The sequence below is a fragment of the Sporosarcina cyprini genome (assembly GCF_022048975.1).
Taxonomy (GTDB): Bacteria; Bacillota; Bacilli; order Bacillales_A; family Planococcaceae; genus Sporosarcina; species Sporosarcina cyprini.
This window is the reverse complement of sequence record NZ_JAKMHX010000023.1, coordinates 115,343-173,013: the sequence shown is the minus strand read 5'-3', so window position 1 is coordinate 173,013 and position 57,671 is coordinate 115,343. Positions and strand designations below refer to the sequence as shown.

Here is a 57,671-nt window from a genome sequence, read left to right as displayed (position 1 = left end):
CACCCGCAATTATTTCACCATCCACCGGAATTTTCTCTCCCGGTTTGACAAGGATGATATTCCCTGCCATGACTTCCTCGATCGGAACCTCGAATTCAACTCCGTTCTTAAGGACACGGGCTGTTTTGGCCTGTAATCCGAGAAGCTTTTGAATCGCCTGGCTCGTTTTTCCTTTGGCGCGCACTTCAAATAGTTTGCCTAGTAACACCAATGTCAAAATGACCGCTGATGCTTCAAAATAAAGCTCCGGCTCCCCGACTTTGCCGGCCTCCACCCACTCATATGTTAAATAAAGGCTGTAAAAATAGGCGGCGCTTGTGCCGAGGGCTACTAAAACATCCATATTGGCGCTTTTATTTCGCAAAGCTGTAAAGGCGCCTTTATAAAACTGCGCTCCGATAATGAATTGCACAGGAGTTGCGGGTGCCAATTGCACCCATGGATTCATTAGGAAATCCGGCAAGTATAAAAAGGACAGAAAGTTGAAATGGGCGACCATCGTCCATAACAGAGGAAGTGTCAATACAGCGGAGAAAATGAATTTCCTAGTTTGCCGCTGGATCTCCTGTTCTTTATGATCCACTGTGTCTTCTTTGTCTGATTTCGGAATCAATTCGTAACCCATCTTTTTCACGGTGCTGACCATTTCGTCGGGAGACGTTTGACCTCCATCGTAATCGACAGTCAGGGTTTCCAGCGCAAAATTGACCGCCGCATTTGAAACTCCCTCCATCTTGTTGACTCGCTTCTCAATCCGTGCAGCACAGGCTGCACAAGTCATGCCTGAGACATCAAATTCAACTTTATCTTGAATGACGCCATAGCCTAGCTTCTCTATTTTCGCTGTTAAATCATGCACATTCGTCTTATCAGGGTCGTAGACGACGGTAGAGCTTTCCAAAGCAAAGTTGACATTCGCCTTTTCGACGCCTTCCATTTTGGATAAACCCTTCTCGATCCGGTTGGCACAAGCTGCACAGGTCATGCCATTAATCTTTAAGGTTTTTTCCGCTGTTGCCATTTTGCATCCCTCCTATACGGTAAGGGGGTATGAGCGATGTAAAAAAAGAAGGATCATACGGCTGTCGTATAATCACTTCTTTCACCACTCGATACCCCCATATGGTGTAAGCGGTGTACTCATCAAGATTTATGCAAGGTCATATCCTTGATCTTCAATTGTTTCTTTAATCTTATTTAATGTATCCTCTTTATCGAATTCAACCGTTACTTCGTGATTGGCAAGGTCTACTTTAACAGCAGATACACCTTCCAATTCGCCAACACTCGATTCGATTGCATTTACACAATGGCCACAAGACATGCCTTCTACTTTCAAAACTTCCTTCATGATGATTCCCCTCCTGTTTGAATTAACAACCTAAATATAACATACCCCTATACGGTATATCAAGATGCAGACTAAAATTTTATTTAGTCATTGTTCTCATCACATTCATCAGCTCTTGAATAGCAGCTTCTCCATCCTGGCCTTTTATTGCATTCACAACACAATGATGCGTGTGATCTTCTAAAAGAGCTAAAGACACTTTGTTCATGGCCGATTGGATGGCACTAATCTGATGTAAAATATCCACACAATACCGATCGTTTTCAATCATTTGATGGACACCCCGAACTTGTCCTTCTATGCGTTTCAGCCGATTCAGTAATTGTTGCTTATTCGGCTGGACTGTTTTCTTTGTCGTTTCTGTCATATACTCACTCCTCAGAGTTGTTCTAATACCCTGTACCCCTAATCTACCATCTAGAGTTTGCGAGAGCAATCTTATGGTTCCAATAAACGGCGTTTTTATTCTTAGCAGTTCTAGGCGTCCTATTTCAGGATAATAAAGCATTTCAGCTTGTCTCTATAATACGAGATACAGGATAAGGGTATATCATTTTAATACTTTAGTGATGATGGTGGCCTCCCGCTGATTGCGGCTTCACTTGGCATAAAATCGAATCATCATGCTGATGCGCGGCTGTCTCTAACTGGATGGTGACATGGTGGATGTTTTGATGTGAAAGATCATGTTCAATCGTTCGAAGCAAGGGCTCACTTTCTGCAATTGTCATATGCTCATCGACAACCGCATGGCAGGAAAGTGCATTTAAGCCGCTCGTAATGGACCAAACGTGAAGGTCATGCACACTCAAAACTCCTTCGGCATTTCCAATAGTCCGAATGACATTATCCATTTCTACGTTTTGAGGCACACCTTCCATGAGAACATGCAGTGCCGACTTGGATACGAAATAGCCGCTCCGTAAAACAAGAATCGCAACGATGATACTCGCTAGTGGGTCAGCCCATCCCCAGCCAAAAAACATTATAAGAAGAGCTGCCGCAATTGCCCCGATAGACCCGAGCATGTCACTGATGACGTGAAGATAAGCACCTTTCATATTCAAGTTCTCTTCTACATCGGCTCCTCGCATCATAATCCATGCAACTAAAATATTTATAGCGAGTCCGATGCTGCTGACAATTAACATGCCAGTTGTGGCGACATCCGGAGGATTTGCAAAACGTTTAATCGCTTCATAGAAAATGAACAAGGCGATGGCGATCAGGGTTACGCCATTTAAGACGGCGGCCAAAATCTCAAACCGTTTATAGCCGAATGTTTTACTGTGGCTCGCCACCTTTTCGCCGAGTTTAAACGCAATTAATGCGATAGCTAGGGAAATCGAATCGCTCAGCATATGGCCAGCGTCTGCAAGTAACGCTAAGCTGTTTGTCAAAAATCCCCCGACTGCCTCGACAATCATATAGGTGGTAATGATTAAAAAAGAAATCAAGAGCACTTTTTTATTGGCCCCATGCGTATGATCGTGTTCGTGGTCATGTCCCATTCGAAGCCCTCCTCTAATTATGTGCTGCGTGATCAATTGCCTGTTTCAATAAATTCATGACGTGATGATCATCTTCTGAATAGTAAAGGGTTGTCCCTTCTCTTCTAAACGTAACCAAGCGCAAATTTTTTAAAAAGCGTAGTTGGTGAGAAACAGATGACTGGCTTAAGTTGAGCGTCTCTGCGATGTCATTCACCGAGCGCTCCTCTTTGCACAACAAATTCAAAATCCGGATTCTTGTCGGATCACTTAACGCCTTAAATGTTTGGGAGACGACGAATAGCGTTTCCTCGTCCAATAATTGGTTCAACGGTTTCTCTGTATTATTTTCATCGCACATAATTCTTTCCCCTCCAATTACCGTGTCGCTATTTTTATATATGAGCATATGTTCATATATTAGAATTCAGTTGTTCATTTGTCAAATCAATAATATGATACCCCCCTATATTTTTATACCCGCATACAAAAAATCATAACGTTAAATCCTTTTCCATTATGACTTTTCTTTATTTAGCTATTTACATACCCATTAAAGGTATCTTACTATGTCATTAGATCCATCTCACTAGAAAGGTGTGGCCAACTATGCAAACGGAGAAAAAGGTGAAGCTGGCTGTCAACGGCGGTATTTCATTTGGCGCTACATTGAACGCTCGCCAATTGATTGCGCTCGCTGAGCATTTAGGTGATCAGGAACTGGAAGTCACGACATTCCAGCAACTATATATCGAAGTGTTAGAAAGCGAAGTTGAGTTGATTAAGAAGAAGTTTAGCGACGTGGGACTTGCCTGCTATCCAGTCGGAAATTATGTCAAAAGCTTGCGTCATTGTAATTTTTGTAAGGGGGCGGAGGAAGAAGGAATGCCTGTTGCAATCGAGCTGAACAAGCGGATTGCGGGACGTCCTGTTCCATTTACTCTTCGTCCTGCCTACACGGGATGTCCGGTTGGATGTGGCGAGCCTCTAGTCAATGACATCGGTGTTATTAAGTCAAGGAATGGCTATGACCTGTATATTGGCGGGAATCCAAAAGGCGCTTATGCCAAAACGGGTACCCTCCTGCTTGAACAAGCGCAGCCAGAGGAACTGTATGAGGCTGTTGATCAGATAATCGACTTCTATGCCGAAAACGGGAAAAAACGGGAGCCTTTCTTTAAGTTTGTGAACCGTGTCGGTGTGGAACGAATGAAACAGGAAATCCATTCAATAATTGTCTAACAAGCAAACAGCCAGTGCAGAATAGCATGCACTGGCTGTTACGTTTTACTCCACCTTTATCTGCCCCATCATTCCATTATCCTCATGCTCAAGGATGTGGCAATGAAACATATAAATTCCTTTATCTTTAAATTGAACTGCAATTTTCACACGCTCGTCCGGTTTGACGGAAATACTATCCTTCCAGCCCCGTTCATTTTCCGAAGGCTCTTTTCCGTCCCGAGAAATAACCTTGAATTGTGTCCCGTGGATATGGAAAGGATGGATCATGCCGCCCATCATATCCGGCTTATTATAAATCTCCCACACTTCCGTAACCCCTTGCTTTTGTGTAAAGTCAATCCGATTTGGGTCGAACTTCTTGCCGTTGATCGTCACGTGCTCCATCATGCCAAACAGTTCTACTTCTTTTGTTACCGGCAAGTTCTTTTCTTCCTCTGTTAGAATAAAATCATTCATTTCATTCGGTAAAGTACTCTTTTCCACCTGCTGATCTGAAACGTCAAACGGTAATAGAATCGAGCCGTCCTCATTCACTAAAGCCAACTCATCCGTCTTATTCAGACCTGAAAAATCAATGACAATCTCGGCACGTTCCGATGGAGTGAGCGTGATTTCATTCATCTGAATCGGTTCATTCAAAAGCCCGCCGTCCGTAGCGATTTGGACGAACCGATCTCCTGTGTTTAGCTTGAATGTAAAGTTTCTCGCATTTGATCCATTCAGCAGACGAAAACGGACTTGCTCACTCGAAACAGTCAATGTCGGATTAAGCGTTCCATTTACAAGTAATGTATCACCAATGGTTCCATCACTATTTTGGGCGGCCTCGTAATTCAACTGTTTTTGGTCATCAAACAACCGATCTTGAAAAAGCAAAGGAAAGTCATTTTCTCCATACCGGTTCGGCAAACCGAGCCGTTCCGATTTTTCGTCTTGAATATAAAGCAATCCGGCAAGCCCGTTATATACTTGTGCAGCGGTATTGCCTTCAGGATGTGGATGGAACCATAACGTCGCTGCATCTTGGGCTACTTGAAATTCAATGATCCTTTCCTCACCAGGCTGAATCGGATCATGAGGTCCTCCATCCATATCCCCCGCCACCTTTAGTCCATGCCAATGAAACGTAGTTGGTTCATCCAATTCATTGATCGTCTTAATTTTGATCTTTTCGCCTTTCTTCACTTCTATCATCGGCCCTAGAAACGTTCCATTGTAGCCGTATGTCTTCGTTTGAACACCATCAAAGAGCTGTGTTACTCCCTTTTGTGCTCGCACTGTGTAAACAATTCCCTCTCCCGGCTCACGTTTGAGTATAGGAGGAATGTTCAACTCATTCTCTCCAGTGGAATCCTTGAGTCGGATTACCTCATCATGGCTCATATGGCCTTCCATCGGCATGTTCATAGTGGAATGCATTTCATTTCCCCCGGCATGTTGCTTAGTTCCATGGGATTCCGGTTTTCCGTTACATCCGCTTATTACCAAAATAATGCAAATACCTACAGCAATTAAAATGAATCGTTTCATTAGTTATCAGCCTTTCTTCTACAGTTGTACTTTATAAGCGTAACGGATAGATATGAAAAAATTATGCATATGGCATGTGTAACTTTTTATTATTCTAGAAATACATCAAGGAGAATTTCTTATAATGTAGTTAGGAATACTTGGCGCTCATTCAAATATGTGCGAATGCAGACTCATAGTTTAATGAAAAGCTCACGCCTACCATTAGACGCAGGATGGAATTTGAGGTAATATATGTATCATAATTAAGAATCAACTATTTATTAAAAACTTCACACTACAAAAAAAGGAGTGTCCACGAGATGAAGAAAAAAATACTTATGTTTCTATCATTGGGCTATGGATACTCCACTGCCGTTTTCTTTTAGATATTTAAAAATTGGCGGAGTCTGTCTAATTTGATTTAGAAAGCGAGCAGAAAAATACTATAGTAGGTGAGGTAATAAAATGAACGAAAAAATCACAAGAAAAAATCCGGAATCTATGCCGAGACCAGTAGGTAACTACACGCATATCACGAGAGTTCCCAAAAATGCTGAGTTATTTGTAACATCAGGCCAAATTGGTGTAGATATGGACGGCCATGTGCCTTCTGACTTTAATGAGCAGGTAGCCAACACATTCACGAATATAAAAAAGCTCTTAGAATCTGAGGAATTGAATCATGGTCATATTATTAAAGTAAACATCTGGGCAACAGAAGAAATAGATTGGGACTACTTAGATTCAAAATGGGAAGCACTTTTCGGCAACAAATTTCCGGCTATGACGATCGCTTATATAAGCAAACTAGGCTTACCCGAGTTGAAAATTGAAATTGAACTTTGGTGCGCAAAAGTGTAATGGCCACACTAGGCAACTCTGAAGTCAAATAAGCTGCAAGAGAGCACGATGGTGTATCAAAAGACGGCAAGGAAATCATAGAATAAAAAAGAATAAGGATTGCTTGAGAGGTTTTCAAGCAATCCTTTTTTTATTAAAACACTTATTTTTTCACTTTCTGTTTAAGCAATTGGACCGGATCTCTAGGTACATGCCTCCCACGAACCTCTGGGAATCAATATCCGGAAATCAGTCAGCATCCAAAGCATATCAAAGGCGGTTTAATCCTGATCCAACAGAAAGTTCCTCTCGCCCCTATCATCCCTATTAACGAAAGAAACATAGCAAGGTCCAAATTCGCTACATACTCCAATACGTAATGGTGTCAGCAATTCCAATTACGATTAAGAGTGCCCCGGCCAAACGTTGAACCAGTGACCCCACTTTTCTGCTGATTCGCATGACAATTCGCTTTGCATCAAAAAACCAAATAAGCAGGAATAGGAATAGAAGAGGCAGTGAGGTGGCTACGCCGAAAACAGCCGGCAAAAGAAAGCCATATGTATTTGTTGCCACAAGCGGCATGAGCCAAAAGAAAAACAGGACGAACATCGTCGGACAAAAAGCCAGTGAGAAGCTGGCCCCGAGCAAGAAAGAACCGACTCTTCCGCTCTTCCATTTCATTGGAACTCGAATCGTTACGCCCCTTAGGAATCCGAAGCGCAGCATGCCGATCATGACAAGACCTGTCACAATAAGCAATGGCCCGATCATCTTGCGAAAAAGTGGGAAATAGCCCGTTAAATTCGTTGAGAATGCGTCCCCGAGCACCCAAGCAAGCAGGCCCAGCAAGCTGAATACTGCCACCTTCCCGCCAATAAAAGCGGCCATATCAAACCTCTTCTCCATTTGAATAGTTTGATTGCCATATAACGTGATAGCACTCAAATTACCGGTAAGCTGGCATGGCGCCACCGCTCCAATAACGCCTAATAGAAAGGCCACAACAATTGGATATTGCTCATATGTTTGAAGCAGAACGGTTACCGGTTCTGTTATCCATTGGCTGATTGCTGACATCCATCCATACACTGCTTACCCACCACCTATTTCCACTTATATCCGATTCCCCACACTGTTTTGATAAACTCATCCGTTGGAAAACCGGCCAATTTCAATTTATCTCTCAAATTTCGTATATGAGAGTCGACCGTCCGGATATCCGTGTATGTATTATAGTCCCAGGCAGCCTGCAACAACTCATCCCTTGTGAACGTTTTCTTTGGACGGGAAAGCAACGTTTCGAGAATAAGGAATTCCTTGAGCGTCAGCTGGGCCCTTAACTCATTGTAATACAGGGCATATGTTTCTTTATCTAACGTAAACCTGCCTTCTACAATCACATCTGACTCTTTCTCTGAAGAAAATGAACGTCGCAGCATAGCCCGGACTCTGGCGACAAGTTCCCTGTCATCAAATGGCTTTGTAATATAGTCATCGGCCCCGGTATCCAATCCTTTCACCAAATCCGATTTATTCGCCCTCGCTGTTAACATGATAATCGGGACATCAGACAGTTGACGAATTTGTTTGCACACCTCCCATCCATCCATTTCGGGCATCATCACATCCAAAAGGATCAGACTAATAGCTTCGTTTTCCACTAACTCCAATGCCCTCTCCCCGCTGTTCGCTTTTATACATCTAAAACCGTGCGGCAGTAGGAACAATTCAATTAGATCCAGCATTCTCTGTTCATCATCGACCAACAAAATAGTTTGCATCTATAGACCTCCCCCTCAGCCCTTTCATGTAATCCGATCAGAGCGTGACTGTAAACGTGCTGCCTTGGCCAAGCTGGCTTGTTACCTCAACGGAACCCCCATGCGCTTCCACAAGTTCCTTAACGACAGACAATCCGATTCCTGACCCGCCAAGGGATCGTGAACGAGATTTTTCCACACGGTATAGCCTTTCAAAGATAAATGGCAGATCCTGTTTCGAGATTCCGAGGCCACTATCTGTTATCCTAAAGACCGTTCGCTCCTCTTTCTTATACACTTCCAATGTTACTGCAGATGCTTCGTTAGAGTATTTCAGCGCATTGTCCAATAAATTCAATAAGATCTGCTCTAACCGGACGGGATCCGCATATATCTTAAAATCCTCATCCATCACAACTTCAAGCCCCATCTTCTTTACTGCAAAGGAAGGTTCGACCAGCTTGATGACATCGCGAATAAAAGCCCTTGCCAAGAAAGATTCTTTAGAAACGGTAAATGAATTTTCATCCACCTTGGCCAAGTCCAATAAGTTATGAACCAATTCCTTCATCCTCTCGGATTCCTCTGCAATAATGTCAAGATACCGGTTGCGCTCCTCTTCCTGAATGCCTTGTCTTCTAGCGACTTTAGAATATCCATTCAAATATGTCAGCGGCGTGCTCAGTTCATGAGCGGTAGCAGCTAAAAATTCATTGCGTTCCACCGTCAAACGCTCCAAATCACCAGCAAGCTTTTGGATGGAACCTGACAATTCACCCAGCTCGTCTTTTCCGATAACAGGTAAGCTAACATCGAAATCACCCTTGCTTAGTTTCTCCGTCGCTTCTTTCATTCGAATCAAGGGCCGCGTCAAAAACTTGGATAGGAAAGCATAGATAATGAATAAAGCGGCTACACTCGTCACGCCTGCCAGTCCAAAGTGCATGTTCAATTTAGCGACCAAATGCTTGATGGAAGTCGTGCTTTGAAACATAATGACATATCCCGACGGACCGGATGCCACTTGATATGGATGGACGCTAATAATATAAGGCATGTCCTTCCAATCCGCATACAGTATTTGATCCTCCGTTGCGTTGATCGTATCAAGAGGTGGAAGATACTTTTTAAGTCTCTCTTCAGGTTCAGCAGAACTGCTTATAATTTCCCCTCTTGCATCGGTAATGAGAACTTCACGATCTCCATCCTTCTCCATAAGGACAATATGCTTCATCGTCGTTTCGGAATAATAAGCTGTCAGGACATCCCGATGATTGGAGCCGTTCGCCAGCAATCGGTTGAATTCTTCCTCAGTCCTTGAATCGATAATATTTCTATGAAGATAAAGCATCAGTGATGTTTCCATAATTAATACAGTAACGAAAAAGTACGCCGTTAATTTTGTTGAGATTCTATTCACGTTTGCGTTCGCCTCTCTTCCCAAATTATTATAGAAAAAAATTATGGAGTAAGTATGCAGAATGATTAGCTGCTAGCTTTTCTTCTTTAGCATTAAACGGTGATGAATCATTCTTCCTTCTAGTAAGCCTAGCATAAGCGAAATTTTAAAAAACGCGTTACATTGAATAGGTATCTAATAAATAATATGATTAAAAATAGAAATTGGACGATGGTGAGTTGCAGTTTATAGAGGTATAGAAACAGAACTGTGCTTTTTGTCATTTCATTAAAGGGGTGAAAAGGTTGCTCAAAATAAACAAAAAGTCAGACAACCTAATTATTGTCGTTCACGAAATATATGGAATTAACCAACATATGATAGATTTATGTGAATTGCTATCAAAACAAAATTTTGATGTCATTTGCCCAAATCTATTAGAACATGAAATAGCCTTTGATTATTCTCAAGAACTAAATGCTTACCAACATTTCATGGATACTATTGGTTTCGAGAACGGATTACAAGAAATAAAAAAACTATTATCAGATTGTCAAGATGAGTATTCAAAGGTATTTATCATTGGATTTAGTATAGGGGCAACGATTGCTTGGTTGTGTAGTGAGGAAGAGTGTGTTGACGGCATTGTTGGATACTATGGTTCTCGTATTCGGGACTATGCAAATATGAATCCAAAATGCCCTGTATTGTTATTTTTCCCAAAAGCCGAAAAAACATTTAATGTAGATGAATTAGTGTCAACGATAGAAAAACCTAATATAGATGTTCAAATATGTAGTGGTGAACACGGATTTAGCGACCCATACTCTTTTAGATACAATGAAGAATTAGCTCAACAGACATTGAGAGAAACATTACACTTTTTCAAAAGCAACTGAATTCCTTATTCACCAAACAGGTGCGTTTGAGAAGTAAAAAATGTCCCATTCCCCAATTTAAAAGTTGGCAATCGGACAACATAACCCTTGTTTTTGCCGCTCACTAAAAAAACACGCTACATAATAGCGTGTACAAAAAAAGTATAATTTCTTTATTTCGCACTATGCGGCGGGCCAACTTCCGGCTCTCCGTTGATTACCGAGTCTGCTGAGGCAGCTGGACTAAGAGCCAAGGAGAATAAAATGCCGAATGCGGCACAAAAGAGCACGAATCGTTTCTTCACTCCGTTTCACCTCCCTTCACTTCCATGGTCAATCGCTGGTAGCTCAAGATACATAAGTCTTGATATTGATGGGCCAACTTATATTTTTTATGGTTGGCGTAAAACAAAGATAAATGCCGGGCTGCTTCTTTCAGGTGTTTCCATTCTTCATTCTTCCTAAAATATTGAATACAGTCCTGCATATGTCTTTCGTAAAGTGGGAATTCCCGCACTGCATAATACAGTTTGCCCTCGATATAAAGAAGCTGGATTCGCTCCCTCTCCTGCAAATTGGATTGTTGCAGCTGTTGCAAATTACCCTGGATTGACTTGAAATCTTCTAGGTGAAATAAGATGGATAACTTTAAGGTGTAGGAAATGATGAGGTTCTTGCTGTTAACTTTTTGTTTTAGTTCAATGCATTGATTGATGGTCTTCAACGCATCATAATAGTTTTGCTCTTGAAGCTGGATGTAGGCTAGATTGTGATAGAGTTTTGCGGAGGTTTCCGATACCTTGTCGCCCAGGACACTAAATCCTTTTTGAATCTGCTTTTTTGCTTCTGCCATTTTGTTCTGTTCTACCAATATGGTTGCAGCGAGATTATAACAATCACACGCAGCTTTCCAGTTATGCAGATTAATGTATTGTTGTTGCGCTTTGTTTACATAGTCTAAGGCATCGGCGTAATCATACAGCTGAAATAAGGCCAGGGACATATTGTAAAATGCTTTGGCCATTGTCTCCTCATCTCTGGCCAGTTCCAAGATGGCTCTACCGTAGGAGATGCTCTCTCTATAATTTTTATTAAAATAACAATAAAGTCCGGAAATATACAGATAGTTTTTTAAGAGGGGTTTATTTGTTTCTATATCTGCTTTCGATAGGTGGATTATCTCTTTGGTGTAGTGTATTTGGGCTTGTCTAATTTCTCCAGCCCTGACCAAATCAATATATTTTAATACGTTGTAAGTAGATTCTTGTAGAAGGGAAGGGATGTACGTGAATTTTGCAGCATGTTTAGTCGTAAAACGGCTAATTCGATCTGTTTCTTGAGAGAGTAACTCTTCATATTCCTCCAAAAGCGATTGCAGCACCGGATCATACTTCTCGCTGTCAAGCAAATATGCAACGGGGACTTCAAACCGATCGGCCAGCAAGTGCAGGACGTCTTCGGATGGCACAAATCGTCCACACTCTACATTGCTATAGTGGGAAGTAGATATTACGCCGAAGCTTGCCTCCTTTTGCGATAGCCCCTTCTTCTCCCGCAATTTTTGAATGCGGCTACCGATATGCATTTTCTCCCCTCCAATCCTTCTCTTGCTATCTATTGTAAGGAGTATTACAATTGTTGACAATAATAATTTCAATAAATTTTAAATTTTCATTCTTAATTCCTTGTTTTGCTTTTTCACAAATGATTCTTCCTACCTTCCTCTCTTTTCATCTCCCCTTCTATATATCTATTAACTTTTATTCCATTTACCTACTTCCCTTCATTCTCTTGCTTCCTTGATTAAAAAATTATTGTCTACTTACAAGTATCCTACTGCATCAAGTTACTTATTCATCCTGAAAAAATAAACCTTTTGTTTTTATTCAAAATTTAAACTATTCTATTAAATATGATATAGTTTAGTTATGTTGAACAACATACAATTTTGAAGGCAGACTGGCCAGTCAACTTCACAAAGGGAGCGATTCACGTGAAAAAAGTTGTCGCACTGGTTTTAACAGGGTTTCTCGTAGGAAGTTCTCAATTCTCCGTCCAAGCATCGACCGTCTCATACGCAGATCAGATCGTTTCCATGCAGCCCGGCGTTTCCGCCGAGGAGCTCGCCAAGCAAGTGGATGAACTGACAGTTTCGACAGGAATGAGCGAGGCTGAGATCTACGAAGCGATGTACAATGAAATGGAAAAGCAAAACCAGATGGCGGAGGAAGAAGCAAAGCAGCTTGCTGAAGAAAACGCCATCTCCGGTGATGCCGACATCCAGGGCAGCGATTCATCAGCCCTTTATATTGTCGGACCAAGTGCCCGTGGAGATTTCTATTATACTCCTTCCGCTACTGCATATATTAATCATGGGCATGTCGGGCTTTATTATTCCAGCAATGTCATCGTAGAATCAATCTATCCATCAGGTGTCCGTAGCATTTCAGCGAATGTCCGGAAAGTGGATAAAGGGGCTGTCGTGAAATCTATCTCAACGAGCAGCACTAACAAGACAAATGCCACGGCATGGGCGTATAAAGAAATCGGGCAACCGTACTCGCTGAATTTCGCAAACAACCGAAACACGGGACACGGCGGAGCCAAAAACTGTTCAAAATTAATCTGGTCCGCATTCAAGCTTCACGGCAACCTGGATCTCGATGTGGATAAAGGGTTCGGGGTGTATCCGCGGGACGTACGGGATGCAACTCAAACCGTATTTAAACGAAAGATCTAATCTACTAGTATTCATGACGAGCAGGACTAGGCAGGCTTCGCGTCTGCTTAGTTCTGTGCTCGTTAAGGAAGGATGGAGACCTATGAAGAAGAATTGGATTTGGATTGGCGTTATAGGAATTGTAGCTATTGTATTTATTTCTTACCTCTTCTTAAACAACCGTCAAACACCTGCCGGTACCCTGTCCAAGGAAACCGTTTCACCAGATTTGGAACAGAAAACCGAAGCGATCCTCTACTTCTCCACGACAGCTGACCAGGATATGAATCGGGACGGTCTTAGCTTTGCTGTTTTCATCGATTCTGCCGGCAAAACGGATCTGCTGAAGATGAACGGCTTGGAGCTAGGCAGTGTGTACGCTTCTGACGACACCTTATTCATGGAAGACCGTAATAAAGTCTTTTTGCTGAATCCGGACGGCATGGAGACCTTTGACATGGAAACAGAGGAGCATACTGGCGAAGTGACAGGCTACCAGGACGGTCTTTTTTACAGTGTGAATAACTCCGGATTCACCGAGGATGGCGGGTACCAGTCCAATATCCGCGTCGGCAATCAAGACGGATTTGATACCATTCATGTCCCCTACTATTTACATATGTCCGGCATCGCGGACGGGGAATTGTTCATGGTGACGGGTGAACCCGAAGATATTTCTTTACAGCGGATGCCGCTCGAAAAGGAAGTGGACATTGAGAAAGTCGCGTCTCTCGGCGAACTGGGCGAACGGCTTGGCCTCTCTTCCATCCTGAAAAATAACGGCAAGTTTTACTTGCTCATGAGCGATACTGAAAAACTGACAGCCGCTATTTATGAAGTCGATGAACAAACAGGGGATAGCAAAGCGGTTCCCTTTCTCACCTATTCAGATGCGGATGACTACCGTTTGCGCATTCCCTTTAACTTGCGCAACGCATCGTCCATCCATGATGGGATCTTCTACTATGTGGACGGACTCGGTGAAGTACATCGATTTAATACGAAAACGGGAGAAGCAGAGCCATCTTTTCAGATTGAAGGGATCGAAGAAAACTCACCTTACATGGCCGAGCAAACGTTTTTCAAAGAAGGCGACCTCTATGTTTTCCGATATGACGCGCCTTCCGAGTCACATGTGATCGACACGTATGACTTGTCAACAGGCAAGCGCACAAAAGAACAGCACGTGTCCGGTTTGGAAGAGATGTATCAACTCGTTAAAAAGAAAGGCAAACGTGTGGCGGCTTATGACTTTTTTGTTCGTTAATGAAAACTGGCAGGCTCATACTAGTAGAGCCTGCCAGTTTTTTTGCCCCTATTTTTATAAATCTTACTTCCTCTCTTATCTTCGTACTATAATAAAAGTATTACCTATTCAGAAAAGATGTGAAGCATATGCTTGCCAAGTTAATGACATTATTCACTTCCATGGAATTGCGTGCAGAGAAGCCGTCCGCCGTCCATTCCAGCAAATACGTCTTCGAATACGGGGACCAATGGATGGTAGTTGATAAAAAAGAAGTTTCATCACGAGAGTATGCGCTTCTATCTTCTATTCTTCAAGAAGTACCCAGTCCCATCGGAAATACATTGGCCGATAAGTGGATTCAGTTTCTGAAAGGCCAAGGAGATGTGCCCATTCAGGCAGGGACGGACATCCGAATTACCCAGCTGTTTTTTGAAAAGCCGACTACACCATTGCGGGAAGTGGAGGAAGCTGTCCATGCTTTCTTCGAGGACAACATCCGACTCCTCCCTATCAGTTCGCAGCTCGCTTTTTTAGTAGAGAAAGTCTCCCCATACATACAGACGGACGAAGATTATTTGTCTTTTGCAGCTGCGCTGGAGAGTGATTTTTTCATTAAAACAAAACTTTTTATCGGTAAGTTTCATCAAGCGGATCACACCTTCCCGGCATTTTTCAAGCAGGAAGAAGACTTGTTTACTAAAGGACTCTCCCTTCTGCCTGACCAGCAAATCTTGACTGTGGAATCAATTTTCCCGTCTCTCTTGATTCAGGAGCTGCCGAATCATCTTCATACGGTTTTACGAAGCCAAGTCGTCGATCCCATTAGCCATGATACCGAATTGTTAAAAACCGTCCGGACATTCTTTGAAAATGGTTTTAATGCTTCCGTCACTGCCGAAAAGCTTCATATCCATCGGAATACGCTTCAATATCGGCTCTCCAAGTTTCAGGAGAAGACAGGAATAGCTGTCCGAAACTTTGATGGCGCATTGATTGCTTACTATGCCAGCCTCCTTTCCGATCGCTCATAGACAGCATGCACAATAGGTACCACCCCCTTTTTGTGCATGTTGCCCATGCCCTTCTTCCCTTCGTATTGGTAGCATGGAATTATACATAAGACGAAGGGGTGTAGAGATGGAAGAGCTGGTATTGGATCAAGTTGCGAAGTACTATGGGGATTCTTCTGCGAAAGCAGTTTCAGATTTTAATTTAAATGTGCAGGAAAAGGAATTCATTGTCCTCGTCGGCCCATCAGGGTGCGGAAAATCGACAACCTTGCGGATGATTGCAGGGCTGGAAGAGATTTCAGAAGGGGAGCTGCGCATCGGCGGACAACGTATGAACGACGTGGCACCGAAGGATCGGGATATCGCCATGGTGTTCCAAAACTATGCATTATATCCGCATATGACGGTCTACGATAATATGGCTTTCGGTCTGAAGCTGCGCAAATTCTCGAAAACAGAAATTGACGAAAGGGTACGAAAAGCCGCGGATATCCTTGGGCTGGAAGAGTATTTGACCCGGAAGCCGAAGGCACTGTCTGGCGGACAGCGCCAGCGGGTAGCACTCGGACGGGCAATTGTCCGGGACGCCAAGCTTTTCTTAATGGACGAGCCTCTCTCCAATCTGGACGCAAAACTTCGTGTGCAGATGAGGGCTGAGATTTCGAAGCTGCATCAGCGTCTTGGAACAACGACAGTATATGTCACCCATGATCAAACCGAAGCGATGACGATGGCCACCCGTCTCGTAGTCATGAAAGATGGCTTGATCCAGCAGATCGGCACGCCGAAGGAAGTATATGAAAATCCCGCAAACGTGTTTGTCGGCGGATTCATCGGTTCGCCTGCCATGAACTTCTTCACAGGCAAAGTGGCAGGGGGACGGTTTATGATTGGCAATGTTTCTGTTGCCATCCCGGATACGTCCTATGAAATCCTCAAAAAGGGAGGATACGAAGGCAAGGAGGTCATCCTCGGTATTCGGCCGGAACATATTTCCGAAAAAGAAGAGGTTCTAGCAGAGTGTCCGGAATCCTTAATGGATGTGGAAGTGGATGTAGCAGAATTGACCGGTGCGGAAATGATGGTTTACTCTTCTATCAATGGCCAATCATTCATTGCCCGCCTTTCCGCAGATGTCCATGTACAGCCGAGACAGCAGCTTCGCTTGGCATTCGACATGAAAAAAGTACATTTTTTTAATACTGAAACAGAAAATCGAATTACAATGTAATGATAAATAAAAACAGGCGAAGAGAGCGTGACACTGCCCTCTTCGCCTGTTTTAGTTATTCATTATAAATCACTGACAATCTCCAATCGGCCTTCCCGCTTAGACAGATAATGGAATGCGCCCCAAAGCCCCGCCTCTCCTTTATGGCGGCTCGCTTCGATTCGCTCCTCTTTCCCCTTAAATAATGGATGCTGCAAGTAAGTGCTAAGTTCCTTCTGAACCGCTGCGACTAGAGGCGGGTGGTGATTGAATACGCCCCCTCCAAGCACGATCGTATGCGGGTCCAAAAGAAGCAATGTATGATACACTTCCCTCGCCAATGCTCGAACGGCTTCGTCAACAATGGCAACCGCGCGGGCATCTTTTTTGTAATAAAGCTCCATAATTGCTTGCAACGTCAGCTCTTGATTGCAATAAGCTATTTGCCCTTTCCCTTCCATCGAAGGACCGGAAACATGCTTTTCGAGAGACTCTTCACCAGCAAGACTAAAACCGATTTCCCCTGCCATCCCGGCTCCCCGAATGAACTTCCCTTCATGGATGATGGCACATGAGATGCCTGTGCTCAGCGTCAGATAGACCATTGTTTCACGGTGAAAACTTCGTTGCCTGTATTCACCCCATGCTGCCATATACACATCATTGTCGATTTCAATTTCCGCTGAAGGAAAGAGCTCCATCAACCGGTCTTTAACAGGAAAACCATGCCATGGCAAATTGTTCTGATAGACCGCTATTCCTTTTTCACGATCCACGATACCAGGCAACCCAATAGCAATGCCGTCGATATGCGCACGTTCCAATCCGGCAACCACGCATAATTCATCACATGCCGAGATGAACAAGGCGAACAATATTTCCGGATCTTCTTTTTCAGTCGGTTTCACTGTTGAGCCCTTAAGAATCCCATCAGCTGTCATGAGTGAAACCGCTACCTTCGTTCCTCCGATATCTGCAACGAGTCGATGTCCCATCTTTCGTCTCCGCCTTACGCCAATTTGACGACTTGGGTCAGATTGCGCGGCTGATCAGGGTTAAATCCAAGTCGGATGGCCCGCTCATATGCAAGTATTTGAAGGATCGGCACATAGAGTGCATAGCGATTGCGATCACTGATGGATTCGTCTAGTTCAATGATTTGATCCGCTTGGAAACCACCGCTGACAGGGCCGAGGACGAGTACATGGCCGCCAAGTCTTTGAATATCCGTTACGAGAGCCTGATCGTAATTGGCTGTTTCCTGCTGTGCAAGCAAGATAACCACAGTCGTGTCATCGACGATGGAAATGGGGCCGTGACGGAATTCAAGGCTGGAATAGCTTTCACATTCCGTCTGAGTCATTTCTTTCAGTTTCAAAGTCGCTTCCTTCGCGAGGCCATTGTATTGACCAGACCCGAGGAAAATAAAACGTTTCTTCGTCAAATCATTGGCGATCCGCTTCGTTAGGATACCATTTTCGATGACTCCCGAAACGAGAACCGGCACTTTCCGCAATTCGGTTATATCTTCACCTGATGGCGCCATTTTCGTTGCGTATAGCTGCAAGGCATACATCATATTGCTGAAAGATTGAGTCATGACGACACTCTGCTCTGAAATATGATCAAGAGCGATCACGTCATCAGCCATCTCAGCCATCGGCGTGTCGCCATTGCAAGTGACCGCGAGCGTCCGAATGTTAGCTTTTCCTTTTAATTGTTCTAGCGCAATAATAATTTCAGATGTCGTTCCGGATCTTGAGATGCCGACGACTAAATAGTTCTTCCCTTCCAAAATAAGGCCTGACTGGTGCAAAAACAGCTCGGATGCCGGGACGGCGGTAGCAAACTGGCCCGTCACAGACTGATAGTATCTCGCTGCTGAGGAGGCCAAATAAAAAGAAGTGCCGCAACCTGTGAAAATGACTTGATCTACTTTCAGCCTTTCGATATTCGATTTTTCCATGATGTCCAATGTCTTTTGTAACTGTTTAGCCTGATTCGTAATTTCATTGTACGTATGCATAGTAGGTATCCTCCATTACAGTTCCGTTATCGTTATTTCTTTCAACATCCGTTCTACTTCCAATGCATCGACATGCCCGATTTCCATATGTGCTGCATTAACCGACCCACACGCAACGGCACGTTTGTATGCTTCAAAACTGTCTTGTGACGACGTAAATCCTTGAATTAGCCCACCGATAAAAGAATCTCCGCTGCCAACCGTATTCTTCACGGGAACAGCTGGTGCTTTTACTCGGAAACAGCCTTCACGATTTACGATTACTGCTCCTTCACCGCCAAGCGTAAAGCAAACATGGGGAATGCCGGATTCCACTAGACGGTGTCCTTCTTCAATCATGAGGCTCAATGATAAGGTAGGTACGCCAAGCAAATCGGCAAGCTCCTTCTCGTTCGGCTTGATAGCAAATGGTTTTGCCTCAATACCGTGCCGCAGAGCCTCTCCGCTCGTATCCAAAATCGCTTTTGCCCCGTTTGACTGTATGATGTCGATCAATTGGGCATATGCATCTGAAGGAAGGCCTTGCGGCAGACTTCCAGAAAGTGCAAACCATTTTGTCCGCTTCGATTTCTTCTCCAGCCAGCTGAGCATCTTCTCCCATTCCTTATCTTGGATGACTGGGCCGCCTTCTAGAAATTCAGTCCCTTTCCCTGTTTCTGCATCCATGATAGTCAGGCACACACGGCTCTCTTCTGCAATCGGAATAAATTCATCTGCTATTCCTTTTTCACGGACAAGCGAACGGATCCTCTCGCCATTCATGCCTCCGAGGAACCCCCCTGCATCCACATTCGCACCTAATTGTTTCAACACTTTCGCCACATTCAGCCCTTTACCTCCAGCATCCTGGTGAACATCCTTCACCCTGTTGACCGCTTCACGTTCCAGCCGGTCAACCTGATAGATTTGATCGATCGCAGCATTCAGTGTGATCGTTGTGATCATGCCTGCAGCATCCTAATTTTCGTTTTCACCAATTCTGTCACCGCTTCACGTGCCGGCAAGAAATATTTCCTAGGATCGTTTTCTTCTGGATGCTGCTTGAAAAAGGTCCGTAATTCTTCTGCGAATAAATCCTTGAGCTCCGTTGAAAAATTCACCTTCGCAATTCCATAGTGAAGGGCTTCCCGCACACTATCCTCCGGCACGCCTGATGCCCCGTGCATGACGAGTGGTACGGACACTTCGCTGTTAATTTGCTCCAGCAGACCGAATTGCAATTCCGGCTCCTTTTTGTAAGCGCCATGAGCTGTGCCAAATGCCGGGGCCAGCGAATCAATACCTGTCTGCTGAACGAAATCACGTGCCATAACAGGATCAGTGAACATGGCCATACTGTCTTCAACGACCAGATCGTCTTCTACTCCTCCGATCGTTCCAAGTTCCGCTTCGACCGGCACGCCGATGGAGGATGCTGCCTCAACTACCTGCTTCACAAGCGCGACATTGTCCTCAAATGGAAGTTTCGAGCCGTCGATCATTACCGATGTATATCCTGCACGCAGGCATTCCATGACCACTCGGAACGACTCCCCGTGGTCAAGGTGAAGAGCGACAGGAACTTTCGCCTGTTCTGCTGCCGCTTTGACCATCGCGATCATATAAGGCATGCCAGCGTATTGATATGTACTGGAAGTCGTTTGCAAAATAACAGGACTTCCTTCTGCTTCAGCGCCTGCAATGACAGATTTAATAATTTCAAGATTATGGGCGCCGAATGCCCCGATTGCATAATGGTTGTTGTATGCATCCTGCATCATATCTTTCGTTGTCACTAATGGCATTCCGTTTTGCCTCCTTGTAATATCATAGGGTTGTTGGTACAAGTTATAGGAACAGAAGCACCCCTTTAGTGCTTCAATTAAACAAGGTCTGTATAAAACCGGCATCTGTCTCCCCGAACAATAGAAATGCAGAACTCCACCGGCCGGTTTGAAGTGTCGAATGCCGTACGTTCTAACAATAAAGCAGGTTTCCCCACTTCCGTTTGCAAGTGGATGCTTTCTTCTTCTCTGATCAAGACAGGCTCAAATGCTTCTTTGGCACGGACGACAGACACACCGTAACGCGCTGCTAGCAAGTCGTAGAGGGACGACGTTTTCACATCAAATAAATCTTTTTTATCGACAACGACCGATTTTGGCATATAGGACGATTCGAGGATAATCGGCTCACCATCCGCACATCGAATCCGCTTCATCTTAATGACTTTCTCTTCACCCTCGAGTTGAAGTCCACTGCGGATTCTCGAATTTGGAGTCACTTCCTCCACTTCAAGAATAATATCCGATGGGGTAATCCCTTTATCTCGCAACACTTGGCTGAAGCTGTAAAACCCGCCAAGGGATTGCTCGAGCTTCGGGTGGGCGACAAAGGTCCCCTTCCCCTGAACACGATACAGCAGACCGTCTTGGACCATTTCCTCGATCGCCTTTTTTGCTGTGTTTCGACTAATATTAAAAGTTTCCATCAACTGGTTTTCCGAATCAATCTTATCACCAGGTTTCCACTCACCTGATTGAACCCGTTCTTCCAGTCGCTGCTTCACTTGATAATACAATGGAATGATGCTTCCTTGATCTAAAGGTTTCATACAAATTCATCCTTTTATTTCATTCTTCATTCCAATATATCATCCTTGGTTCAAGTTTCCTATCAAATCATATAGTGATCTACATAAGCTACATTGGAGGTTTCCGAAGAATTCGGGAAAATTATTTTATTTGTTCACTTATCGTCTGCAACTCCGAATCTGTAGACAGATAGGCAATCTTCCCTCTGCATATCGTCACATCTACCTGTTCCGAGCTGTTCAAAATAACAAGGTCAGCATCTTTTCCAGCTGAGATGGAACCTTTTCTCGACTCGATTCCTAATCGCTTCGCCTGATTCAATGAAGTGATCCACGAAAGTTCAACGAGAGACAGATTGCACCAAGCCGCCATATTCCGCCTTGCTTCATCCATTGTCACGACGCTTCCTGCAAGTGAGTCGCCTGACGCCAGTACACATTTGCCATTCTTTACGGCGACTTTGTTTCCACCAAGATCATACTCACCGTCCGGCATCCCTTTTGCACGCATGCCGTCTGTTATGACAAGCACTCGGCCAGCTCCTTTTTGACGCATAACAAGCTTCAGCAGATCGGGGTGTACATGATGACCATCGGGAATCAACTCCACAAATACTTCGTCCGCTATCAAAGCAGCACCCGCAACGCCAGGATCCCTATGATGGATGCCGCGCATTCCATTGAACAAATGCGTAGCGTGAGTTACTCCTTGTTCAATAGATGACAGCGACTCATCGTATGTGGCGTCTGAGTGGCCGATGGACAAGATGACACCCTCTTTTATCAGCTCTTGAACGAAGTTCAACGCCCCCATCTCTGGTGCAATGGTCGCAATCTTAATTGCCCCTCCGGACAGCTGCTGCCACTCTCGAAAAAGATCGACGTCCGGTTGAAGGATTGCCTCTTCCGGCTGTGCACCTTTTTGCTTCGGGTTGATGAACGGACCTTCGAGATGGATACCAAGCAGCTCCGCTATGCCTTGTTTGCCTTCTGGGGAGCGGTATTCTCTGACAGCTTGCAAGGCATCTTCAATTAAATTCACAGGATTTGTCATGGTAGTCGCAAGAAATGAAGTCGTTCCTTCTTTCACTAATCCTTGTGCAATGCCGGACAGCGCCTCCTGAGTTGCATCCATCACATCATGGCCGCATGCTCCATGAACGTGGATATCAATCATACCCGGAATGACGGTCTTTTGATTTTTGCAATCCATAATAGTTTCGTCTTTTATTAGTTGAGGACATGTCTCCATATTTCCAACCGAAATGATTTTTCCATCCTCTATACAGACATATCCCCGACTGATGACCGAATCTTCCAGTACGACTGCCGCATTGATAATCCACATTGAATTCATGAAGACACCTCTTTCATTTTCCTTCTGCCTGCAAGGTACCATCCATTTTCCCTTTCATATTAAATATCCGATCTGCCATCCACGCCAGGAACAGCACAGTCAGGCTAATGCCGAAAAACGGAAGAAGTCCAGGGATGAACAGAAAGACACGGTACAATCCATACAAACCAATGAATGATAGAATGGCCTGCATCGGGAACGATAAACTGAGCAGGACGGACGCCGAAAAGTATCTGGAGAAAGGTAGATCGTAATGAGCGAACACCGGAAAAATATTGATGACAAGAAATACATAAAGCACAAGGATTGTGATAAGCAATGTCATCATCGCGAGGCCATGCATCCCGCCGATCGAGGATGCAATTCTAAAATTTACGACGAGGAAATAGCCAAAGGCCAGCAGCGTAACCCCGATTTTGTTTGCATCGATGAATTCCTTTTTATACGTCTGCCAATAGCTCTTCAGCAGTGTTTTTAAATCATCTTCCCCTTGCAGTCTTTTCCGCATCACTTGAAAGATCCCTGCTGTCGCGGGGCCAATTCCGAACACGACGAGCCCTAGCAGCGTCAGGCCGATCCACATGAGCTGAACGACCGCAAGCATGGTGACAAGCTCTACAAACCAATACAATCTACCTTTCCAACCCATCACTTCCATCCGTCAGCACCTCCCCGAAATGGGAAAGCTCATACAGAGGCTTTCCCCTGTACAAGCTCCCGGATTATTTTTCACTTTCCATGCGCTCGTAAGCTCCTTGCGCAATTTCCAGATAGTCGTTCACACCCATTTTATCGAGCGTCTTCAAATATTCATCCCACTTTCCAAGATCCGCCTTGCCTGTAATAAAGGATGCGGTCATCTCATCTACGTATGTCTGAATATCTGTCATGATAGCGCTCACCCGCTCGCTCTCTTCCACTGTGTAGTTAATGCCTGGAAGGATGTCCTCGTCCTTAATGCGGTATGGTTTTACTTTTTCAGCATTCAAAGTCGAATTTTCCTTCGATTCAGCCCCTTGGAAGAATTTCTGGCGGACGATGCCTGGATAATATCCTCCCGGCCAAGTCAAATACTGGCTAATCGCCTGGTCCATATTCAGGCCATCCGGATTATCGGTAATCGTATCGAGATATTTGAAGTTACCTTCTGAATCCTCTTCATACGTCACGCCTTCAAAGCCCATGAAGAACATTTTATTTCCTTCATCGCCATAGAAATAATCCATCCAGCGAACCATTGCCTCAGGGTTTTTCGCTTTGTCTGTCAACACGAACATCCCCATATTGCCGAGACCGTTTGAAACCGTATTATACGCCCGTTCGCCATTCGGTCCTTCCAAAACTGGCAAACCGACATATCCATCGATCTTCAACAATTCGGCAGGGTCGATGGAGTTCAGTGCACCATAGTTTCCTTTCGCAGATTCGGCTGTAAATTCCTGTGGAGTCGTCGTGAAAACGTCTTGATTAATCAACCCTTCAGAGTACAGCTTATGCAAATACGCGAGCATTTCCTTATATTCATCCGTTGCAGGAACGAAACGGAACTCCTCTGTGCCCGGTTTGAAATCGAGATTGATGTTCATGCTTCCTTGTTTATTCAAACCGAAGCTTCCACGCAAGTAGGAAATGAATTCATTGATGCCGTAGCCCCCGCCCCAGCCGAGTTCATCCGGCTTTCCATTGCCGTTTGGATCCTTTTCCTTGAAAGCTTTCAACATTTGATAGAATTCTTCTGTCGTCTCCGGTTCTTTCAATCCGAGATTATCGAGCCATTCCTGCATGACCCATGGAGCGCCTGCACGAAGCGCTTCGAAGTTCGGATCGTAGATAGCCGGGAAACCATAGATATTGCCATCAGCCATCGTAATCCCTTGCTTCACCGACGGATACTCATCGAGGATTGCTTTGAAGTTCGGTGCGTACTTATCGATATAATCGTTCAATGGAAGAAAGATCCCTTGCTGTCCATACTTCAAAAGATCCGTCTTGGAGAAGGCAGAGGCGAAATACATTTCCGGATAATCCCCTCCCGTCAAAGACAAGTTTCGTTTTTCAGCAAGCGCTTCTGTCTGGACAGTCGTCCAATCAACTTTAATGTTCGTCATCTTTTCATATTCATTCCACAGCATCAAATTGTTCCAATCCTGGGAAGCGAAGAATTTCGCTGCAAAGCCGTCCACTTCAATCTTCTCTTTGACGATCGGCATGCCTGTTTCATTTAAGTTCTCTAAATCTCCCGTAACCGTTTCCCCGTCTGTTTTCGAGCAGGCCCCCAAAATGCCCGCTGACAGCAGCATAGAAGCTGCTAATCCTGTGAAATACCTTTTCTTCAACATAATCTCCCCCTTTTATCCTTTCAAAGATCCAATCATGACACCTTTTACAAAATACCGTTGCAAGAACGGGTACAGCAGAAGCATCGGCAAGTTCGCAACGATCAGGACGGCGTATTTCAACCCTTCCACACTAAGCTGCTGAGCGAGGAAGCTTTCCGTTGTCGCCTGGATCATATCGTCCGTCTGCCCTTGAATCAGAATCTGCCGCAAGATGAGCTGAAGCGGGAATCGATCCTGATCCGTTAAATAAATCAATGCTTGGAAGTATGAATTCCAATGGCCCACCGCATAGAACAGCACCATGACGGCAATGACCGGGAATGACAACGGCAAGACGATATTCCAAAGGATTCGGAAGTTGCCGCATCCGTCGATCATCGCGGATTCCTGCAGCTCATGCGGAATGGACTGGAAGAATGTCCGCATGATGATGATATTCCACACCGCCACTGCGTTCGGGATGATCATGACCCAAAACGTGTTCAGCATGCCAAGGTCACGGATGAGCAAGTAGGTCGGAATGAGCCCGCCGCTGAAGAAAATAGTGAAGACCATGAAAGCCATGATGAACCCTCTGCCCTTCAAGTCCTTCCGAGACAGCGGATAGGCTGCTAGAATTGTCATAACAACATTCAAGGCAGTTCCGACAACAGTGTATTTCATCGTGTTAATAAAGCCATTGATAATATCTTTGTTCTTAAATACTTTCTCGTACGCTTCCACCGTGAACTCTTTTGGCCAAAGCCACATCTCACCCGAAATGACATATTGCGGATTGCTGAGTGATGCACTCACGACGAAAATTAACGGGTACAGGACGAGCAAGGCAATCAGCGTGAGGAAAATATAGTTGAACACAATGAATGTGCGGTCTGTCTTTGACTCTCTCAATTTCTCCCACTCCTTACCATAGACTTGTCTCATTCACTTTCTTCGCGAATTGATTCACCATGAGCAGCATAATGAAGTTTATGATGGAATTGAACAATCCGACTGCTGCGGAGAAGCTGTATTGCGCTTCCAAAATCCCGCTCCGGTATACAAATGTCGAAATGACATCAGAAGCGGACATGTTCAAATCGTTTTGCATCAAATACACTTTCTCAAAACCGACTGCCATGACAGATCCGGCATTTAGAATGAACAGGATGACGATCGTCGGCATGATGGCCGGAATGTTAATATGGAGTATTCGCTGGAGCCGGGAGGCTCCATCAATCATTGCCGCTTCATGCTGGGCGGGATCTACTGCCGCGAGTGCGGCAATATAGATGATTGAACTCCAGCCCATCGTCTGCCAAACGTCCGAAAACACATACAAGCTCTTAAACCAGGAAGGCTCCGAAATGAAGTCGATCGGTGTCCCTCCAAACAGCCGGATAAGTTGGTTGATCATCCCGTCCGTCTTAACGAATAACAGAAGCATACCGACTACAACGACGGTCGATAGAAAATGAGGTGCATAGATGACCGTCTGTACAAACTTTTTATACCGGAGGCTCTTCACTTCATTTAGCATAAGCGCGATAATGATGGGTACCGGGAAGGATACAGCGAGTGTAAAAACCCCGATGCCAATGGTGTTTTTAATGAGCCGCCAGAAATAATAACTGTTGAAGAAACGCTCAAAATGCTTGAAGCCGACCCATGGGCTCCCGAGAATTCCTTTGGATGCAATAAAATCCTTGAAGGCGATTTGCAAACCATATAAAGGAAAGTAATGGAATACTAAGAAGTAAAGAATGACCGGGGAAAGAAGAACATACAGTTCCCAATTCCGCCATACTGATTTCCACCATTTACTTCGCGCTTTCCGTTTTGCTTCTTTCTTTTCTTCTGACTTGAGAGTTTTTACTGCTACGTTTTCACTTACATTGGTCATACACACACCCCTTTCTTTCAGGACAGATCAGTTATGTACAATGCTGGAGGTTTGAGATACTGCCACCACTTTGCCGCCAGAACGGATCGATTCTGTCGCTGCACATCCGACTGCTACGCTCATCCGTCCGGCAAACGGCGTAGTAAGAGGTTCTTTATTGCGAAGAACCAGCTCAACGAAATCTTGGGCGATTTTCGGATCGGCTCCTCCATGGCTGCCTTCTTCCGGCTTCATATCGTACGTTACATCGCTGAATTCCTTCCACGTGTTCGTCTTGCGCGTCTTCAAATAAACTTTTCCATTCACATCATCATTTTCAATCCGGCCTTCCGTTCCAATGAACGTATAGTTCCGCTGATAGTCTGGCGTGAAATGGCATTGGAGGTACGATGCCTTGATGCCTCCTTCGAGTTCCATGATGAGCATGTTGTTATCTTCCACATCGATTTCTTTTCGGAACGCGCACTCTGTGAACGTGTGTGGCACATATTCAGGGCAAGTATGTTTCAGCTCGCATTCCGGACATGTCAAGTCGTTCGGCATATCGCCCCCATAATAATCAAGGCTTCCAAAGGCGGAAACTTTCGTCGTGTATCGGCCAGAAATCCAATGGATGACATCGAGGTCATGAGACCCTTTCTGCAGAAGTAATGACGTCGTATTTTTGGATTGACCGTGCCAGTCGTGATAGTAGAAATAACCGCCAAAGCCGACAAAGTGGCGTACCCAAACGGCTTTCAACTCGCCGATTGCGCCGGAGTCGATCAATCCCTTCATCGTTTGGTACATGCTCATATATCGCATATTGAAGCCAACCATTAAATGCTTGCCGGAATTTTGCCAGGCATCGAGTATGCGGTCACATCCCTCAACCGTGATAGCAAGTGGTTTCTCAGCATACACATGTTTACCTGCTTCAAGAGCCGCAATAATATGTTCCTCATGCAAGTAATCGGGAGAGAGTACTGCAATTGCATCGATATCTTCCCGTGTTAAAAGATCTTTATAGTCCTTCGTGAGAAAAATAGGTGTCCCCAGCTTTTCTTGAAATTTCTGTTGTCTTTCTTCAGAAAGATCCGCGAGGGCGACCACTTCAGATTCTCCATCCGGTTTGTGCCAATAATGCGCAAGTCCGCCGCGCAAGCCAGCACCGATAACACCAATCCGTAATTTTTCCATTTCCAACATCCCTTTCTTTGTTAAGCTAATTAATCAGGAAATTTTTCCGAGTTACCGGAAAACGTTTTCCTTGTTGTGAAAAGAAATCCACATCTATTTTCATGTAGATTTCCGAATCATTAATTCAGTCGGCAACAACGTACGCAAATCCATTCGAAAGTCTTGATCAGCAATTTGATTTAACAACACTTTCGCTCCCACAACTCCCATCTCATATTGTGGGATGGCCACTGTCGTTAAAGCCGGCATCGCATATTGCGCCATTTCATTGTTGTCGATTCCGACAAAGGCGATATCTTCTGGCACAGATAAATGATTTTCTTGTACCGCCCGCATGGCTGCAATCGCAAGCATATCGCTGGCGCACATAAACGCCGATGGCAAGTCAGTAAAACTAGTCATCAGTTCAGTCATCCGCCGATATGTCCGGTCCATGCACCACTCAGAATCAATCACAAAGCGCTCATCTACATCCAGATTAAATTCCTGCATCGCTTTCCGATAGCCTTTGAACCGCTTTTCTCCTTTAAAATCACCATTCATTTCCCCACCAATGAATCCGATGCGGCTATGCCCCCGTGACACGAGATGAGCAATCCCTTTATACACCGCCTCTTCCCTGTCGTAATCGACAATGGAAACGTTATGCTCACTGTAGTTGAAATCCATCCCTACAACAGGAATCCATTTTTTCAATTCTGAAAGGGTTTCTTTTCGGATAGAGTCAACAAGCAAAATCCCCTCTATTTCCTGCTCCCTAACTGTCTTTTGGAATAACGCATCGTCTTCCAAATCCTCCGGTTGAAGCAAAAGTAACGAATAACCGGCCTCATTGAGAGTGTCCGTAATTCCTATAAAGATTTTCGAGAAATAAGGATTCTCATTCGCAAGACGCGGACTGGCAAGCCAGCCAATTCTTTTAGTGCGCACTTGCACACTGTCAGCGGATTGTACAAGATTGCGTGCGTGCTCATTCGGCGTGTACCCCATTTCCTTTACCGCCAGCCACACTCTCCGCTTAATCTCCGGATTTACATTACGGGTCGTATCGTTTTTAATCACTCTGGAAACAGTACTGACAGATACCCCCACTTTCTCTGCAATATCTTTTAGTCTGACCATATGCTGTCCTCTTTCCTATGGAATCGTTTACAACTAATCTTATGGCATGAGATCAATTGAAACAAGAGGACGTTCTTGACCATCAATACATCATAGGGTTGTTGGTACAAGTTAAGGGAAATAAAAAATGTTCAATGTGTCTGAACATTAGTATTAAACAAATTATAGAGTTTGAGATTTGTGCTGTCAACACTATTTTTCTTTTCTATTTGGCAAGACGGAGAAAAATAGTATACTCCGCCTTGCCGAATTAACGGCTGTCCCGTTTGTTTCCTCACATGATTTCCTCAAAAAATTCAACTGTCTTCATCTGCTCCCCCTGCTTGCGGAGCGACCAAGTATCTTCCATGAAGATTTCGGCCAGTTTCGTAAAACGACCGCCATGTTTTCGGCTCCATTCAAGGGCCACGACACTTTCATACATGTCTGCCATGCGCTTCATAAGTGACTTCGCTTCAAATGTCTGTAACGCCTCGTCGTATGCGGTGAATGCAATTAAGTCGTTGCCTAGACGTTCCAGTTCGACAACGAGCGATTGTTTCATTTCTGAATCCGGCACCATGACGAGACGTTCCCGCATCGCATTGAGAAACAGCTTGTGCGCTGCGTATTTATTCACAAGCCGGATGAGCTCAAGCCCTAAAATGTTGGCGGTCCCTTCCCATACGGTCAGCACTTGGGCATCCCGCAGCAGGCGTGGCGTGACAAAATCTTCGATATATCCATTCCCACCGTGCATTTCGATGGCCTCATGCGCAAAGTGGATCGCCTGCTCTGCGGATTCCTTTTTCAAAAGGGCAATATACAGGCGGTTGAGCACTTGCTCCTCCTGGGACGCTTCTCCGTCTGTCACTTTCTCATACAACTTGATGAAATCAAAAACCGCAGCCGTTTCGACATGGAGTTTCGCAGCCATCTTGCCAAGTGTATCCTTCACCATCGGATAGTCCGTTAGCCGCTTGCCGAAAGCGTTCCTCCGGCTTGCATACTCTTTTGATTCCAAAAAGGCACGGCGCATAATGCCAAGCGAGGCAACGCTATTGCAAATACGTGATAAGTTCAAAGCTTCTAGCATGTAATGGATGCCCTTTGCTGGATCTCCCACAACGTAGGCAAGCGCCCCGTCAAATTCCACTTCACCCGACGGAACGGCACGGACACCGAGCTTATCCTTCAGCCGGCGGATCCGAAGGCCGTTTACGCTGCCATCATCCCTTCGCCATGGCACAGCAAAAAGCGTCAAACCTTTCGTGCCCTCTGGTGCGCCATCCATCCGCGCCAGCACCATCGCGACGCCTGCCATCCCTGCATTGGAAGCGAAATACTTTTCGCCATGCAAACGGTAATGGCCATCTTCTGATACTGCCCTTACAACGTTTGCCCCGACATCCGAGCCGCCTTGCCGCTCCGTCAAAAAAGTCGCCCCTTCAAAGAGCGGCACTTCACCGGTTGAACAGACATGTGGCAAGAACCGATTTTTCACGTCCTCATCCGCATAATGGTCCAGCAAATATGCCGTTGCCATCGTTAGCGTGACCGGGCAATAAAATCCCGGTTCCGCATGCGACAGCAAATAGCCTTGCGCAAAACTGTATGTGTAGTTCCCTCTGTGTCCCAAATCGGGGATGTCTTTGTGAACATAGCCGACAATCCCTGTATCATAGGTTTCTTGGACGGTCTGGCGATACCCTTCATTCACCCATACGCTCGAAACTTCCTCACCATATTTGTCATAGCGGACGAGGCGCGGTTCTCCTTCACGGTCGGTGTGCTTCGCCCTCTCATCGATTTCATTGGCGCAGCGTTCCCCGAACAAATGTAACTCGCGTTTTGCGTAAGACAGAAACGGTCCGTCCAACCTGTCTTCCAGTATTAAACGCAATGTCTCATCGCCTGCAAGAAAATTCCTTTGCTTCGTTGCTGTCATGTCTTGCAATACTTTTGTCATCCGATTTGTACCCCTTCCCGCAATGGCTGCTTCAAAATCTTGCCCGATGCGTTACGAGGCAATGCTTCCACTTGTTCATAGAGCCGCGGAATCTTGAAAGAAGCCAGCCGTTCTTGCAGGAAACTCTTCAGATCAGCGGGATCGATTTGATTACCAGCTGCGAACACGGCCTTTACGGTTTCGCCCCATTCAGGGTGCGGCACGCCGATCACGGCCACTTCTCTGACACTAGGAAACGCGAGGATTGTTTCTTCGATTTCTTTTGGATAGATGTTCACCCCACCGGAAATGATCAAGTCCTTCTTGCGATCGACAATCCAAATGTAGCCGTCGTCATCGAATTTTGCGAGGTCGCCCGTTTTAAGCCACCCATCAATAAAAGCTGCTTCTGTTGCTTCCTTATTTTTATAGTACCCGAGCATATTTCCTTCTCCATATAACACGATTTCTCCGACAGCTCCCCGCGCCACATCCTTGCCTTCCTCATCCACAATTCGCAGTTCCGTATGAAGTGGAGCCCTGTGGCCGATGCTTCCCGCCTTGCGGTCATGTTCTTCCGCATGCAGCAATGAACCACTCGGTCCCGCTTCCGTCAGTCCATAAACACATACAAGATGCTCTGTTCGAAATGCCTTTTTCACCATTTGTACTTCCTTTGACGAAAGAGGAGCGCCCCCGTAAATCCACCATTTCATCGAAGACAAATCGGCTTCCTGCAAGGCCGGGTACCCTGCTGTCAGCAAGTAGGCAACCGGGGCACCGAAGAAATGAGTCGTCTTCTCCTTTTGCACAGTGTCGATGAGCAAGTCTGGCGTAAAGGTTGGCGTCAATACTAGCGTTGAGCCAACGAGCATGCCCGCCATGAGGAATAGATGCAAGGGAGCGGAATGGCTGAGCGGCATCATGAGCAGAATCCGGCTTTCCGGCTTCACCTCCATTTCAACAGCGATCATGGAAGCGACAGTCAAAATGTTGCGATAGCTGAACAGGACACCTTTCGGACGGCCTGTCGTCCCGGAGGTGTACAAAATGGTCGATTCATCGTCTTCTGTAAGGCTGCATTCAATCGGCTGATCCGCGCCGCTTTCAAGCATAGCCTGGAAACTCAGCCAGTTCCCTGCCGCCTCTCCTGTTTTAATTAACAATGAAGGCGCTTTCAAATTTTTCACTGTGTCAAACAGCAGCTCATGCGCGATGAGCCCCTCTGCATCCGACTGTTCAAGAATATACGCAAGCTCCCCTGGCGTCAGCTTCACATTAATCGGAACGACGACAGCGCCGATGCGCTGCACAGCAAAATACGCGATGACGAACTCTTCGACATTTGGCATAAATAGCGCTACCTTCGCCCCTGGTGTAATGCCTGCTGCACGGAGCGCATGCCCGAATTGATTGACAGAACGGTCAAGCTGTTGATAGGTCGTCCGTTTCCCCATACTGACGACCGCTTCCACATCCGGGTATTTTCTGGCGTTACGAGAAAGCAATTGTGAACTATTCATTTTCCCTATCCCCTTTTGTTTGCGATAATTTTTCCGTGAACTCGTCAAGAAGCCCCTCCATCTCTTCCTTCATCTCCTGCAGTTCCTTGATTTTCCCCTCCACTTCCTGCACCCTGCGCTTGCCATACTCGATCGTCCTCAAAAGCTGCTGACGGCCGGATCGGTCTTTGTCAAACAGCAAGACCATCTCCTTGATTTCATCCAATGAAAAGCCGTACCGTTTCCCGCGAAAGATGAGTTTTAACTTAGCCAGTTCCCCATTCGAATAAAGTCGCTGGTTCTTCTCCGTCCGTGCAGGTGATAATAATCCGATTTCTTCGTAATAGCGGATCGTCCGTGTCGACACCCCAAATAATTCCGCCGTCTCTGTAATCGTCTTCAGCTTCACCACCCCTTCATGTATCTATGACTATATCATTTACGTTAACGTCAAGGTCAATATTTATTATTGAATAATCAATCAACTAGAGTCTAAGAATGAAAGAGGATGCGGGTTTCCACAATTCACCGATGATGGTACGATAATGATTGGAAGTGAGGGAGAAAAATCGTGAAAATTTTACGCAGTCTAGTATTTACAGGCATCTTGGCATTGCTGCTTACCGGATGCGCAGAAGACATGAAAACAGTCGATCCAGATATTGCGAAAAAACTGGATGTCTCGACCTATTTTCCGTCCATCGGCATGGCACGCACCTACGTGCAATACGGCACAGATGGCGAGAATATGCAGGCATCGGATATTGTGAAAATGGAACTTGATTCGGAAGGCAATGAAATGGTCTATCTCCATGGAAAAGGCGGACTCATTGCCGAGTCGATCCAAGAATATAAAGTGGACAAAGAGGCAGTTTCCGTCATTTACATCATCAATTCATTAAAAAATGAAGAAACGAATATTTTGGAGCTTGCATCCAAAGAGAAGTGGGACACAAATGATGCGGACAACTCCGTCAGCTATTTGACAGGAAGCGGACTGACGGAAGAAGTGCCTGCCGGTTCATTCGACAATGTCATTGAAGTGACAACCGTCATTCCTGATGACAAAAGGGAGCAGAAAACAGTTAAATACTATGCCCCCAAAGTCGGACTCATTAAAACAGTGTTCCATTTCAAGGATGGAGAAAAGTATGTGTTCTCCGAATTGGAATCGTACGAGATGACCGAAGAACAACAAGCTGTGGAAGAAGTTGAAGGATCCACGACTGAGGAGTCAGGCGAAAAGCAGGCCGAACAGCCGGAAGAAAATACAGCAGACGGCGAACAAGTGCTACAGGACGGATCTTATTCCAATACGCAATACCAGTTCTCCTTCAGCATGCCTCAAGCCATACTGGACCGCATGGAAGTCGATACAGGCAGCTGGGACAACGACGCAGTCGCCACGATCGACTTTTCGTTACATGATTCATCCCGCAATTTGGAACAAGGACTGTTTAGCATTATCGTGTTCGAAAACACAGGAGACGAATGGGACCATCCGGTTTACAAGTACGTTGGCGAAAACGACAAGTATGTATTCGCCTACACGACATCAAGCGAACCGACAGAAGCCATGCTCCTCCCAGAAAACGCTGATTTGCTGCAAGAAGCCCAAGACATGATCCAGGCTTCGCAGGAAGCGATGGAATCGTTTGAAGCGAAATAAAAGAAGCATGCCACTAGTGGAAAAAGGACTATCTGGAAGTCAGTGTATCTGGCTTATGGATAGTCCTTTGTTATTTGGGAAAGTGATTGTTTGAAAATGGATTGTATCTTGCTCATTCACTTACACTTGTGATTTCGGTTTACTATGATTTACACCGATTATTATTTCAAGCAGGCAGCCAACATGTTACCAAACCTACGTATATCTCCAATATAATCAAATTCATCACTATCATTTGTATATAAACTATTGTACATTCTAACCGCAACTGCATTGAATTTGGGAATGACCGTACACGAACATCCCGATGCGCCTAGTATTTGAAAAGATCCTTCAGGCAACTCGGAACCCAATTCATCGTACTCATAAGAGGTTCTGTTGTCCTTTATCCACCAGAGAACACCGAATTTCGAGAAAGTATTAGGTAATGTATCTGGACTTTGGATTGTACTTATAAGATTAAAAACCTCTTCAGGTAAAATTCTCTTCCCGCCAATAATACCTTTATTTAAATGCAAATTACCCCACAAAGCTAATTCTCTAGCACTTACATATAAATTTCTATCAGATCCGTCATTTGACCCTAACCGTAATGTAGGAAAACTATCTGGGGATTTTATATCACAAACTAACGTATCCTTCCCCTCTGTCATCCACCCTGTATTTGTCATCCCCAACGGCATGAATACTCTTTCTGCTACAATTTCCGCAACTGTTTTCCCTGTAGCTCTTTCATGTATGATGGCTAATAAATCTGGCCTTTTTCCTTCTATATTGGTTCCCATTTCAGTTACTCGACTGACTTCCTGTCCCGTAAATTTTAGACCTGTGCATCTAGTTACTAAATGACGTATTGTCGTTTCTCCTAGAATATCTTCGTTGTATTCATTTAAATGGTGCTTAAGTTTATCATCCAAGCTTATGAAACCATCCACTACTGCCATGGCAATTGCCAATCCAACATAAGTGACTCTAGTTGAATAAACATTAAATTGAGAAGCCATATCTACCTTTCTGGCTCCTGACTCAAAGTGGTGAGTTCCTGAATAATGTTCTAATATGATTTGATTATCTTTAATTAGCACCAATGCCGAACCAGATGCATGCATCTCTTGTTTTATTTCTTCTGTATACGTTATTAGCGAATCATAGGTAATTTTATCAATTAATTTATTCATTTCTATTCCCCCTCGTCTACGTCTTCTGCAATATTCGAGAAAGTTACAAGAAAACCTCTTTCTCAAAACCGACAGCAAAAAGAGACAGATGAACTTTAATTACTCTCTCTAAATTGGAAGGAGGTTGTAACCATTTTCCCTCAATCACGCCAATAGCGGTTACTAAATTTGAGGCCTCTATTCCGTGTCACGGCCAGTTTGGTTGTCAGCTGGTTTATCCCTACAAAGTAAAATCTTCACAAACAATATAAATTCCGAGTTAACAATTTGACCTGCCAGTTCCGATATACTATACTTTCTTCGCTATCTATGTATTTTCAATTCAAGAAGGGTGGATAAACGTGGGACAACTTTGGAAATGGTATCGCTCCATTCCGTTTGCAATCAAAATGTTGAGCGGTTTCTTATTAGGTATTGTCGCTGGTTTGATTTTAGGCACGCAGTCAGAAACGCTCCGGCCGCTCGGGACGATATTAATTAATCTATTGAGTTTGATTGCCGTTCCGATCGTATTTCTCACTGTAGTGAGGGCGGTCGACCAGATGAGTATCACCCAGCTCGGACGGATGGGTTGGAAGTTGATCCTTTATTATGCGGTGACAACTGCGGCAGCTGTCGGCATTGGGGTCGGTTTGGCGCTTCTCTTTAAACCCGGCGGCAATTTAACTCTGCCGGATGTTGTCGTAGAACCGAAAGAAACACCGCATATTTCAGACGTGATTCTTCAGATGATCCCGTCTAACTTATTCGAAGCTTTTGCAAGCGGCGATTTGATGGCTATTTTGTTTTTAGCTCTCATTATTGGCATTACGATCTCTACCATGAAATCTTCCGCAGAAGAAGCGATGCGAACAAGCGCGGATCGGCTCAGCCAATTGGTCATTGCGCTGAATGATATGTTTAATAAGCTGCTGCAAGGCATCTTGTTATATGCACCGATTGGTGTCTTTGGCATTAGTGCAGTCGCTTTTGGCAATCAAGGATGGGAGACCTTCCGATCGCTTCTATCGTTTACCGGCGTATTTTACCTCGGGATTGTCATTCTTTGGGTATTCGTTTATTCAGGATTTCTCCGTTTTTCCGGCAATGGAGTTTTCCAATTTTTCCGGGATACGAAAGAAGCGTATTCGACAGCCTTCTTCACATCGAGCAGTCTCGCTTCATTACCAATCGCCATCAATGCAGCGAAACGCGCAGGGATTTCCGAACGGACGGCAAACTTTGCATTGCCGCTCGGCGCCATCTTCAATTCTGATGGAGGAGCTCTTCGAATGGGGATCTCCATTGTCTTCGCTGCTACCATTACGAATTTGCAGTTATCGGCATCCGATCTCTTTCTCATCGTAGTCGTTGGGACATTATTATCCATCGGGACGGCAGGCATTCCTGCGGCAGGTCTCGTCACACTGTCCGCCGTTTTGACGATGTTCGGCCTTCCGCTTGAAATTGTCGCCCTCATAGCAGGCGTCGACGCGATTATCGGGATGGGCGGCACCGCATCTAACGTCATAGGCGATATTGTAGGGGCTGCTGTAGTGGATCGAACCGAAAAAGCAACAGAAGCCTAGAAGTCGTTAACGTAAAATGCAGGCAGCGGGAATAAAGTCATTCCCAACTGCCTGCATTTTTTATCTCGTATATTGTGAAATCGTTTACAAAGAATGAAAACTTCGTTAAGATAGTAAAAAAGTAGGGAGGTCTTTCATGTTTTGTGATATTTGTATGCCAAAACCACTAGAATTCGAGATTTCATTCGGCTCCGCTGATAATCAATCGCACATCTCCTCCATCCACCGGTATTTGGAGGAAATCGGGCTGCTTGTCCACTCCACTGCTGACAGTGTAACAGTTAAAGAAGAGGCAATGAAAGGGCTGCTGGATTATATTAACCAACACATGGATCCTTCCAGCATCCAATTCAGGACGGATAAGAACGAATGGAAGCCCATCGAAGAGGCAGCTGAGCTGGCCGGAACCCAATGGATCGACCGAATTATCGACGAAGGTCATGTCCATTTTCATGTTCAACCGATCGTGGACGCCAATCAATCATTATATGCCTATGAAATGCTAGCCCGTTTTACAGGGGACCAGGACGAGACACTTTCGCCATATGAAGTATTCCAAACCGCCAAACTGCGAAACCGGATGTATGCACTGGACCGGATTTGCCGCATCAATGCCGTCAAGCAGGCGGCAGCGCTCACAACAAAGGTATTTATTAACTTCATTCCGACCTCCATTTATTCACCAGAGCATTGCCTTCGGACAACTGTCCAGCTGGCAAACGACTTGAACATATCACCCTCCCGCTTCGTATTTGAAGTCGTCGAAACGGAGAATGTCAAAGACTTGGCCCATCTTAAAAGAATTCTAGCATACTATCGCGCCAAAGGATTCCAGTACGCCCTGGACGACGTCGGAGCAGGCTACAACACCATTGAAATGATTCACGAAATGAAACCTTACTACACAAAACTCGACATGCACCATGTCCGCGGCATCCACAAAGACGAAGAAAAACAACAGACCGCACGCGCCGTCCTCGAAGCCAACCGTGCGATCGGTTCTATTCCTCTCGCAGAAGGAGTCGAAGAAGAAGCCGAGTTCAACTGGCTCAAAGATGCCGGCTTCCAACTCTTCCAGGGCTACCTATTCGGCAAACCTGCACCGATTGCAGGGTAAGCTAGTGTTAATTGAATTGAAACGAGAAAAATCCAAGGAACAGCTGCTGTTCTTTGGATTTTTCTTTGTTTACAGTAGTGAAGTCACATTCAGAATGGAAATGGTCGCGGGATACGAGCGGTTGTATAAGGATACGAGAGGTTCAAAGTACTATACGAGCGGTTACCGGGGTTATTCGAGTGGTTCGAAAAAGGATACGAGCGGTTACAAAATTATACGAGCGGTTACCTGGATTATTCGAGTGGTTCGAAAGAGGATACGAGCGGTTACAAAATTATACGAGCGGTTACCTGGTTCATTCGAGTGGTTCGTGAAAGAGGATACGGAGGAGAATCAGTTAAATACAATAAGTTAGAAACGACCTAGGGAAAGACTTTTATTTATACGAGGACTCCATGCAAACTTACGAGGACTCTTGCATTTATTCATGGACTCCTACGATTTTACGAGCACTCTTCAAGCTATTCGAGCACTCCCAGAGATTTTATGAGCACTCTTCTGCTTATTCGAGGACACCTAGCGAATTTAAGAGCACTCTACCACCAGTCAATAAACTTTCATCAGGTTAGATTCTTAATTTTCATAGGCAGGCCAACCGATTCTTCCCGTTCTCACTACTTTACAACCGGTTGGCCATGAAACTTTTGTGTAGCAAGACAAAGGATGACAAGAGCATCTCTGCAGCTAACTCCTCACTTTACTTCATTTAAAACTTCCGCTGCCCTTACTCAATCATAAGATTGCACCTGTAATAATGGCAACGATTGTCATCACAATCGTCGTTCCAAACGCCCATTTAAAAATGAATTTTTGATGATCAGCCAATTCCACGCCTGCTAGACCGATCAATAGGAATGTTGAGGCTGTCAGTGGACTGAGCGGGAATCCTGTTGTCATTTGACCCAGGATAGCAGCACTTCCGATATGTGCAGGGACGACACCATAGGCTGCTGCCGTTTCGCTGATGATTGGCAGGACGCCAAAATAATAGGCATCCGGCGTGAAAAGAAGACTGAGCGGCATGCCTGTGACGGCAACGATTACCGACATAAACCCACCTGACTCCGATGGAATGAAAGAAACTAAAGCATTCGCCATTTCCGTAATCATCCCGGTGCCAGAAAGGATGCCAGTGAAAATACCCGCTGCGAAAATGATGGATACCACGGTGATCATGCCTACCGCTTGGCTTCGAACCTGTTCCATTTGATCGTCCGGTTTTGGATAGTTAACGACTACTGCGATAGCAAAAGCGATAATGAAAATGATCGGCAACGGCAGCCAAACCTTTACAAGCGCTACGATTGTGACTATCGTTAACACTAGATTGAACCAAAAGAGCTTTGGCCGTCTCATAGCCTTCTCTTCATTCGTCAATTCCGCATGAAAATCATACTGAACGTCCGTAATGCCAAGCCGCTTTCTTTCCTTGCGCCCAATCCATACCGCAACGAACAATACCCACACGATACCCGCAATCATTGCTGGTATTACAGGGTTGAAGATATCACTCGTATCCAACCCCAAAGCGGTTGCGGCTCTCGCGGTCGGACCTCCCCAAGGTAATAAATTCATGACTCCTGCACCTAATGCGACCATTCCTGCGAGCACAATTCGGCTTAAACCAAGTTTATCGTATAAAGGCAACAAAGCTGGAATCGTAATTAAAAACGTAGAAGCACCCGAACCGTCCAAATGAGCCAACATGGCAATAATGACCGTGCCGACTACAATTTTTAACGGATCCCCCTTTACTGTCCGCAAGACACGTGAAATCACCGGGTCAAACAATCCCGCGTTATTCATAACACCAAAATATAAAATCGCAAACCCAAGCATAATTCCCGTCGGTGCCACGCCTTTGATTCCTTCGAGCATGAATTCCCCCATTTCCAGCCCGAAGCCTCCAATCAAAGCGAAAATGACCGGAACGAGAATTAAGGAAACAATGACAGAAACTTTTTTTGTCAAAATCAAGGCTAAAAACACGAGTATCGTTAAGAAACCTAATAATGCCAACATCCAATTTCCCCCTTTTATCCGATTTACTACAAATCCACTTCCATTTCGAGCAATGCATAACTAAGGGTCTTTCCGTGTGTATCCATGCCTAGCGAAGTCGTCACCCCCCCGAGTAATGCGTTTTGGCAAACAAATTGCAGCGCAGAGATATTCGGCATTTCATACCTCACGACTTCCCCTTTGACGATGTGGCGCAGATGATGTTTTACCCGCTCAGCTGTAACGGAATTGCATAACGACTCATACAACCTCTCGTCATACGGTATTAATGACAGCATAAGGACATCCCCTTTATCCCCCGCTCGGCTATGCGCCACTTCATATAGTTTCCGCTTCATTTTATAATGCCTCCTTTACGAGGATAGTCGGTTGAATTGCTTCCCGGGGCACGATTGCTGAAACGATACCTACTACTTCCTGTACATATTTTCGTGCACCGCCCCCGCCTGCTGGACCATTCGTATACAGCGCCTCTACCTCTTCGCCGATCAACTGTGCATCCTCGAGACATTCCGCTTTTGCAGCGACCCGCAGCCGAACTTCATATGGCTGTCCAAAACGATCGATTCCCCCTCGGTGGGCAGACGTCACGCCGATCAGGTCGATAGTTACTTCTTTAAAACGATCTTGCAGCCTGGTCTTTACGATGGCTCCCGCCAATTCCGCACGCTTTAATGCATTATGACCGGCATACGTAATCTCGCCCTCTCCTATGAAACCGGCCTCATAACCAATGCTTGCTTTCAACCGATCCGGTCTCTTTTTACCGTGACCTCCCGTCACTTCTACCTGATCAATTCCTACCTCACGAATGCAAACGGAAGTAAAATCAGCCATGACATCGGGCGTCATATATTCACTCGGATCCATCACTTCATATAACAACTGTTCCTTCACAGTCATTCGATTTAAGATACCGCCTGTCCCGGGCAATTTAGAAATTACCGCCGTTCCATCCGGCTGTATCTCCGCTATCGGAAATCCTAGGCGAGCCATGTCAGGCACGTCTTTCATGCCTGGATCAGCAAAATAGCCTCCGGTAATCTGCCCGCCGCATTCTAGCAAATGGCCAATGACCGTTCCCCTTCCAAGCAATTCTTCATCTTCTGCTGACCAGCCGAAATGGTGTATCATGGGGGCTAAAAATAGTGAAGGATCCGCCACCCTGCCTGTGATGATAATATTTGCGCCGGTTTCAAGTGCCGCTACAATCGCATCAGCCCCCATATACGCATTTGCCGAGATTATGAAATCGCTTTCATTCAAAGACGGAAAAAATTCGACAGTTTCCTTATTCTTATGTATGAACATAAACACATCATCACCGGTAACTGCGGCAACTTTAATGGGTACCTTGAGCTCTTCCGCGATTTCAATAATCTTCTCTGCAGCGCTTACAGGGTTAGCAGCTCCCATATTTGTTATGATTCGTACTCCGTTTTCCGAAATAATGGGTAAGAGAGACCGCATTCGCTTCTCTAATAATGGATCATAGCCTAAGGTCGGGTCCTGTTGCTTCCTCTTCTGCGCCAGAGCAATAGTCCGTTCCGCCAAACATTCTAAGACCAAATAATCCAACCTGCCCCTCTGTGCAAGTTCAACCGCCGGTTCTAACCGATCTCCAGAAAATCCTGCACCTGAACCTATCCGCAACATGACTATCACCTCTCAAATAATTTGAATCTACTAATAATGATAGCAAAAAGAAAAGGGAAAATGCCGTCAGCTCGGCGTTTTCCCCTTCTAAATATATGGAACAATCTCCGGGTTCCATCTCATTATTTTCGTTTGAAAACTCGTTATTACAAGCATTCTAATTTCTTAGAATCAAAACTTTATTCATTCCAAATAATTAGAATACTCATTTCAAATTGTATTTCTTCATTTTATTGTATAAAGTAGCCAGTGAAATTCCGAGTTCCTCTGCTAGTTTAGTTCGTTCGGGAACAGTTGTCCCTGCATTGCGGAGTGCGTTCGACAGGATTGATTTTTCCGCTTTTTCTACAGCTTGGTGCAATGGCAGGAGACTTGAATTCTCTGCGTATAGTGGGAGGAGCTTCCTCATAAATTCTGGCAAATGTTGGGTAGAAATCTGGCCATCTTCCGTCATGCATACAGCAAAATCAATGACATTCCGTAATTCGCGAACATTGCCTGGCCACTCATACGAAGTAAGTAGATCCATTACATCTCGATCAACTGTATAGGGCGCCGGCAAAAATGATTGAAGCAGCAGAGGAATATCTCTTTTTCTCTCTCGAAGAGCAGGAATTTGCATACTAACGACATTCAATCTATAAAACAATTCACTTCTAAAAAGACCCTTTGTAATCATTTGAGTTACATCTCGATGAGTTGCAGCGACAATTCGCACGTCCACTCTTTGCTCTGCGGCATCTCCAATTCTCCGAATCCGCCCTTCTTGCAATGCTCTTAATATTTTCGCCTGCACGTCCATTGACAAATCACCAATCTCATCCAAAAACAGCGTTCCCCCATCCGCCATTTCAAAGAGACCCGCTTTACCTCCCGACAACGCGCCATGAAATGCGCCTTCCGCATGTCCAAATAGTTCATTTTCTATTAACGTTTCAGGAATAGCAGAACAATTGACTGGAATAAACGGCTTGTCCCGCCTCAAGCTTGTATGATGCACAGCTTGGGCAAACAGTTCTTTTCCTGTGCCGCTCTCCCCGGCAATTAAAATGGGCAGGTCTGTACCAGCCGCCTTTTTGGCAACCGTCATGATATGCTTCATTTGCGTATCGTTCGTAATAATATCATCAAAGGTATATCGCACTTTATAAATGGAACTCATCCGCTTTTCCAATTCGGCAACTTTTTCTTGTTGCTCCGCCAGTTCCTTCGTCAGCTTATGCACTTCATTCAAACTTTTGCATACCGATACCGCGCCAATAATTTCACCATTCACAAGAATGGGTGCCATATCGACGACATATTCCCGTCCGCGTGTTTTCCGATACACCCCAACCCTGCTCTTGCCATCTTTCATCGTATCCGGAAGTTGGGCTCCTGGACGATGGGCAAGAAGCGGCTCACCGATAATATCAGGATTCACTCCTGTAATTCTCGTATATTCGGGATTAATCGTCTTTACAATTCCCTTCCGATCGATGACGAGCACCCCATCATTCATCGATTGGACGATCGCTTTCCACCATTCGACTGTCTCTTCGATTGCCACCATCCCCTTTTATGTATTCCCAAATTTCAGTATCTAGCCCCTATTGTATACTACTTATCTCTGGAATCTTTCTGTTTTGATTCTGTTAAAACAAAAACTGGCGGTCTCCCCTTGCAAGGAGAAAACGCCAGTCTTTTATTGCTTGAAATCAATTCGTTCCGCTTGTACAACAAGCCGATATTCATTCGAATATTCCGGATAGCAGGTAATCAGGGACATCAGTGCCTTGCCGTTTTGTGGATCAAGCACTTCCACTTCATCGGGTTTGACAATTTTTAAATCAAACACTTTGAATTCCATTTCTTCATCTACCGTCTGGAAGGTGAACGTGGTACCGACGTTCACCTCGTGCAGCCGGTTGAATTGTTCGCCAAACACACGGGCTTGATGACCGGCAATAGCGTAGCTTCCATCCTTCACACCCGGTTTGTCCATATCTTGGATAGCCCCAAGCCCCTTGGCCAAAGTGGCTTGGTCCGCTCCCAGCCAGACGGGAGATTCGAGATCAATCACCGGAATGGTTAGAACACCCTCCATTCCTTCAATCTCACGATGCTGCGGCGATGGGAGATTCGCCTGCTGATCTGATTGCTGCGGGTTCGTCAATCCATCCTCCACTTGTATTATTTGAAACGCATCCATCCATTCTTGTTGCTGTGCGTTCTGTTTCGCATTTCCTTGCAGGAGCCAAATGAGAAGGCCGGCTCCTGCCACTATGAATAAACTGCCACTCCATCGCAATACACGATTCATCGAATCACCGCTTTCACGATGCAGACTTGCGGCCAAGACGGATGGTGCCGCTGCCAATCAACCTGAGCAGAACGCCAGCAAGCAACAGAAGCCCTGCCACAATCGCCAATCGATTGGCATCCCAGACTCCGCCTGTCGTTGGCAAAGAAGTCGGGGAATCGGAGTCGTTCAACGTTTTAGTTGTCATGTTTCCCGCTGCTCCATTAGTCGTTTTCTGCCTAGCGCTATTTAAGCTAACGCTACCCGTTACATCATAATCTTGACCCTCCGCAGTGGAATTATCCGCTTGCTCATCATCGCCCACTGCTGAATCCGGTCCATCACTTGAGCCTCCCCCAGATCCAGCAGCAAGTGGCGGCATGACATTTTCATCTTCGTCCGTCATTTCGAATGTGCCATCTGTTGGAGAAGAATCACTACCAGAGTAAGGAGGGTTCAATCCATTGTCATTTGTTGCGCCATTTCCCGGATTGGTCGAACTCTCTCCAGGGTTCGAAGGGACACTCCCTGGGTTTGTTGTACCACTACCTGGATTAGTCGAATCTTCTCCAGGATTTGTTGGACCATTCCCTGGATTGGTTGATTCTTCACCAGGATTGATTTGATCGTTCCCCGAATTGTTCGATTCTTCACCAGAATTGATTTGATCGTTCCCCGAATTGGTCGATTCTTCACCAGGATTCATCGGATCATTCCCCGGATTGCTTGGTTTCTCTCCTGGGTTCGTTGGACCATTGCCTGGATTAGTGGGTTCTTCTGGTTTGTTTGTCCCTGGATTGTTCGGTTCCTCTCCCGGAATTGTTGTGCCTTCACCAGGTGTTGCTTCCCCATCCGGTATGGTGCCGTTCTCTTCTTCAGGAGCAAATGGGATCAATTGCTGCGTTTTTAACACCTCGACTGTAACAGTATCTAAAATCGGCAATCCCAGTTCGAGACCAAGCCCCGTGTTCGTTTTCAGCCAACCGGCATCTGTCGTTTCGACTTCATTTTCAACGACTTTCAACGCGGTTCCGTCAAGCAGACCTTCCACAAGCCCTGCCTGAATTAGAGAGGAAGAGGAAGAATACTCTTCCCCATCCACTGCGACATGTTTATCCAATACACCAACATGTGTCTCACCAAGCAACGGCAAGTCCTCGGCATTCACTTCGACTAGACCACCGTCATAGGCATAAGAATCTTCACCCGCACGGAAATCACTTGACACCACATCGACATTCAGTTCTTTCGTCAAGTCAGATTGCAGCCCGGCTGAAACGAGCGAATCCTTTGCGGCTACTGAATCGGCGTCCACCGAACCAGCTGTTTTTAAAAGGGAAACGTCCACGTCATTCACTACATTTTCAAGTACGCCACCGCCGACATGAACATCGGCTACAGCAGACATGCCTGAACTAGCCGCTTCCGAATTTGATTGCTCACCAGCTAGCACTTTCACGGATGTGTCCTCCAGCAAACCATTGTCCAGATCAGCTTGGACCAGTCCACCAGACTTCGTGCCGCCTTCTTCATTCGCCGTTACATGTTCATCCAGCACACCTACATGCGTTTCGCCTAGCAAAGGCAAATCATCTGAATTTATTTCAACTAGACCGCCGTCGTAGGCATACGATTCTTCATCCACCCGGAAATCACTTGATGCCACATCGACATTCACTTCATTCGTCAAGTCGGATTGCAGCCCGGCTGAAACGAGTGAATCCTTTCCTGCAATGGAATCAGCGTCTGACGAACCTGCTGCTTTCAACAGTGAAACGTTCACGTCTTCCGCTACATTTTCAAGTACGCCACCACCGACATGAACATCGGCTACAGCAGACATGCCTGAACTAGTTGCTTCCGAAGTTGATTGCTCACCAGCTAGCACTTTCACGGATGTGTCCTCCAGCAAACCATTGTTCAGATCAGCTTGCACCAGTCCACCAGACTTCGTGCCGCCTTCTTCATTCGCCGTTACATGTTCATCCAGCACACCTACATGCGTTTCGCCTAGTAAAGGCAAATTATCTGCATTTATTTCAACTAGACCGCCGTCGTAGGCATACGATTCTCCATCCACCCGGAAATCACTTGATGCCACATCGACATTCACTTCATTCGTCAAGTCGGATTGCAGCCCGGCTGAAACGAGCGAATCCTTTCCTGCAATGGAATCAGCGTCTGACGAACCTGCTGCTTTCAACACTGAAACGTCCACGTCATTCACTACATCTTCAAGTACGCCACCACCGATATAAACTTCGGCTACAGCAGACATGCCTGAACTGGCCGCTCCCGAAGTTGATTGCTCTCCAGCTAGCACTTTCACGGATGTGTCCTCCAGCAAACCATTGTCCAGATTGGCTTGGACCAGTCCACCAGACTTCGTGCCGCCTTCTTCATTCGCCGTTGCATGTTCATCCAGCACACCTACATGCGTTTCGCCTAGTAAAGGCAAGTCCTCCGCATTTACTTCGACTAGTCCACCGTCATAGGACGATGAACCGTCGCTATCATTCTTCTCACTTGACGCTACTCCGATATTCAGATCTTTCGTCAAATTGGACTTCACACCGACTGATACCAAAGAGTCTTTTGTTTCAGCAATCGCATCTGTTTTTTCTTCAGACTCCTCAAGAACTGACACATCGACGTCCTCAATTATTCCGCGCTCCACTTGAACAGAAGCCAATGTCTCTTTTTTAGCGCCGCCTTCTTCTGTGTTGGAAGGGACACGCACCTTCACATCGCCGACTACTGGAACATTTGTTAGCTCCACGTTCAATAAAGCTGGATCACTTTCCTGCTTGTCCAATAAATTCAGTTCCACACCGAGAGAGCTGTTATCAGGAGTCTCTTCTGCATTCGTCAACGCCGGAGCAAGCAGTATCGCTGTACATACACCAAGTGATAAGAAACCATACTTCAGACTATTATTTTTCATATCATTTCTCTCCTTTTTTACGTTAGTTAATCTTTAGTAAAAAAGGAGAGTATGCTGGCGGTTGTCCTGGCGGGGCATGTTCCCATTGGGAGTACATGTCTACATCGGCAAGCAGCCAATGTCGTTGGTACATAAATTCAGTCAATGCCATTCTTGTCAAAACGCCTGGGACTACATCGGATCCTCCTCCAGCAGACATCGCTGGTGAGGTGATCGATGTTGTACTGCCCGTTATCACCAACGGGGCATTATGCAATTTCCTTTCCTCTTGCAGAGGAGATCTTCCTGAGTTGCTTTGCAGTCGTTTGGATGGTGACATTTGATTGATAGAAAGTTCCTCCGCTTTCGGCTTCGAATCAATTCTAGTTCCCTTCATTGAATCATTGGACTGGCTCAACCCAACCATGTCTAGAGCTTTATCACTCTTTTCTTGTCTTTCAAATGAAATTTGCTTGCTTACCTCTAGGGAAGAAGCAGTCGGTACTTCTTGTTTCGTTATGTCCGTAAGGTCAACGAATTCGATCTGTTGACCGGGTTCTGTATTAATCATTTCTTCCGGGACTGAAGCAGGCATGGTTAAAACTGCCGAATCAAGATTTTGACTGACAACCGCTGTCTTTTCTTTCTGAAAATCGGGTTGTTCATTTATTGATATAACCGGCAATTTCCCTATGGTACCGGAACTCCCTGTCAGTACAGTTCCTAATGTGTTGGACGTTTGATTCACAACTGAGCCGACATTCAACAAAGCTGAGTGGAGTAAAATCTCTGTGTCCGTTGTTAAATCCATAAGAGAACTCAATTTGGGATCGTTCAGTCCTCCCACTGTGTTGGACGCCAGTTTTACAGTATCCTGGACGGTTTGATTCACAGCATCGACAGTCGAGAAAACAATCCCATCTGCCGAGATGACTGTCTCTTCCACAGTTTTGACCAATTCCTCTGCAACTGGTTTGACTACAGGGACCTCTGGCAGTTGCTTGACTTTTTCATTTACACCGGAAACAGCCGTCTGAACAGTTGCCGTTGTTGATTCTAATACGGGGGTGACATTGGAAACCGTCGAGCCTGCTAAACTTCCAGCTCCATTCAAAAGATCCACAACCGGTTTGTCCGACTGAGGATTTACTGCCGCCTCGACTGTAGTGGACGAGAAATGGATTGTATCTTGAGCAGTTTGATTCGCAGTGCTGACAGAAGAATTCACGATATCCTCAGCTGATTCGACCGTTTCTTCAATAGTTCCTCCAGTTGCTTCAGCGACCGGTTTCGCTACCGGAACATTCGGCAACTCTTCGACGGCTTTATTTACATCAGCCACTGTCTTTTTCAACGTACCAGTCGTTGACTTTACGACTGGATTTACATTGTCTGAAGTCTGATCAACTAATTCTGCAGTCCGTTTCAATTGTCCTGATATCGGTTCGTCTTGTGGCGTCTTTTCTAGAACCACAGTATCAGTGACAAATGTTGCCGTATCCTGAACAGTCTGATTGACCGCACCAACCGTCGTTTCCACCAAGTTATCGACTGAGTGAACGGTGCCATCGATCGTTTTTCCAACCCCATCAAGAAGATTGCTCACAAGCCCTGATGACTTCAACTTTTGTCTAGTTTCACTTACTTCTTCTCCGTGAACAAGAGACGGAACAAGCCAAAGACTGACACATAACATACCGCCGATGGATAGTAGCCTTTTCACAGGTTACACCTCCTTCCATCACCAAATAGACCCGTTGCGGGCCCTTTGTTTTCTCACTACCCGCAAGATTAATATGTAAACGTTTTCCAAACAATAAATTTAGAAAAATATAAAATATTCGATGTCTATTTTAAGCATATCTAATTATAGAGAAACGGAAAGCTTCAGACTGGCGATTTTCGTTAAAGGATTGGTGTGATTCCGGTGAAGATACGAGTGGTTAAAATAATATACGAGCAGTTACCGAGCTTAATCGAGCGGTTCGGGCAGGATACGAGAGGTTCTTGCAGAATACGAGTGATAAGAGATGAGATACGAGCGAATAAAAAATTATACGAGTGGTTCCAGGGCATAATCGAGTGGTTCGCATTTGGCCAGGTTCTTTGCATAGTGGCTGGGAAGCCAAAGGTAAGAGGTAATTCAACAGTTTTACGAACTCCTGCGATTTTACGACCACTCTTTCACTAATAGAAACATCCTTCAATATTGTCACTTATACGAGGACTCCTACAACATTAAGATCCCTCAAACAAGTACCACACCCAAGTATATTTATAAAGCTACTTCTTATCTGAACATTCATATTTATCGTTAATATACTTCATTATTTGTGCTATAATAATAGAAACATTTTTGCAAGTGTTCTCATATTTTCAGCGTTATAAGGAGGTCTAGTATTCATGGAGCTTGCACTCCAGCAACGACAAGAACTACATCTACTCATGACAATGGAATTAAGACAAGCCATTGAATTATTGCAATATACGACCTATGAGCTTGACCAATATATCCGGCAACAGGAGTTGGAAAACCCGCTCATCGAACTGAAGGAAAAAGAGGAGACCAGTGGTTATGAGGAGAGAGTCAACCCACGCATCTCATCTTCTCATACTACCGGGATGCCGACAGATGCGGGGCAAGGCAGTGCAAGAAATATACGTGATGAATTGTATGAACAAGCGAAATTCATGCATCATGACGAATCAACGCAGAAATTGTTACGTTACTTGATTTACAATCTTGATGAAAATGGCTATTTACCTGATTTATCGACTGCTACAGACTGCCCCATGCCATTCAGTGATCAGGAGATCCACTATGGTATCGAACTTCTCCAGCAGTTTGGACCGGCTGGGATCGGAGCACGGAGCTTGCAGGAATGTCTGCTTTTGCAGATTACCAATCACTATCCTGAAAATGACAGGGCTGCAGAACTGGTGAAACAACATCTGGATTTGATTGCTGATCGAAAATGGAATGAAATCGCTTCGAAGATGAAGATCTCAATGTCTGAAGTGAAGGAGCTTCATGACTTGATTCTATCGCTTAATCCACGGCCGTGTTCACTCGCTTGCGAGCATGTAACGGAGTTCGTGATACCGGATATTATAGTCGAGTTAAAAAATGATGAATTCGTTTTTCATTTGAATGATCGCTATTTGCCGAACATCCAGTTGAATCAATATTATTCACATTATCTTCAGACAAAAGATGATGTAGCAAAATATATGCAAACACAATATAAAAACTATCAATGGCTGTTGACGAGTATCGAACAACGGCGGAATACCATTATTAAAATCGTCTCCATCCTGTTGGTCAAACAGAAGAGTTTCTTTTCGCACGGCGTATCTTCCTTGCAACCGTTAACCATGAAGGAAGTTGCCGATGAAATTGAGATGCATGAATCCACCGTGAGCCGGGCGACCGCAAATAAAATGATCCAAACTCCTCACGGCACGTATGAATTACGTACTCTTTTTACTTCCAAGCTGGGAACGTCTTGTGGCGACAGTATTTCACAGACAAAGGTAAAGACGCTTTTAGAGGAGTACATTGCTTCGGAGAATAAATTCAAACCGTATTCGGACCAAAAAATTGCGGAATACTTCAACTCTGAACAAGGAATCTCCATATCAAGACGAACTGTTAGTAAGTATCGTGAAGAATTGCGAATTCCTTCTTCCAGCAAACGGAAGGAAATTGAAGTGTAGGACTTACTTTAGCCCATTGAAAAGAGACCGCCACCAGTGCTTATTCAACTGGTGCAGCGGTCTCTTTATTTATTTTTACAGGGTGGGTTGTGGATGCATTTGTAACAAATGTGTTCTATAGATATCAGGGGAAATATCCATAGAAGTTGTACATCATTCGATTTCCGTTGGGGTGCGGAATCCGATTATTGTTTGATATTCACGAATACACTTTTCACTTCTGTGTAGTTCGCCAATCCATATTCTCCTCCCATTTCACGGCCGATGCCGGATTGCTTGTAGCCGCCGAATGGCATGGTCTCCCATTCCAGGCCGAAATCATTCACCCAGACAGTTCCCGCTTGGAGTTTGCCTGCAATGTAATGGCCTTTCTTGATGTTTTCCGTCCAAACGCTTGCAGCCAAACCGTAATCGCTGTCGTTTGCCCGTTTAATGACTTCCTCCACTGTGTCGAAAACGAAGATGGAAAGGACGGGGCCGAAGATTTCCTCGCGAGCAATCGTCATATGATCCTCTACGTCTGCGAAGACAGTCGGTTGAACGTAAAAGCCTTTCTCATGCGCTCTTTCGCCACCTGCGACAAGACGTGCGCCTTCCGCTTTCCCTTTTTCAATGTAATCCAGGACTGTTTTTTGTTGCTTCGCAGAGACGAGCGGTCCCATATCAGTGGAAGGATCCATACCTGGCCCAACCTTCAACGCCTTCGCTTTTTCTGCAAGTGCTTCGACGAATTGATCATACAGGCCTCGCTGAACGAATACGCGAGTACATGCGCTGCAGTTTTGCCCGTGGTTATACATAGTTCCCGCGAATGTGCCTTCGATTGCTTCCTCGACATTCGCGTCTTCCAGGACAATGGCAGGCGATTTGCCGCCAAGTTCAAGCGTTACACCTTTCATTTGTTCGGCTGCTTTTTTCATCACTTCTTTACCGACAGCTGTAGAACCTGTGAAGGCCACTTTGTCGATATCTTTATGCGTAATGATGGCTTCACCTGCTACACGCCCTGCACCTGGAACTACGTTAACAACGCCGTCCGGGAAGCCGGCTTGTTTGAAGAGTTCTGCAGCATATAAAAGGGAAAGTGGTGTTTCGCTAGCCGGCTTGATGACGACTGTACAGCCGACTGCCAGCGCGGATCCCAGTTTCCATGCTGCCATGGCAAGTGGAAAGTTCCAAGGGATGATCTGTCCGACAACGCCAACCGGCTCATGGACGATATAATTCAAGTAATCCGGTGACACCTGCACCGTCTTTCCTGTGATTTTTGTTGCCCAGCCTGCATAGTAACGGAAATGCTGAATCGTTCCGTCTACATCATCTGCAAGCGCAGTTTCATACGGTTTCCCATTATCGAGTGCTTCCAGCTGAGCGAGCTCCTCACGGTTTTCCTCTAATAGATCAGCAAATTTATAGATGAGATGGGAACGTGTTGCCGCGTCCATTTTTGTCCATTCACCTTCATCGAAAGCCTTACGAGCTGCCGCAATGGCCATCTCAATGTCTTCCTCTTGTGCTTCGCTCACTTTTGCGATGATTTCCTCCGTTGCCGGATCAAGTACATCAAATGTTTTTCCGCTTTTCGCCTCAACGTACTCACCGTTAATGTAAAGGCCCTTCACACCTTCAAGGAACGCTTTGACTTTTGGTTTCAAATCATAATTGATCGTTTGCATGATGATTCTCCTTCCCTCTTAGTTTTTCAGTACGCCCTTGAGTACACCTAAATCCGCCATCAATTCTTTTAACTTTGCATCCTCTTCTTCATTCAAAGGCAGACGCGGCAGACGACAAGGACCACCCGCACAGCCTTTTAGCTCCATCGCACGCTTTGCGATCTGCACATATTTCCCTGACCCTTCAAGGTACTCACAAAGCGGAAGCAATTTGTCGTATAGTTTCCAGGCTGCTTCTAATTCACCTGCTTGTACATGGTTGTACATCGCGGTTACAAGACCCGGTACGATATTGCCGGATACGGAAATCCAGCCTGTTGCACCAACTAGAAATGATTCGATTGCAAGGTCTTCGGAACCACAGAACACTTTGATGAACCCTTCGCCTTGGCGTGCTATGTCTCGCGCCTTGCCGATGCCTCCGCTTGATTCTTTGATGTGCGTAATGTTTTCAACATCGCGGCCTACACGTAAAATAGTTTCTGTGCTAATGTCAACGCCCGATGTGAATGGATTGTTATAGATCATAATCGGGAATTTAACTGATTCTGCAACCGCTTTAAAGTGCTCATAAATTTCGTCCTCTTTCGGATGGGCATAATACGAGTTGATCAATAGTGCTGCGTCTGCACCTGCTTTTTCTGCCTGTTGCGTGTATTCGATCGCATCCGCAGTCGTTTCAGCTGCTGTTCCGACAATCAATGGAATGCGCCCATTCACTTGTTCTACTGCCACTTCAACCGCTTTGAAACGCTCTTCTTTTGTCAAGCTCACAAATTCGCCTGTGCTCCCATTGATCGCAATGCCTGCCACACCTTCTTCAATGAAATGTTCGATATTGTGTCGGAACCCATCCCAATCGATATCCTGCTGATTCAACATTGGTGTGACAAGTACTGGAAATACGCCTTCTAATTTAACCATTTGAAATTCCTCCATTTATCATTAAGATTTGATTAGTATTTTTTCTTCTTGAATGACTTCATTGCTATCTTCTACTTCCATCTCAGGTTGAGATTGCTTATTGTACCAAATGTATTTGCCCGTAAAGCCGTAAATAACTGAAATGATGAGCACTAGGAAATTGAACCATAGGAACGGCAAATAGCTCATTGTGGAGACACCAAGCGCCGCAGCCATGAACACACCGCCGTCTGACCAGGGGACCATCGGAGTCGTTACTGTTCCGCCGGCTTCAGAGTTTCTTGAAAGCACACGACGATCCAAATTCAAGCGATCATAGTTATCGCCGGTGATCTTCGTCGCTGTGATAAGCGATACGTACGCTCCGCCGAATGCATTTCCGAGAAGCCCGGCAAGAAGCGTTGCGATCGTAGTCCTTCCGGGGTTGTTTGCCCATTTCGCCAAGTAATCTCCAAGCGCCCGTAACACACCGATCCGTTCCATTAACCCGCCCACGCCAAGCGCGAAGATGATCAGCGCGATGACATCAAGCATGAACACAATACCGCCTCGGTTTAATAGTTTGTCAATGAATTCTACGCCTGAGTTAATTGAATTACCGGCATACATAATATTGAACGCTTCCAAAAACGTTGCGCCTTGGAATAAAAACGCCCAGATCGTACCCATAAATGCCCCAAATAGGATAACTGGAATGGAGGGCATTTTAAATGCCAGTAAAGTGATGACAACCAGTGCCGGGATGAGCATATACCAGCCGATATGGAAATACTCCTGCAAGGAATCCATCGTAGATGTGGCAGCACTCAAGTCACCCGAACCACCGTAGAAGAAACCGGTTATGAGGAACAGGACCCCCGCAATCAGCCAGGCTGGAAAACTGACTGTCAACATCGATTTGATATGATCGATCAAATCAACCTTCGAGAGAGAAGCCGTCATGACAGTCGTATCAGACAAAGGAGAAAGCTTATCTCCTACATAACAGCCTGAAATGACCGCACCTGCAACAAGTGGCAGCGGGAAGCCGAAGCTTGCACCAATCGCCATCATTGCAATCCCTGCTGTCCCTGCAGACCCGAAAGATGTCCCCGTCACTATGGACGTTACCGTACAAATGAAAAACGCGGCTAATAAAAAGATGTTCGGTTCGATTACGGTTAAGCCGTAATAAATGATAGATGGCACAATACCGCCAGCAATCCAGGTCCCGATCAAGGCGCCTACTGAAAGGAGGACAATGACTGCTTCCAGGCCATCCGTAATGCCCTTCAGCAACCCATCCTGCATCTCCTTATAGTTGTAGCCGATCTTCAAACCTACCAACATTATGAGGAACCATGTCGTCAATAAAGCTAAATGAATAGAAATCTCAAACTTCACAATGAATGTGACCATGATGACACCAAAACCTATCAACACAAATAGTAGTTCTGATAGTTTCGGTGGCCTCTTCTTCTTTTCCATTAGTACTCCCCCTTTAGTTGTAACGCCAATGCATACTCCTCATGGACAAGTGTGCTGTTATGCCAAGATGAATCCGTTTTCGAGTGGATCTTCAGGATCAAAAATGAATTCATGGGATCCTGTAACGTACGAAACTGCTCTAACAGAAAATCGATTTCCATCACCCGATAGCGAATGCACTTTTAAGGAACTGCCAAAGATACTTTCATTCACAAGTTCAGACAGGGGCTCTTTCTCTTTGAGAAGCGCCATAAGCGCAAAACTGCTGTCCACCCCAGGGGACCGTAGTATATAGCCATCCTTCTCAAATGTGACGGATCGGACATGACTCGATAAGTCCGGCAGCTGCTCTACGAGAATAATTCCGTCAAAGACGATCTTCTCATTCGTCAGCTCTCTAGTTTTAGCAATCCCCCAATTGCTTACTGCCGCTAAATGCTCCAGTTCAATTCCTTGAATAGACCCAGGCAGTGTGTAGATCAAGTAGTTCCTTGCACTGTCAACGGAAACCGAGGCCGCATCCTCTCCGCCTTCAATAATCGTACAGACACCGCTCTCTACCTCAACGGCTGTCACTTCCTGCTTGTCAACTTGCGCCTGCACTGTGTAGATGCCATGCACTGTTTCCACTGTATACGAATCGTCTGCTGTTCTTTGCACGTTCCCTGTCTCAATGAGGGCAGATACCGTTGCAAGCAATCCTTCATACTTGAAATTGTTGCTGCCCTCATGAGTAAAGAACAATAGCTGGAAATCCGCCTGCTGTGATGGCAAGACAATGCAGCCATTCATGCCCCGGTGTCCCCTCGGTTCGTTCAACAATAAATTCTTCACAGTCCTAAAGTTATTGGCTAACTCCGTCTGATTCGACGTTACATCACAACCTACAAAGGTAATCGGAGATTGAATAACAATGCGGAACGCTTCTCCGACGACATGTGTGTCGATGGTGCAATACATTTTTTCATAATTCACTAAGACAACCTCCTTTCAAATACTTCAATTACGCTAGAATATCCAACTGATTTCTGCTCGTTAATGGTCCATCGGCGGAATAAGCAAATAGCCCTCACGCAATGGGTCTTTTTCGTCGTAGAAGAAGCGATGCATCCCCATAATCCAGGCCGAACCCGTCACTTCAGGAATGACGGCATCCAAATCTTTCACTTTCGTTTCTTCTAGCACTCTTGCCTTAAACAGCGTTCCTACGATACTTTCATAGACAAATGGCTCATTGAGGCCGAGTTCTTTCTTCTTGTACAATGTCGCCAGTTTAGCCGATGTACCTGTTCCACAAGGCGAACGGTCAATACCTCCCGGCGGCACGATGACTGTATTTTTCAAATCTGCATCCGGATGAGAAGGATCTGTGTAAAACTCAATATGTGTCAGCCCATTAATAAACGGAAATTCCGGATGGACCACTTCTTCCCTTGCGTTAATCGCATTTCGGATGTCGATTCCTTTATTAATAATGTTCGTCGCATTGTTTTCCACGAGGGGAATGCCCAATTTGCGCGCATCAATGATTCCATAGAAGTTACCGCCATATGCAATTTCACATTCCACGTGGCCAATCCCTTCGACTTCAATTTCAATTGATTTCAACAAGAAGGACGGCACATTAACGAAAATCACTTCTTTCGCAATGCCATCGACGACTTGGACATCGACATTAATCAGGCCGGCCGGGGTATCGACCTTAATATTTGTTACTGGTTCTTTGACATCAATTAACCCCGCCTCGATCAATGCGGTGCAAAATCCGATCGTATCGTGGCCGCACATCGGCAGGTAACCGCCCGTTTCAATATAAATGACACCGACATCAGCATCTGGATGACAAGGATCTGTCATTAACGCACCCGACATAACACCGTGGCCTCTCGGCTCATTCATTAAAAACTTCCGAATCCAGTCATAATGTTTCTCCATATACAGCATTTTTTCAGACATCGTATTCCCTTTAAGCGGCGGCAGACCGCTGATGAGGGTCCTAGTCGGATTCCCGCCGGTATGTGTATCGATTGTTGTAAAAATGCGCTGGTACTTCATTAGCTTGTCACCCCCTGTTTAAATCGCTCTAATCGCAATGGCTCAATTGGGATGCATGTCTCCTTATCTGCAAGCATCTCTTCAATCAATTTTCCCGTAACTGCTGCCAAACTGATGCCATCGCCTTCATGTCCGGCTGCGATAAAGTAACCAGGAATATGGTCAACACGTGAAATGATCGGCAGATGATCTTCCGTCCAAGGACGTAATCCTGCATATGTACGAATCACAGTCATATCCGCAATTTTGGGATAGAAACGGACAGCCCTTTTCGCTATATACTTAATGACCTCTTGATCAACTTTTGTATTGTAGCCGGCAAATTGGCGGCTGCTTCCAATCAGGAAGTTTTGAGCTTCCGTCGGTTCAAACACGAGTGCCACTCCATATTTTTCGGTTATCGGATCCACTGATCGCTGCCCGCCGAATTTGGAGATGAGATAACCAAATTCCATCACTTTTCGCAGTCCTACGGGCTGTTGCCTTGATGCGACGATCAATTGCCCTTTTCTCGGGACAATTGGAATGTCGAGATCCATCATCTCGCCAATTCTCGGTGCCCAAACCCCGCCTGCGTTCACCACTTTGTTGGCGGTATACGTTCCGTTATTCGTCTCAATGTGAAATTTCCCAGTAGCGTCCTGTGACATATGTTTTACTTCTGTATGGGTTTGGATTTTTGCTCCCTGCTTTTCGGCACTGTAAAACATAGAAAATGTCAACATGTAGGGATTGACTGTCGAATCTGTTTTACACTCCAGACCTCCGTATAAATCGTCCGCAAAATACTTGGACTCATTCCGAAGATCAGCCCGGTCGAGCATTTTAAAATCAAGTCCAGCCGCT

The 57,671-nt window shown here is 45.3% G+C and carries 52 protein-coding genes (2 of these 52 running past the window's edge); 12 read left to right on the top strand and 40 right to left on the bottom strand.

The annotated features are described in order from the left end of the window. From L7D49_RS09170 to L7D49_RS09150, 5 genes are all read right to left on the bottom strand, one after another. Positions 1 to 1,021 carry the start of a heavy metal translocating P-type ATPase gene (locus L7D49_RS09170; protein WP_238080525.1) on the bottom strand. Its footprint begins 1,391 nt before the window's first position, so 1,021 of the gene's 2,412 nt are visible here — the first part of the coding sequence; it begins with the start codon at positions 1,019 to 1,021; its stop codon lies off the left edge, out of view. Between the two features lie 129 nt (positions 1,022 to 1,150). Beyond that, entirely contained in the window at positions 1,151 to 1,351 is a 201-nt protein-coding gene (copZ, locus tag L7D49_RS09165; RefSeq protein ID WP_238080524.1) for a copper chaperone CopZ, read from the bottom strand. A 79-nt stretch (positions 1,352 to 1,430) separates the two neighbouring features. Continuing rightward, complete coding sequence (locus tag L7D49_RS09160; RefSeq protein ID WP_238080523.1) at positions 1,431 to 1,718, bottom strand: metal-sensitive transcriptional regulator; 288 nt, start codon at positions 1,716 to 1,718, stop codon at positions 1,431 to 1,433. A 196-nt stretch (positions 1,719 to 1,914) separates the two neighbouring features. Continuing rightward, positions 1,915 to 2,862, bottom strand: a complete 948-nt coding sequence (locus tag L7D49_RS09155; RefSeq protein ID WP_238080522.1) for a cation diffusion facilitator family transporter — start codon at positions 2,860 to 2,862, stop codon at positions 1,915 to 1,917. A gap of 13 nt (positions 2,863 to 2,875) precedes the next feature. Next, positions 2,876 to 3,202 (bottom strand): ArsR/SmtB family transcription factor, encoded by a 327-nt coding sequence (locus L7D49_RS09150; RefSeq protein ID WP_238080521.1) that lies wholly within the window; start codon positions 3,200 to 3,202, stop codon positions 2,876 to 2,878. A 248-nt stretch (positions 3,203 to 3,450) separates the two neighbouring features. Between L7D49_RS09150 and L7D49_RS09145 the strand changes: the two genes are divergently transcribed. Next, positions 3,451 to 4,083 carry a nitrite reductase gene (locus L7D49_RS09145; RefSeq protein WP_238080520.1) on the top strand — a complete coding sequence of 211 codons (633 nt, stop codon included), beginning with the start codon at positions 3,451 to 3,453 and terminating at the stop codon, positions 4,081 to 4,083. A 45-nt stretch (positions 4,084 to 4,128) separates the two neighbouring features. Here the strand turns inward: L7D49_RS09145 and L7D49_RS09140 are convergent, their stop codons facing one another. After that, positions 4,129 to 5,616 carry a multicopper oxidase family protein gene (locus L7D49_RS09140; protein ID WP_238080519.1) on the bottom strand — a complete coding sequence of 496 codons (1,488 nt, stop codon included), beginning with the start codon at positions 5,614 to 5,616 and terminating at the stop codon, positions 4,129 to 4,131. Between the two features lie 447 nt (positions 5,617 to 6,063). Between L7D49_RS09140 and L7D49_RS09135 the strand changes: the two genes are divergently transcribed. After that, positions 6,064 to 6,459, top strand: a complete 396-nt coding sequence (locus tag L7D49_RS09135) for a RidA family protein (protein WP_238080518.1) — start codon at positions 6,064 to 6,066, stop codon at positions 6,457 to 6,459. 339 nt (positions 6,460 to 6,798) lie between these two features. Here L7D49_RS09135 and L7D49_RS09130 read toward each other — a convergent pair whose 3' ends face one another. Genes L7D49_RS09130 through L7D49_RS09120 form a run of 3 tightly spaced genes read right to left on the bottom strand, consistent with a single transcriptional unit; the run spans position 6,799 to position 9,621 of the window. Further along, positions 6,799 to 7,530, bottom strand: a complete 732-nt coding sequence (locus L7D49_RS09130) for an urease accessory protein UreH domain-containing protein (protein WP_238080517.1) — start codon at positions 7,528 to 7,530, stop codon at positions 6,799 to 6,801. A gap of 14 nt (positions 7,531 to 7,544) precedes the next feature. After that, on the bottom strand, positions 7,545 to 8,222 hold the full coding sequence (locus tag L7D49_RS09125) for a response regulator transcription factor (protein WP_238080516.1): 678 nt from the start codon (positions 8,220 to 8,222) through the stop codon (positions 7,545 to 7,547). A 37-nt stretch (positions 8,223 to 8,259) separates the two neighbouring features. Further along, positions 8,260 to 9,621: an ATP-binding protein gene (locus tag L7D49_RS09120; RefSeq protein WP_238080515.1), complete on the bottom strand. Its 1,362-nt coding sequence runs from the start codon at positions 9,619 to 9,621 to the stop codon at positions 8,260 to 8,262. A gap of 284 nt (positions 9,622 to 9,905) precedes the next feature. On the opposite strand from L7D49_RS09120, the gene L7D49_RS09115 reads away from it, so the two are divergent. Next, complete coding sequence (locus L7D49_RS09115) at positions 9,906 to 10,499, top strand: dienelactone hydrolase family protein (RefSeq protein WP_238080514.1); 594 nt, start codon at positions 9,906 to 9,908, stop codon at positions 10,497 to 10,499. Between the two features lie 152 nt (positions 10,500 to 10,651). On the opposite strand, the gene L7D49_RS20210 is transcribed toward L7D49_RS09115, so the two are convergent. Both L7D49_RS20210 and L7D49_RS09110 read right to left on the bottom strand, forming a co-directional pair. Beyond that, positions 10,652 to 10,783, bottom strand: a complete 132-nt coding sequence (locus L7D49_RS20210) for a hypothetical protein (protein WP_269135913.1) — start codon at positions 10,781 to 10,783, stop codon at positions 10,652 to 10,654. Then, positions 10,780 to 12,135 carry a helix-turn-helix domain-containing protein gene (locus tag L7D49_RS09110; protein WP_238080513.1) on the bottom strand — a complete coding sequence of 452 codons (1,356 nt, stop codon included), beginning with the start codon at positions 12,133 to 12,135 and terminating at the stop codon, positions 10,780 to 10,782. Before L7D49_RS09110 ends, L7D49_RS20210 begins: the two co-directional genes overlap by 4 nt. A gap of 336 nt (positions 12,136 to 12,471) precedes the next feature. Here L7D49_RS09110 and L7D49_RS09105 point away from each other — a divergent pair, with 336 nt between their 5' ends. The 4 genes from L7D49_RS09105 (at position 12,472) to L7D49_RS09090 (ending at position 16,687) form a co-directional block, all read left to right on the top strand. Continuing rightward, the gene (locus L7D49_RS09105) at positions 12,472 to 13,218 is read left to right on the top strand and encodes a hypothetical protein (protein ID WP_238080512.1); all 747 of its coding nucleotides are present in this window, start codon (positions 12,472 to 12,474) and stop codon (positions 13,216 to 13,218) included. Between the two features lie 82 nt (positions 13,219 to 13,300). Continuing rightward, a complete protein-coding gene (locus L7D49_RS09100; RefSeq protein WP_238080511.1) occupies positions 13,301 to 14,464 on the top strand; it encodes a hypothetical protein in 1,164 nt (387 codons plus the stop codon). A 128-nt stretch (positions 14,465 to 14,592) separates the two neighbouring features. Then, entirely contained in the window at positions 14,593 to 15,477 is an 885-nt protein-coding gene (locus tag L7D49_RS09095) for a PucR family transcriptional regulator (RefSeq protein ID WP_238080510.1), read from the top strand. 106 nt (positions 15,478 to 15,583) lie between these two features. Beyond that, positions 15,584 to 16,687, top strand: coding sequence for an ABC transporter ATP-binding protein (locus L7D49_RS09090; RefSeq protein ID WP_238080509.1), 1,104 nt, complete (start codon positions 15,584 to 15,586; stop codon positions 16,685 to 16,687). 62 nt (positions 16,688 to 16,749) lie between these two features. Here the strand turns inward: L7D49_RS09090 and L7D49_RS09085 are convergent, their stop codons facing one another. The 15 genes from L7D49_RS09085 to L7D49_RS09015 form a co-directional block, all read right to left on the bottom strand. Continuing rightward, positions 16,750 to 17,661, bottom strand: coding sequence for an ROK family protein (locus L7D49_RS09085; RefSeq protein WP_238080508.1), 912 nt, complete (start codon positions 17,659 to 17,661; stop codon positions 16,750 to 16,752). A 14-nt stretch (positions 17,662 to 17,675) separates the two neighbouring features. Then, positions 17,676 to 18,692, bottom strand: coding sequence for an SIS domain-containing protein (locus tag L7D49_RS09080; protein ID WP_238080507.1), 1,017 nt, complete (start codon positions 18,690 to 18,692; stop codon positions 17,676 to 17,678). Positions 18,693 to 18,707: 15 nt separating this feature from the next. Beyond that, on the bottom strand, positions 18,708 to 19,637 hold the full coding sequence (gene pfkB, locus L7D49_RS09075) for a 1-phosphofructokinase (RefSeq protein ID WP_238080506.1): 930 nt from the start codon (positions 19,635 to 19,637) through the stop codon (positions 18,708 to 18,710). Continuing rightward, complete coding sequence (locus tag L7D49_RS09070; protein WP_238080505.1) at positions 19,634 to 20,476, bottom strand: class II fructose-bisphosphate aldolase; 843 nt, start codon at positions 20,474 to 20,476, stop codon at positions 19,634 to 19,636. The genes pfkB and L7D49_RS09070 overlap by 4 nt, the downstream gene beginning before the upstream one ends. A gap of 77 nt (positions 20,477 to 20,553) precedes the next feature. Then, the gene (locus tag L7D49_RS09065) at positions 20,554 to 21,285 is read right to left on the bottom strand and encodes a GntR family transcriptional regulator (protein ID WP_238080504.1); all 732 of its coding nucleotides are present in this window, start codon (positions 21,283 to 21,285) and stop codon (positions 20,554 to 20,556) included. 121 nt (positions 21,286 to 21,406) lie between these two features. Next, on the bottom strand, positions 21,407 to 22,621 hold the full coding sequence (gene nagA, locus L7D49_RS09060) for an N-acetylglucosamine-6-phosphate deacetylase (protein ID WP_238080503.1): 1,215 nt from the start codon (positions 22,619 to 22,621) through the stop codon (positions 21,407 to 21,409). 13 nt (positions 22,622 to 22,634) lie between these two features. Beyond that, a complete protein-coding gene (locus L7D49_RS09055) occupies positions 22,635 to 23,279 on the bottom strand; it encodes a YesL family protein (RefSeq protein ID WP_238080502.1) in 645 nt (214 codons plus the stop codon). 64 nt (positions 23,280 to 23,343) lie between these two features. Next, the gene (locus tag L7D49_RS09050) at positions 23,344 to 24,960 is read right to left on the bottom strand and encodes an extracellular solute-binding protein (RefSeq protein WP_238080501.1); all 1,617 of its coding nucleotides are present in this window, start codon (positions 24,958 to 24,960) and stop codon (positions 23,344 to 23,346) included. A 12-nt stretch (positions 24,961 to 24,972) separates the two neighbouring features. Further along, entirely contained in the window at positions 24,973 to 25,884 is a 912-nt protein-coding gene (locus L7D49_RS09045) for a carbohydrate ABC transporter permease (protein ID WP_238080500.1), read from the bottom strand. Further along, entirely contained in the window at positions 25,865 to 26,842 is a 978-nt protein-coding gene (locus L7D49_RS09040) for an ABC transporter permease (RefSeq protein WP_238080499.1), read from the bottom strand. Before L7D49_RS09040 ends, L7D49_RS09045 begins: the two co-directional genes overlap by 20 nt. A gap of 27 nt (positions 26,843 to 26,869) precedes the next feature. Next, the gene (locus tag L7D49_RS09035) at positions 26,870 to 28,021 is read right to left on the bottom strand and encodes a Gfo/Idh/MocA family protein (protein WP_238080498.1); all 1,152 of its coding nucleotides are present in this window, start codon (positions 28,019 to 28,021) and stop codon (positions 26,870 to 26,872) included. A gap of 99 nt (positions 28,022 to 28,120) precedes the next feature. Continuing rightward, a complete protein-coding gene (locus tag L7D49_RS09030; protein ID WP_238080497.1) occupies positions 28,121 to 29,143 on the bottom strand; it encodes a LacI family DNA-binding transcriptional regulator in 1,023 nt (340 codons plus the stop codon). A gap of 274 nt (positions 29,144 to 29,417) precedes the next feature. Then, positions 29,418 to 31,091, bottom strand: coding sequence for an acyl-CoA dehydrogenase family protein (locus L7D49_RS09025; protein ID WP_238080496.1), 1,674 nt, complete (start codon positions 31,089 to 31,091; stop codon positions 29,418 to 29,420). After that, positions 31,088 to 32,593 (bottom strand): class I adenylate-forming enzyme family protein, encoded by a 1,506-nt coding sequence (locus L7D49_RS09020; protein ID WP_238080495.1) that lies wholly within the window; start codon positions 32,591 to 32,593, stop codon positions 31,088 to 31,090. The genes L7D49_RS09025 and L7D49_RS09020 overlap by 4 nt, the downstream gene beginning before the upstream one ends. Then, complete coding sequence (locus tag L7D49_RS09015) at positions 32,586 to 32,975, bottom strand: MerR family transcriptional regulator (RefSeq protein WP_238080658.1); 390 nt, start codon at positions 32,973 to 32,975, stop codon at positions 32,586 to 32,588. The genes L7D49_RS09020 and L7D49_RS09015 overlap by 8 nt, the downstream gene beginning before the upstream one ends. Positions 32,976 to 33,143: 168 nt before the next feature. Here L7D49_RS09015 and L7D49_RS09010 point away from each other — a divergent pair, with 168 nt between their 5' ends. Beyond that, on the top strand, positions 33,144 to 34,241 hold the full coding sequence (locus L7D49_RS09010) for a hypothetical protein (protein WP_238080494.1): 1,098 nt from the start codon (positions 33,144 to 33,146) through the stop codon (positions 34,239 to 34,241). A gap of 161 nt (positions 34,242 to 34,402) precedes the next feature. Here the strand turns inward: L7D49_RS09010 and L7D49_RS09005 are convergent, their stop codons facing one another. Beyond that, positions 34,403 to 35,419 (bottom strand): serine hydrolase domain-containing protein, encoded by a 1,017-nt coding sequence (locus L7D49_RS09005; RefSeq protein ID WP_238080493.1) that lies wholly within the window; start codon positions 35,417 to 35,419, stop codon positions 34,403 to 34,405. Between the two features lie 341 nt (positions 35,420 to 35,760). Here L7D49_RS09005 and L7D49_RS09000 point away from each other — a divergent pair, with 341 nt between their 5' ends. From L7D49_RS09000 to L7D49_RS08990, 3 genes are all read left to right on the top strand, one after another. Then, positions 35,761 to 36,987: a dicarboxylate/amino acid:cation symporter gene (locus L7D49_RS09000; protein ID WP_238080492.1), complete on the top strand. Its 1,227-nt coding sequence runs from the start codon at positions 35,761 to 35,763 to the stop codon at positions 36,985 to 36,987. A gap of 136 nt (positions 36,988 to 37,123) precedes the next feature. Continuing rightward, positions 37,124 to 38,104: an EAL domain-containing protein gene (locus tag L7D49_RS08995; protein ID WP_238080491.1), complete on the top strand. Its 981-nt coding sequence runs from the start codon at positions 37,124 to 37,126 to the stop codon at positions 38,102 to 38,104. A gap of 4 nt (positions 38,105 to 38,108) precedes the next feature. Continuing rightward, complete coding sequence (locus tag L7D49_RS08990) at positions 38,109 to 38,459, top strand: hypothetical protein (RefSeq protein ID WP_238080490.1); 351 nt, start codon at positions 38,109 to 38,111, stop codon at positions 38,457 to 38,459. A 377-nt stretch (positions 38,460 to 38,836) separates the two neighbouring features. Here the strand turns inward: L7D49_RS08990 and L7D49_RS08985 are convergent, their stop codons facing one another. From L7D49_RS08985 to L7D49_RS08955, 7 genes are all read right to left on the bottom strand, one after another. Further along, positions 38,837 to 40,126, bottom strand: a complete 1,290-nt coding sequence (locus tag L7D49_RS08985; RefSeq protein ID WP_238080489.1) for a CitMHS family transporter — start codon at positions 40,124 to 40,126, stop codon at positions 38,837 to 38,839. 26 nt (positions 40,127 to 40,152) lie between these two features. Then, entirely contained in the window at positions 40,153 to 40,464 is a 312-nt protein-coding gene (locus L7D49_RS08980) for an AtuA-related protein (protein WP_238080488.1), read from the bottom strand. Position 40,465: 1 nt separating this feature from the next. Continuing rightward, entirely contained in the window at positions 40,466 to 41,782 is a 1,317-nt protein-coding gene (locus L7D49_RS08975) for an acyclic terpene utilization AtuA family protein (protein ID WP_238080487.1), read from the bottom strand. A gap of 205 nt (positions 41,783 to 41,987) precedes the next feature. Next, entirely contained in the window at positions 41,988 to 43,334 is a 1,347-nt protein-coding gene (locus L7D49_RS08970; protein WP_238080486.1) for a sigma-54 interaction domain-containing protein, read from the bottom strand. A gap of 132 nt (positions 43,335 to 43,466) precedes the next feature. After that, positions 43,467 to 44,084 (bottom strand): class D sortase, encoded by a 618-nt coding sequence (locus tag L7D49_RS08965; RefSeq protein WP_238080485.1) that lies wholly within the window; start codon positions 44,082 to 44,084, stop codon positions 43,467 to 43,469. Positions 44,085 to 44,097: 13 nt separating this feature from the next. Beyond that, a complete protein-coding gene (locus L7D49_RS08960) occupies positions 44,098 to 47,007 on the bottom strand; it encodes a hypothetical protein (RefSeq protein WP_238080484.1) in 2,910 nt (969 codons plus the stop codon). A 22-nt stretch (positions 47,008 to 47,029) separates the two neighbouring features. Beyond that, the gene (locus L7D49_RS08955; RefSeq protein ID WP_238080483.1) at positions 47,030 to 48,709 is read right to left on the bottom strand and encodes a hypothetical protein; all 1,680 of its coding nucleotides are present in this window, start codon (positions 48,707 to 48,709) and stop codon (positions 47,030 to 47,032) included. A gap of 680 nt (positions 48,710 to 49,389) precedes the next feature. Between L7D49_RS08955 and rpoN the strand changes: the two genes are divergently transcribed. Then, entirely contained in the window at positions 49,390 to 50,703 is a 1,314-nt protein-coding gene (gene rpoN, locus L7D49_RS08950; RefSeq protein ID WP_238080482.1) for an RNA polymerase factor sigma-54, read from the top strand. Between the two features lie 185 nt (positions 50,704 to 50,888). On the opposite strand, the gene L7D49_RS08945 is transcribed toward rpoN, so the two are convergent. The 6 genes in view from L7D49_RS08945 to L7D49_RS08920 are tightly spaced (at most 60 nt apart) and all read right to left on the bottom strand, a layout consistent with a single transcriptional unit that may run on beyond the window. Then, complete coding sequence (locus tag L7D49_RS08945; RefSeq protein WP_238080481.1) at positions 50,889 to 52,379, bottom strand: aldehyde dehydrogenase family protein; 1,491 nt, start codon at positions 52,377 to 52,379, stop codon at positions 50,889 to 50,891. Between the two features lie 18 nt (positions 52,380 to 52,397). Next, positions 52,398 to 53,303, bottom strand: a complete 906-nt coding sequence (gene dapA, locus L7D49_RS08940) for a 4-hydroxy-tetrahydrodipicolinate synthase (RefSeq protein ID WP_238080480.1) — start codon at positions 53,301 to 53,303, stop codon at positions 52,398 to 52,400. Between the two features lie 21 nt (positions 53,304 to 53,324). Beyond that, positions 53,325 to 54,770 (bottom strand): Na+/H+ antiporter NhaC, encoded by a 1,446-nt coding sequence (nhaC, locus tag L7D49_RS08935; RefSeq protein ID WP_238080479.1) that lies wholly within the window; start codon positions 54,768 to 54,770, stop codon positions 53,325 to 53,327. A gap of 57 nt (positions 54,771 to 54,827) precedes the next feature. Continuing rightward, the gene (locus L7D49_RS08930) at positions 54,828 to 55,745 is read right to left on the bottom strand and encodes a proline racemase family protein (protein ID WP_238080478.1); all 918 of its coding nucleotides are present in this window, start codon (positions 55,743 to 55,745) and stop codon (positions 54,828 to 54,830) included. A gap of 60 nt (positions 55,746 to 55,805) precedes the next feature. After that, the gene (locus L7D49_RS08925) at positions 55,806 to 56,825 is read right to left on the bottom strand and encodes a proline racemase family protein (RefSeq protein ID WP_238080477.1); all 1,020 of its coding nucleotides are present in this window, start codon (positions 56,823 to 56,825) and stop codon (positions 55,806 to 55,808) included. Continuing rightward, positions 56,825 to 57,671 carry the 3' portion of an NAD(P)/FAD-dependent oxidoreductase gene (locus L7D49_RS08920; RefSeq protein ID WP_238080657.1) on the bottom strand. It continues 326 nt past the right edge of the window, so the window shows 847 of its 1,173 coding nt (coding positions 327-1,173); its start codon lies off the right edge, out of view; its stop codon occupies positions 56,825 to 56,827. Before L7D49_RS08920 ends, L7D49_RS08925 begins: the two co-directional genes overlap by 1 nt.

Bases quoted from the DNA above. Each gene is read 5' to 3' on its own strand.
- L7D49_RS09035 (WP_238080498.1), bottom strand. From the start codon at position 28,021: ATGGAAAAATTACGGATTGGTGTTATCGGTGCTGGCTTGCGCGGCGGA.
- L7D49_RS09090 (WP_238080509.1), top strand. From the start codon at position 15,584: ATGGAAGAGCTGGTATTGGATCAAGTTGCGAAGTACTATGGGGATTCT.
- L7D49_RS09135 (WP_238080518.1), top strand. From the start codon at position 6,064: ATGAACGAAAAAATCACAAGAAAAAATCCGGAATCTATGCCGAGACCA.
- nagA (WP_238080503.1), bottom strand. From the start codon at position 22,621: ATGAATTCAATGTGGATTATCAATGCGGCAGTCGTACTGGAAGATTCG.
- L7D49_RS09150 (WP_238080521.1), bottom strand. From the start codon at position 3,202: ATGTGCGATGAAAATAATACAGAGAAACCGTTGAACCAATTATTGGAC.
- L7D49_RS09070 (WP_238080505.1), bottom strand. From the start codon at position 20,476: ATGCCATTAGTGACAACGAAAGATATGATGCAGGATGCATACAACAAC.
- L7D49_RS09140 (WP_238080519.1), bottom strand. From the start codon at position 5,616: ATGAAACGATTCATTTTAATTGCTGTAGGTATTTGCATTATTTTGGTA.
- rpoN (WP_238080482.1), top strand. From the start codon at position 49,390: ATGGAGCTTGCACTCCAGCAACGACAAGAACTACATCTACTCATGACA.
- L7D49_RS09055 (WP_238080502.1), bottom strand. From the start codon at position 23,279: ATGGAAGTGATGGGTTGGAAAGGTAGATTGTATTGGTTTGTAGAGCTT.
- copZ (WP_238080524.1), bottom strand. From the start codon at position 1,351: ATGAAGGAAGTTTTGAAAGTAGAAGGCATGTCTTGTGGCCATTGTGTA.
- L7D49_RS09155 (WP_238080522.1), bottom strand. From the start codon at position 2,862: ATGGGACATGACCACGAACACGATCATACGCATGGGGCCAATAAAAAA.
- L7D49_RS09030 (WP_238080497.1), bottom strand. From the start codon at position 29,143: ATGGTCAGACTAAAAGATATTGCAGAGAAAGTGGGGGTATCTGTCAGT.
- dapA (WP_238080480.1), bottom strand. From the start codon at position 53,303: ATGGTTAAATTAGAAGGCGTATTTCCAGTACTTGTCACACCAATGTTG.
- pfkB (WP_238080506.1), bottom strand. From the start codon at position 19,637: ATGATCACAACGATCACACTGAATGCTGCGATCGATCAAATCTATCAG.
- L7D49_RS09080 (WP_238080507.1), bottom strand. From the start codon at position 18,692: ATGCATACGTACAATGAAATTACGAATCAGGCTAAACAGTTACAAAAG.
- L7D49_RS08945 (WP_238080481.1), bottom strand. From the start codon at position 52,379: ATGCAAACGATCAATTATGATTTGAAACCAAAAGTCAAAGCGTTCCTT.
- L7D49_RS08960 (WP_238080484.1), bottom strand. From the start codon at position 47,007: ATGAAAAATAATAGTCTGAAGTATGGTTTCTTATCACTTGGTGTATGT.
- L7D49_RS09125 (WP_238080516.1), bottom strand. From the start codon at position 8,222: ATGCAAACTATTTTGTTGGTCGATGATGAACAGAGAATGCTGGATCTA.
- L7D49_RS09020 (WP_238080495.1), bottom strand. From the start codon at position 32,593: ATGAATAGTTCACAATTGCTTTCTCGTAACGCCAGAAAATACCCGGAT.
- L7D49_RS09160 (WP_238080523.1), bottom strand. From the start codon at position 1,718: ATGACAGAAACGACAAAGAAAACAGTCCAGCCGAATAAGCAACAATTA.
- L7D49_RS09095 (WP_238080510.1), top strand. From the start codon at position 14,593: ATGCTTGCCAAGTTAATGACATTATTCACTTCCATGGAATTGCGTGCA.
- L7D49_RS08965 (WP_238080485.1), bottom strand. From the start codon at position 44,084: ATGAATCGTGTATTGCGATGGAGTGGCAGTTTATTCATAGTGGCAGGA.
- L7D49_RS09005 (WP_238080493.1), bottom strand. From the start codon at position 35,419: ATGAATAAATTAATTGATAAAATTACCTATGATTCGCTAATAACGTAT.
- L7D49_RS08980 (WP_238080488.1), bottom strand. From the start codon at position 40,464: ATGAAGCGGAAACTATATGAAGTGGCGCATAGCCGAGCGGGGGATAAA.
- L7D49_RS09025 (WP_238080496.1), bottom strand. From the start codon at position 31,091: ATGACAAAAGTATTGCAAGACATGACAGCAACGAAGCAAAGGAATTTT.
- L7D49_RS09085 (WP_238080508.1), bottom strand. From the start codon at position 17,661: ATGGGACATCGACTCGTTGCAGATATCGGAGGAACGAAGGTAGCGGTT.
- nhaC (WP_238080479.1), bottom strand. From the start codon at position 54,770: ATGGAAAAGAAGAAGAGGCCACCGAAACTATCAGAACTACTATTTGTG.
- L7D49_RS08975 (WP_238080487.1), bottom strand. From the start codon at position 41,782: ATGTTGCGGATAGGTTCAGGTGCAGGATTTTCTGGAGATCGGTTAGAA.
- L7D49_RS09100 (WP_238080511.1), top strand. From the start codon at position 13,301: ATGAAGAAGAATTGGATTTGGATTGGCGTTATAGGAATTGTAGCTATT.
- L7D49_RS08985 (WP_238080489.1), bottom strand. From the start codon at position 40,126: ATGTTGGCATTATTAGGTTTCTTAACGATACTCGTGTTTTTAGCCTTG.
- L7D49_RS09040 (WP_238080499.1), bottom strand. From the start codon at position 26,842: ATGACCAATGTAAGTGAAAACGTAGCAGTAAAAACTCTCAAGTCAGAA.
- L7D49_RS09050 (WP_238080501.1), bottom strand. From the start codon at position 24,960: ATGTTGAAGAAAAGGTATTTCACAGGATTAGCAGCTTCTATGCTGCTG.
- L7D49_RS08970 (WP_238080486.1), bottom strand. From the start codon at position 43,334: ATGGTGGCAATCGAAGAGACAGTCGAATGGTGGAAAGCGATCGTCCAA.
- L7D49_RS09065 (WP_238080504.1), bottom strand. From the start codon at position 21,285: ATGAAACCTTTAGATCAAGGAAGCATCATTCCATTGTATTATCAAGTG.
- L7D49_RS08995 (WP_238080491.1), top strand. From the start codon at position 37,124: ATGTTTTGTGATATTTGTATGCCAAAACCACTAGAATTCGAGATTTCA.
- L7D49_RS09045 (WP_238080500.1), bottom strand. From the start codon at position 25,884: ATGAGACAAGTCTATGGTAAGGAGTGGGAGAAATTGAGAGAGTCAAAG.
- L7D49_RS08925 (WP_238080477.1), bottom strand. From the start codon at position 56,825: ATGAAGTACCAGCGCATTTTTACAACAATCGATACACATACCGGCGGG.
- L7D49_RS09145 (WP_238080520.1), top strand. From the start codon at position 3,451: ATGCAAACGGAGAAAAAGGTGAAGCTGGCTGTCAACGGCGGTATTTCA.